Here is a 55,943-nt window from a genome sequence, read left to right as displayed (position 1 = left end):
GCTCGACGATCTCGGACTGGGGAAGTCGCCCACCGTGTTCGTCCAGCAGGCGGCGGACCCGCCAGGCGTCGGGGTGTGCCGGCGCCTCCTCGTCGTCGGTCTCGGTCGGGTCCGTAGCCGACCGCGTCCGGATCGTGGCGAGCGCCAGCGCGCCGGCCAACAGGCCGACCACGAGCAGGCCACCGACGAGCAGTGCCGGACGAGCGGACGCGACCGTGGCCACCGGGACCAGGCCGCCGACGGCGAACGGCCGCCGAACGCGACCCGGGACTGTGCCTGTACCGAGACTCGCGTCTGTGTCCGTTCGAGGGGGAAACCGGAACATCGGGGCCGACTGGTATCACACCGGCCGCGAACATAGGCGTCCTTGCGGGAAGCGCGCCGGACGGGTACGGGTTTCGGCGAGAACGGTGCGGGACGGTTTCCGGAGCAACCGGCGGCCACGTGCCGGACGGGGAGGCCGTCCCGGCTACTCGACGGAGCGGTCGACCTCCTCGGCCTGTCGGAGGGTTTTCAGGTCGGTGACCGTCGAGCGGATCGTCATCCGGGACACGTCCGCGAGGTCGGCTGCCCGGGTCTGAGTCACCTCGACACCGTGGTCGTAGGCCGCCTTGTAGAGACAGGCGGCCGCGACGCCGCTCGGGTTCTTCCCGCCCATGCGGCCGGTCTCGACGAGCAAGACGGCGTACTCCCGCGCCCGACTCTCGACGTCGGCTTCCACTCCGAGTTCGGAGGCGTACCGGGGGAGGTAGTCGGTCGGATCGATCGGGCCCACCGGGAGGCCGAGTTCGCGGTTCAGGGCGTCGTAGGCGGCCTTGAGTTCGTTCCGATCGGCGCGGGCGTCGTCGACGATCTCGTCCATCGTCCGGGCGATCGAGTTGGTTCGGCAGGTCGCGTACACGCCCGCCGCCGCGAACCCTTCCAGCGACCGGCCACAGAGCAGATCCTCGGACTGGGCCGACTCGAACAGCGAACAGGCCTGCTCGCGGATCGTCGTCGGCAACCCCAGTACCGACACGATCCGCCGGATTTCGGTGAAGGCGTACAGCCGGTTGCGTTCCCGTTTCGAGGAGAGCCGCGCCCGGTTGTGCTGGCGGCGCATCCGGACGAGCTGGCGCTGTCGCCGGCCCGAGACCTCCGATCCAGTCCCGTAACCGATCTCGGTCGACAGCCCCTTGTCGTGACGGGCCCGCGTCAGCGGCGCACCCGTTCGCCGTTCGTCACCCTCCCCGTCGAGCGAGCGCCACTCCGGCCCCCGATCGATCGCGTCCTCGTCGACCACCAGTCCGCAGTCGCCACAGACCGTTTCCGTCCCTGTCCGTCGTACCGTTCCTCCACACTCGGTGCAGGCAACACCGTCGTTTACACCACCCATTTGTGATCCACCGAATCGCGACATTCTCGTTTCCGTACATTTGAAGTATAAACGTTACTACTTGTTCTGATAGAATAATATTAACCTCGTTTTAATATATAGCGTATGTCCGGGACCGCAGGCGTAGTTAAGGCGGCTGTTGTGGCCTGTCTCTGCCTAATATAGCCGTCTCCATCCGGCCGGGGTGTATCCGTGATCGGGGTCGCCAGCCCAGCGACTCCATCTCCACACCGTGTCAGATATCGGGAACGCCTGGCCTGCCATCCTGATTGACGACCGGTGGACGTTATCCCGGTGATTTATTTCAACTCGCTATCCAGAATGAAGTATCATGACCGATCGACGACAGTGGAGCCGCCGCCGATGGCTCGCCGCCGCCGGCAGTACCGCCGCAGTCGGCCTCGCCGGCTGTTCCAGCGACGACGGCACTGGAGGCACCGACGACGGAAGCACACCCGGCGGGAACAGTGGCAACGGCGACACGTCCAATCCCGACGGCGGAACGAGCGACCAGTCCTTCGAGGGACCGGTGACTGCCGAGGGTGCGTGGCCAGTCACGCATTACGACGCCGCCAACACACGCTCGACGACTGCCAGCGGTCCACCCGTCGCCGTGCAGGAGCGGTGGTCACAGGAGATTTCCGGCGAGTGGGCCGACGCGCCCCTCGTGGTCGGTGAATCAGTGTACGTTGCGACCGACGAGGGGCGCTGCTACGCCCACGACTTGCTCTCGGGCGAACAACGGTGGGTACACGATCTGAGTCCCGAAACCATCTTCAGTCTCGCAGCGAGCGAAGAGAGGATCTACATCGGCTGGGGTGGCGGGATAACCGCGATCAAACCCGACAACACCGTCAGCTGGGACCAGTCGCTTGGGGAATACGTCCTCGATCTGCTCGTCTCTGACGGAACCGTCTACGCACGGGGCCAGGAGCGACTGTTCGCCCGCGATGTCGAGACCGGCGATGAAGTCTGGACGACGACCGTTCCGGACGGACTCAGTAATCTGGCGGTCGCTGACGGGTCGGTGTTCATGAAGGACCGTGAGCAGTTCAAGGCCTACGATGCCGAAACCGGTGATCGGCAATGGGCCGTCGAACACGCCGGAGCGCTCGGTGACGCTGGCGTCTCCATCGCAGACGGTACCGCCTACTTCATGGCCGACGGCAACATCGAGGCCCGCTCGACCGAGGACGGCTCGCTCGAATGGCGATGGAGCGACGGCACCGCCGAGGAGACCGTCCCGACGGTCGCCGACGGCGTCGTCTACGCCCAGTCACTGGGCCAGAGTGGTCCATATCGGATCGACGCCGAGACAGGCGACAACCTCGGGACGATCGAGGTCGATGGCTACACCGGCCATCCGGTCGTCGCCAGCGGCACCGTCTACTTCTCGATGTTCCCGGACCTCGACGCCGATACACGGTTGTACGCGGTCGACGCCGACTCACTCGACGTTCGCTGGCAAACGACGATGACAGGCGGAACTGGAAGCACACCCATCGTGCTCGACGATCTGCTCGTCTACCCCCGCGGTGCCGGGCTGGCCGTGCTCGACCCAGCCTGAGTGACTGCCCGTCGGCCACACGGCGTCCTGGATGACAGGGGTAGCCGGCGGCGGCCACTCACCACCGGGGCCTCACTCGTCGACGTATTTCTCCCCGACGCCTGCGCCGTAGGTCTGTTCGACGATCTTGCCCGTCTCGGTGTCCAGCCGAAACTCCATCTTCATCCCCATCCGCGGTTCGATCCACAGGCCGAACTTCTCCTCGCCCGCTTCCAGATGCCAGTCCGCCTCCGTTTCCCGCTCCCAGAGTTTCGTCCCGTCCGGCTCGAACCCGTACATCATCGAGTCCGACGTCCGGAAGATGATCTTCCCGTCGTACCACTCGGGTGGCCCCACCTCCGCCGGGGCGAACGAGACGGTCCGATCCGCGAACTGGAACTCCGTTTCGGGCCAGTCCGCGAGTCGCTCGCCAGTCTCGGGATCGATCTCGTAGAAGTGGCCGGTCTTCGATCGCAGGATCACACGTGAACCGAGCAGATACGACCGTCGGTAGTACTGTTCGGTATCCGGATCACGCAGTGACTCGACCGTCCAGGCGTGCGTGCAGTCCGGGGTGATCGCCACGACGTTTCGGTCCTCTGGGACCTCGATGTCCGGATCGGTAATCTCGTTCGACTCCGGATAGACGAGGACGAGGAGCCTATCATCGAACGTCTCCAGCAGTTTACACCGTCGTGGGAGCCGTATAGAGTGTTCGTCCCCGCTGATCTCACCCTCGTTTTCGACCGCCAGCTCCCGCCCTCCTACTGTCACGGTCCACATACTCGAAAGTAACAGCACGCCGCCTTTGGCCTTCCGTTGTATCGGACCCCGAGGTCGGACCGAGAGACCTCAGCCACAGGGGCTTTCCGAAGCGAGGTTGTCACCCTGATCTGCGGCCTCGAACGTGTCTTCCAGTGCCTCGGGGTCGTCGGCGAACGCTTCGATCTTCCCGAGTGGAACCCACTGGTCCGAGTCGATTTCGGCCAGATTCTCCCGAATCTCGAACTGTTTGATCCCACCGTCGAGCCGCGGTTCCCCATCAGGGTTGATCTCACGGACTCGCTCGTTGATCAGAGGCTCGTACAGACGGGCGTCGAAGCCACCGAGCGTACTGACGCGGAGTTCGTACTCTTCAGTCGACGGCACGACGAACTTCGCCAGGCAGTCGTACCGTCCCCAGCCGTATCTGTCTGGGTCGTAGGTATCGATATCGACCGTCCTGTTGTCCCAGAGCCCGAAGCTGTTGATGATTCCGTGTTCGTCTTTCCCGGCGACGGCGTGGTATCTCGCGACCCAGCTACCACTGGCACCGTAGTCTGAGTCATTGTCGTAGACTCGGTAGAACGCATCCGCATTTTCGGTCTCGAAGTCGAACGCGATCCCGGGCTCTTCGTGGGCAGGAACCGCGTAGAAGCCGTCGTCGTCACTACTCGCGCTCCACGGGGCAGTGTGATCGTCGTTGGCCTCGTAGGCCGTCATGAACTCTTGGATGTCGTGCTTTTCGTCGAGTGGTCCACCCTGATCGTCGACGACGTAGCTGAGCGTCTCGATGACGTGGTCGAGCCGGATCGTCTCGGTTTCGATCACGTCTTCCCAACTCTCGTGGACCTGATCGTCGCCACTCCCGAGGAATTCCGCGTACTGTGTTTTGTACGGGTCCAGTCGGAGTCGGCAGTACGTTCGCCAGACCTTCTCGTCGATATCTCCTGCATCGTCGTACCGGTTCTCGGGCTGGTCGTTCAGTTCCTCGTACAGATCCTCGGCGTCACAGCCTGCCTCTTCACCCTCGTAGTCGATGTCACCGTCGGAGTTGAACTCGACCGCTCCGGCCGTCATACTGACGCCGTCGCTGTCGTACTCGAACTCCGCGTCGCTATCGCCCGGCAGCCACCCGCTATCGAGGGTTATCGACCCGCCTCTGGTGCAATCATCGCCCTGATGCGCCTTGCTCGGCCGGAAGCCTGGGCCAGTGTAGTCCCACGACTTCGAGCATTTCTCCTTGACGACGCCGCTCGCTCTGATCCGGTCGCCGACGCCCATATTCCCTTTGCCGGGCATGACCGTCCCACCGGGCACGGGAATGATCACCATCGTGTTACTCTCGAAGGTGATCGGATCGACCGTCCCGGCCCTGCGGTTGCGTCCGGCGATCTCGACCGTGATCGGTTGCGCTTGGCGTACGTACGTCGTCCCGCCAGTGTTGGACGGATCACCCTTGTTCGCACTCACTGCGAACCGTGCGTACTCACCCTGCACGTTGACCTGCCAGGCGTCCACCGACAGGTACCAGAACGTCGGCCACGGGATGATCGGCAGCCCGGGATACGCGATGAGGTCGTGGTTCCGGACCGCCATCGACGAGTGCATCGTGTCCATCGGTTCCGTCACGTTCGCGTACCCGGGCCGCACCGCCGGCACCGTCGCCCGCGTCAGCGGCGACTTCGTGAGGTAGGTCGGCGACCCGTGCACCGAGTACGTGATATCCTCGGTTAGCGGCGTCTCTTCGACAGTTCCACGATTGGCCATCGACAGTGACGTATCACCGCTGAGCGCTTCCTGTGCGAAGCCGAGGCCCTTGTTGAGAACATCGATCCCCCCGGAGAGCCCGTCCATCGCACCGCCGAGTGCGTCGGTGATCTCGTTGTCGGCCTTGTTTCGGGCCTCGTTCCGGGTGCTGTTGATCTCGTCGATCCAGTGGCGCATCCGGTTGACGTAGATCCGTCGTGCCTCGATTTTCGCCTTCCGCCGTGCGCTTGTGTAATCGTTCGTCGGCGTCCGGTCGTGATGGACCAGCGCCCGCTGGTCGATGTTACCCTTGAGTTGCTCGAAGGGGCCTTTCCCCGTCGCCATGCCGAGCCGTGAGAAACTCGCGTTACTGACCTCCGATTTGACGACGCTCCGGAAGTTCTCGATGTCGCTCTCGATCGACCCTTCGAGACCGCTGGGCGCACCGAGGTCGTGTGTCTTCTGTGAGCCATCGAGGCTGACCGCGCCGACCACTTCGTCCTCGACCTCCGATGCCGAGGTACTGGAACCGAGATCGGTCCCGGCGGCACCGCCCACGTCACCTTCGAGCGAACTCTCTCCGTCGTCCGCGATGTGGGCCGAGACAGCCTTGTCCAGCGCCGCTTTGAAGTTACTCTCTGAACCGTAATCGTCGTTGACGCCATTGCGGAGCACACCTGTCCCCGTGCTGTGTTTCCCGTCGATCTCGACGTCGAAGCTGACCGATCCCGAGGACGTGTCGGACCCGGACCCGGAGAACGGTGCATTGCTGTCGTTTTTCTCGTCGTGAGAGCTACAGGAGAAGTCGACCGACGTCTCGACCGTCACGTCGGCGTCGACATCGAACCGAACGATCGGCTTCGTACTGCCGTCGGCGTCGGTGTCCCAGACGTCGTTCCGCGTGGCACTGACGCTGTCGACGCCGTCGATCGAGTAGTCGGTACTGTCGGCGCTACAACCGCTGAGGTCGTCGTCGGTCGGACTGCTCACGCTCGGGATGGAGATACTCGAACTCTCGTCGGTCGTCTCCGCCCACGATTTGACCTCGTAGGTGCGGTCGATCGCGGTCTCGATACGCCCGTCCCCCATGTCCTCGGGCAACTCTTCCTCGATGTCGGGCATCTTGTCTTTGCCCTGCACCTCGTCGATGATGTCGGGTTTTGCCAGCCATCTGTCACCGCTCATCCCACCGCCGGTCATGTCCTCGTAGGCCGCTTCTGCGAAACGGTCGATCGCGATTTCGTGTTCGGTAGAAACGCCTGTTGATGGCCCGAATAGGGCGTTAATCCGGCGGTCGACGAACTCCCCTGGCGTCGGAATTTCGGGGAGGTTCCCGTTGGCGTCACCGAACATCGCCTTGGCACCCTGACAGAACGTGCTGGCCGAGAGTGGTCCGGAAATACCGGACACACTGCCCGAGATTTTGTCGGATGCTCGACCCCCACCCAGATCCTCGACGACCTTCGCACCCATACAGGCCCATTGGCCTTTCATCGTCCGGGCAGCGTAGGGATCGGTCGCATCGAAGGTCCGCTTTTGAATGCCGAAGATGGCGTCGTTGGCCAGCACTTCCGAGTGTTTGTTCTTGTTGATCCGCTCGAACACGTCAGCCCCCGTGGATCCACTGGGAGAGGGGGGCAATGGCGAACCAAACACCCGCTCGTAGTACGCCTTCGCGTAGGCCATCGGATACAGGCGTGCAGCGAATTTCCTCCCAAACCCGTCCATCAGGCTATTAGCCTCGAAGAAACCGCGATTCAGCCGATTCTCGTACTCGGTGACCTTCTCGTCCAGCGCGAACGTCGTCGAACTCACCGTCACGGAGATCGTCCGGGTGTCGGTGGCGACCGCCGAGCCGTTCTCGCGGACGGCCACGTCGATCCCGCTGATCTCGGCGGTGACCTTCCCGGCGTCTAGCGACCCGGACTCGTGGCCCACAGTCAGGTCGACCCGGTCGATGGCGTCCTCGATGCTCGACTCGGTGTACTCCACCGGCGGCAGGGAGAGGTCGGTCCGCATCCCCGTATCCACCCGCTGGCCGGAGGTCCGGAGCGCCTCTGCCGTTTCGAGGTACACCCGCAACTTCACGTACTCCTCGAACGTGTCACCGCCGCTGTCGTCGATGGCGTTCCCGACCGGCGTGTCCGCGGTCGTCGTCAGCGGTTCGGCCGCCGCGTCCTTCATGGCCGTCCTGACGGCGTCTTTGATCGCCGTCTGGGAGGTCGAGACCGCCCGATCCATCGCCAGCGACGGGTCGGTGTCGGGCTGGGGCTCCGGGCGGGTCTGGAGCGTCCCGACGACGGCGACGCTGCTGATCAGCACGACGACGCCGATCAGCGCGAACGGAATCCGTGCTCTGTCGTCCTCTGCGATCGAAACGGTGTGATCTCTGCGTGTCATCTTACCACGTCTTGACGATGATCTCTACCTCGCCGGTCGCCACGTCCGCGCCGAGTTCGTCGGCGGTCGCGTCGTCGTCGTATTTCTCGTCCATGTCCGCGGCGATAATCTGCGTGAGCTGGTCGGTGAGCTGTGCGTTGGCCGCGCGGGCGTCCGCCCCGTTCCGGCTGATGACCGTCGCCTCGCCGAAGTAGACGCCCTGCGCGTTCTCGAAGGAGAAGTCGTCGGTCGCGGCGTCCGAGGCCTCGATGGCCGTCGCCATCCGCTGGTACCGGTACTTCCCCAGCGCCCGGTGGAACCCCTGCCGTTCGAGCAGGAGTTGCATCTCCGTCGGCGGGTACAGCCCCCGGACGACCGCGGCGGCGATCGGTCCCGCCGCCCCCTCGAAGCCGTTCAGTCGATAGCCGCGTTCCACGGCCCCGGAGCCGACCGACGGCACGTCGCTCGTGACCCGGAGGACGGCCGTGTTGACCGACGTGTCACGTGGCGGTCGGTCGCCGGCCGAGGCGATTCCCTCGATGGCGGACTCGGGATACGGCCGCCAGACGGCCTCGACGTAGACGCTCTGGTTCGCCCCGAGGAACGTGTTCAGGACCTTCGCCTCCACGGCGGGCTCGAAGTTCTGGCCTTCCTTCGTCAACCGAGTGCCGTCGACCTCGACGTTGGCCACCGCCGCTTCCGCGAGCAAGCCCGACGCCGAGCCCTGGCTGACCCGTCTGAACGACTCGTCGGCGAAGTCCGTCGCGACGTTTTCGTCGTCCCACTCGTCCTGGGACGTGACCGGTTCGATGGAGTACTCGACCGACATCGTGGTCGCCGCCAGCGTCTCGGCGGTCTGGTCGGCCGCCACCGCGTCCGGCGTCGTCGCCCCGCTCTCCTCGTTCAGCGACGTGGCGATCAACACGACGCTGGCGCTGATCAAGAGCAAGGCCAGCGACACGTCCATCACCGTGCTGATCGCGCGCTCGCGACTGTCGGATCGAGGCTCCGACACGGCGATCACCACCCCACCGGGCCACCGGCAGCGACGCAGTTCGATTCCGGAGAGAGAACGCACTCGAGAGACGTCGATCCGAACATGCCCGCTTTGCTCCGGTTATGTTATTTAAACTTTGACTGCCGTGCGGGCGGTTCAGCTCCAGACTGACACCGTGAGCTGTCCCCCAACGACCTCGCCGGGCGACTCGCGGACGGGTACGGGCCGACTCGCGTTGTCCGCGACGTCGGGCACGCCGTCCGGTGGAGTGTCGCCGGCCGGCGAACTGTCGGACTCGAAGTAGTGGTGGTCCACCACCTCGGTCCGGCCGTCGTCGCCGACCCGCGTCACCGCGACGTAGACGTTGTACCCCTCCGGAAGGTCGGTCGCGTCGCCACTCGTTCCGACCAGCCTGTTCTCGATCCGTGTCGACCCGTCGAACACGCCGTTGGTCTGGATCTCGTTCCAGACACGGTCCTGGGTCGCGCTCTCGACGTGTCGGTCGCTGTTGCCGGGCAACACGTCCGAGAGGTAGCCGCCGTACAGCGCCAGTCCCAGCGCCATGACAGAGACGGCCACCAGCGCCGCGAGCGGCTCGGTCTGGCCCCGGTCACCCGTCGACGAGCGTAACACTGACACCCCTCCAGTTGACCTTCCGCACGCGAAGTTGTCCGTTGGCGGTCCACCAGTCCGGCTCGTCGTTTCTGGCTTCGTCGTTCATCTCGGATTTCGCATGCTCGATGTCGTCCTGAAACGCGTCTCTGGGACCCGGCGAGGCTCCCGAGTACACCTTGGTCGGCGGGGCCCCGTGGAGCACCTCGGTCAGTTTCCCGTCGTCGTCGTGGCGGACGAAGACCATCTGACCGAACGAGATGCTCTCCTCGGCACTGCCGCCGTCCTCGCTTTCCATCCGGATCCGCTTCGTGCCGACCCAGAGCCGATCCGCGTCGTGGTCGTAGCTCGCGCTCGCGTTCTGGGTGCTCGCCGCCACCCGGTCGACGGTGTTGGCCGCCGCGTTCGCGTCCGGCGGCACCGCCGACGGGAGCCCCAGCGCCACGCCGGCCATGGCCACGCTGACCAGCGACACGCCGAGAAACACGTACCAGGCGTCCGCCGGTGCCTCGAAGTCCATACCCCCCTTGGCCCCGTGATCGTACTTAAACCGAAGCGATGGTCAGATGGTTGTCATACTGCCCCTACATGATCGAGCCGACGATCGAGAGCGTGAAGAGATAGATCGGGATGGCGGCCACCAGCGACTGGCCGATCCGGTAGCCGACGAGCGAGCGGTCCAGTCCGTGCCGGAGGCCGATCGAGAGCGCCGTCAGGATGAAACACAGCGTGACGACGTAGATCCCGACGACGATCCCGAGCGGTTCGACCGGCATCGGCTCCACGTCGGCGGCCGCTGCGCCCTCGCCGACCATCCCGGCTGCCAGCCCGACCGTCGCGCCGCCGACCATGGGCGCGAAGAAGGAGGCCGTGTGTTCGAGCGTCCCCGTCACCGTCGCCAGCGAGCGCTTGGTCTCCGCCTCGACCTCCTGGAGTTCTTCGAGGTGGTCGGCCATCGAGACGATCGCACGGCCGGCGGGCTGGCCCTCGTCGGCAGCGATCGAGAGGAGGGAGGCGGTTCCCTCGGCGCGCGGACTCGGGATGTCTTCGAGCGCGCCGTAGTCGCCGAGGAAGGCCTCGTGGACGCTCGTTCGCAGGCGGCGCTGGATGCCAGCGGCGTCTTCGAACACCTCGCCGGTCTCCTCGGGGACGCGGTCGCCGGCGTGGGCGACGGCCGACTCGACGGCCTCGTCCTCGTCGACCTGCCGGCCCACGAGGTAGAGCGCGTCGACGAGGTGCTCCTCCACGTCCCGGACGTAGTCCCGCACGTCCTTGATCGGCCGGTAGGCCGCGAGCAGGAAGGCTCCGAGTCCGAGACCGAACCCGACGATCGGTGCGAGGTAGCTCACCGGTTCGAGGACGGACGCGACGGGCGCGAGCGGCGGGAGTCGGCCCACTAACGCGCCGAATTCGAGCAGGCCGAACGCGAACCCACCGACGAGGAGGCCGATCAGGAGCGGCTTGGTCACCCGGTCGGGGACGTCCGGGTGGGCGCGGGTGACCGCCGGCGGCGGGAAGGCGACGGGCCGCCGGGTGAGCAGCCAGGCGCTGGCCGCCAGCAGGAGCAGCGGCAGGGTGAGGTTGTAGAGGATCACGAACACCCAGATCGAGACGGGATAGCCCGCGAGCGTCGCCGCCGGGATGAGCGCGACGAGCGCCATCGGGAGCATCACGCCGAAGGCGTACAGCGCGGTCGTCGGCCCCTGGATCGCCGATGTGAACTCCGCCATCTGGTTGCGCGTGCCGTCCAGAATCGCGCTGAGCGCCCGATCCAGCGTCCGGCCGCGTTCGCCCTCCGGCGCGTCCTGGGCGGTCACGAGCAGGGCCGCCGACCGCCGGATCGCCGGGAACTCCTCGGCCCACTCGTCGGCGAAGGAGGTCAGCCCCGTTCGCGGCGTCCCGATGGAGCGGTCGATGTGGGCCGAGAGGCTCTCGGCCAGCGGTCCCCGTCCCGTCTCGGCGGCGAACCGGACGGCGTTCTCGGTAGCCGGCTGAATCTGCATCCGCAACACTACCCGGCCGATCAGGTTCGGCGTGTCACCGAGCGCCCGTGTTCGCCGGAAATCCGCGAGCACGTGCGGCGCGGAGTGGACCCCGTGGATGATCCCGAGGGGGAACAGCACCATCAGAACGCCCACCGCCAGCAGCGGGAGCGGCGACAGGAGCAGCGGCACGAGCAGGAACACGGACAGGATTCCCGCGCCGAAGCCCGCGCGGACCACCGTCTCCGGCTGATACTCGGACTGGAGAAAGGAGAGCGAATCCGCGAGTTCGTCGCTCGTCTCCACCTCGTAGGGGTAGAGGCTCGCCAGTCCGTGGACGATGGTCGAGAGTTCGACGATGGGGTCCCGTGACCGCTGGGCGCGCCGTCGCCGTCGGCGTTCGCGCCGGGAGGCGGCACCGGCGGCGTCGGCGGCCGCGGCGTCCTCGTCCGTGATCAGGCGCCGTACCCGTCGGCCGATGCCGTCCGCCCCGCCCTCCTCGGCGTCGCTCGCCGTCGGTGAGCTCATGCGTCCTCACGGCCCGCGTAGGCCGCCGCCACCTCCCGGGGGCTGGTCCGCCCGTCCTCGGCCAGGTCCGCCAGCAACTGACGCCGCCGGTCGATGGCCGCCCTGATGTCGGCGTAGTCCTCGCCCGGCCCGGTGAGGCGGTCGACGAAGCGGCTCTCGCCGCGGTCGATCCGGCCCGTCGACTGGGCCTGCTCCCCCTCGATCTCGTACAGCGGCTCGAACCAGATCTCCTCCCCGCTGACCATCACCTCCTCGATGCGGGCCAGTCGGCGTTTCCGGCCCTCGGGTGTCCTGTAGGCCTGGACCGTCACCACCAGGTCGGTCGCGCCGAACGAGGAGGATGGCACCCCCAGGTCCGAGACGACCCGCTCGTACACCTCGTCGGCCCCGTCACCGTGGATCGTCCCCAGCACCGCGTTGGCGTTGGCACCGACCCGCATCGCCTCGTAGAGGACCTGCGCCTCTTCGCCGCGGATCTCCCCGACGACCAGCGCCCCGTCGCCGAGCCGCAACGCCGTCCGCAGGGCCTCCGTGGCGGTGATCTCCGGCCCATCGCCGGTTCCGGTCCGCAGCGCCTGCACGTCACGGTCGACCGACTGGAGCGGATCGACCGGCAACTCCGGCGTGTCCTCGATGACCACGGTTCTGGTATCCGGCGTCAACTCGTACAGCAGGGTCCCGAGCAGCGTTGTCTTCCCGGCCCCGCGGGTCCCGGCGATCAGCGCCGCGGCGTTGCGCTCGATGGCGACCGAGAGGAAGGCCGCCACCTCGGCGGACATGGTGTCGTTGGCCACGAGCGACGGGAGTGTGAACTGATCGTCGGCCTGCTCGCGGAAGGCGAAGGCGACGCCCTCGGCGACCGGGTCGGTGATCCCGGCGATCCGCAGATCGATCCCGTTGTCCAGCCCCGCGGTCGCGTCGACGGTCGGACTCGCCCGGGAGAACGCCCGGCCGCTGGTCCGCCGGATGCGGGAGGCCAGCGCCTCCGCCCCGCTCTCGGTCATGTGGACGTTGGTCGTCATCGACTGGCCGTCGACGACGACCCGGAGCGGATTGGCCGACACCGGCGAGGTGACGTACACGTCGGTCACGCGGTCGTCGGCGAACAGGTCTTCGAGGATGCCGTAGCCGCTCGTGTGTTTCGCCAGGATCGCGGTCAGGAGGGGATCGACCTGCCCGTCGGTGACGTGCTCGATCGCCCGCGAAGCCGCCCGGTCGCCGTCGACGCGGCCCTCGGCGATGGCCTCGTAGGCGTCCAGCAGGATCTCCCGTTCCGCCGGCGAGAGGGTGAGATCGACCGGATCGAGCGCGTACAGCGGCACGCTGTCGGCCCGCCGGTAGATCCGCGCCTCGCTCCCCGTCGACAGCGACGTGACCCCTTCGAGGCGGGCGTCCTCGCCGACCGACCGGTCGACGTAGTAGTCGGCGATCCGAAGCCCCACGTCCGGAGCCAGCGCGTCGTAGTCCGGAATCGCCGCCGCGGCGTCGAGCAACCCCGACTCGACGCCCACGTCCGCGACGGGGCCGACCCGTGTCTCCAGTTCCGCGGCCACGTCGAGCGGGTCGCTCGCGGCGGCGTCGGCCAGTCGCTCGTCGCGGTCGCCCAGCAGGTCGACGAACCGCCCGGCCGCCGACAGCAGGTCGACGGTGGCGTCGTCGTAGCGGTACTCCCGGCCGTTCGATTCGACGACGATCCCCCCGGCGTCCCGGTCGACGAGTTCCTCGACGACCGCCCGCCGGCAGACGGTCGACGCCGAGAGGTCGCCGTCACAGCCCGTCGCGTCGACCGCCAGCAGTCGGTCGTCGAACGCCATCCGGCAGGAACACGTCTGGTCCGGCTCGTCGGACCCCAGCCCGAACAGCCCACCGAGCCCCGCGTCGGCCAGGAGCGACTCGATGGAGAAACCGGATGCGTTCTGTGACATACCGGGAGTGGCTGCGTGATCCGGTTTAAAATTAGGCACCGGCACCCCCAGCAGTCCGTTCCTCACCGGCGCTTCAGAAAGACCGTCGGCGCACCCGTCTCGTTGCGTTCGTAGGTCAGGACGAACTCCTTCTCGCCCGTCCCGCCGAGTCGGACGTCGTTGCCCGCGGCGTTGACCACCGGCGCGTCGACGACGACCTGCTCGCCGGGTCGCCCCTCGACCCTGTAGTGGACGACACTCATGTTCGTCCGGACACGCTCGATCTCGACGTCCGTGACGGCCTGCGAGAGCAGCCCGTCGTCGGGGAACCGGAGCGTGATCGACCGCCGAGCGCCCGGCTCCCCCTCCGGCGGGAGCTCCTCGTTCTCGACGAGCGAGACCGCCGCCCGCTCGATCTCGGCGACCTGATTGGCCATCTGCTGATCGCTCCGCTTGCCGGCCGTGTCCTCGACGGCCGGCATCGCGAGTCCCAGGATGGCGACCGTCAACAGGACGGTCAGCACGTATCGGATCACGAGAACGTCGAGCGCAGCGAGGCGAGCAACCCGCCCGAGTCGTCGTCAGCGTCAGCAACCGCGTCGGACTGCTGGTCACCCGTGTCGGAAGACTCGTCCGGCCCCCCAGCAGCGTCCGACAGACTGCGCTCGACGCTCTCCTGGTCGGCCGACGCGACCGACTCCGAATCGGCCGCCCTGCCCTTCGATTGGGAGTTCCCTGACTCTATCCTGTCTGTGGTGCCGTTCGAGCCACCGGGCCGTCTGTCGGCGTCGTCGCTCCCGATCACGTCGTCGACCGTCCGCTCGACCTCGTGGGGATCCTCGAACAGGCCCCCGTTACTTCCCGCCGGGTCGTCGGCCGCGGGATGTGGGTCGCCACTCCGGGGTGCATCGACCGCCGCCCCCACGGCCGCGTCGTCGCCAACACCGTGTTCCGCCGGCCCCGTCGCACCGTCGCTGCCAGCGGCCGCCCGCGTCTCCGCGTCGAGTTCGTCGACGCGGCGCTCCAGCCTGTCGACGGCCGCGATGGCGGCGTCGGCCCGCCGCTCGACGTCGTCGTTGACGGCCTCGATGTTCGAGACGTACCCCTCGACCGCCTGGGCCGACCCCTCCAGATCCGCGACCCGGCGTTCGAGCTCTTCGAGCCGCGACTCGATCCGCTCGACGTCCTCGGCCAGCGCGGCCACGTCGGCGAGTTCGTCCAGCTCGAAATCGCCGTCGACGACCGTCCGCTCGACGGCGGCGAGCCGCTGTTCGATCCGCTCGATGTCGGTCATGCCCCGTTTGGTCGCCCCTTCGTACTTAAACCTAGAACGGCCGACCGTGGTGGCCGGCCGCGCTCCTCCGACCGTCAGTCGTCGCCCGCCGCGTCCTCACTCGACCCGCCGACCTCCACGTCGCTGGCGCTGGGACTGTCCCCGCCGTGGGGGGTGTCCCGCCGCCGGATCCGGGCAGCGTGGATCGTCTCCGTCGCGTCGTCGACGATGACGACCTCGCCGGTTTCGGTGGGCATCCGGTCCTCGTCGGCGAGCGAGGTGTTCATGTACGTCGGCTGGGCCGCCTGCAGGGCCTCCAGGTCCGCCTCGGAGGTCAGCCGGTGGGAGACCAGCACGTCCGACTGGGAGATGCCGACCTCCGGCACCGCACTCGGCCGCTGGGTCGCCATGACGAGACTGACACCGGGCGCACGCCCACGCGTGAGGATCGTCTCCAGTGACGACTGGGCGACCCCCTGGAAGAAGGTGTGTGCCTCGTCGATCAGCAGCCACGGCAGGCGGTCGATTGCCTCGGTCTCGCGGGCCCGATACAGCGCCTCGCCGATGCCCCGGGCCACGGCGTTCATCGGGTCGGTGTCCATCCCCGCGACGTCGATCACCGTGATCTCGGGCCCCGCCAGATCGGCGGCCGTCAGCCCGTCGGCGTCGAACACGCCCCATTCGTCGGCCATGTCGACGTGGTTGCTCGCCGCCCGCTTGTCCACGTCCGGCGCGTCCGTGGCCTCGATGTGGGCGTACATTCCGTCGAGCGTGTCGGCCTCGCCTGCGGCCTGCCAGACGAGCCCACCCGCCCCGCTCTCGGGCGGCAGTCCCAGCAACGCACACCACGACCGCGGATCCAGCGCGGAGGGCGCGACTGCGGGCTCGTCGATCACTTCGGCGGGCACCGGCTCCGCGTCGCCCCGCGTCGGCTCGGCGAGCGTGGTGAACACGTCCATCGGGTCGACGATCACCGGCGCGACGCCGTGGGCCCGCGCCAGCGACTCCGCGACGACGCCCAGCGTGTAGGACTTCCCGTACCCGCGCTTGCCGACGACCAGCATGGCGTGGGGGTTGTCCAGATCGAGATACAGCGGTGCCCCCTCGCTCCCGTCGAGTGCCCGATAGGCACCCAGCCGGCCCGACGGCCCAGCGTCGAGGTCCTGCCCGCGCCCGATGACGAACTCCTGGCCTGTCACACTCCGATCTGGCCCGGCCTTCGTATTTCAACCTTGGCTCCAAGGTTTAAGGCAGAAGACGCGTCCAAGCGGGGTGTGACTCGAAAGCAATCGTTCCGCGGGGACGAGCGGGCGATCGAGGGGCTCCCGATCCGCCTCGTGATCGCGCTCGTCGTGGGTGTGGCCAGTCTCGCGATCATGATGAACCTGCTCGGCGGGATCGGAACCGTCGGCGAGACGGAAGTGGACATCGAGACGACCGGTGACGGGATCGAATCGATGACCGACAGCAGTGGCAACGACAAAGACGCCACCTTCACGATTCAGGTTGTCGACAACGAGGGGAAAGCCATCGACGGCGAGTCGACAGTCATCATCAGCGGCAAGAACGTCGAACTGGTGAGTGGCACGATCACGGAAACGGTCGAGGGTGAGACCGACATCACCATCGAACACGATCAGATCGACTTCCGATCCGACCAGGTCAAAGGCACGCTCGAAGTGACCGTCGAACCGCCGGGAGACGGCAACTACAAGGACGACCAGCCGGCCGAACTGACGGTCACCAAGTAACGACCGAGGACGACAATGGCAGCACCGTCACTGCCGGTCGAAGTGCTGCTGGGGATCTCCTTCGGCGTCCTGATCGGGATCGTCGTCTCGTTCGCCGTCGGGGCCTTCAGCTTCACGATCAGCTACTACTGGGAGCAGGAACTCTCCCAGATCGCCGTCGTCCTGCTCATCCTGCCGCTCGTGGCGGTCGACGCGCTGTACGTCGGGATCATCGGTGCCGGCGTCCAGCAGATCCCGCGGTTGTTGATCGGCCTGCTGGTGATCGTCATGCTCGCGCTGTACGCTAACAGTCAGGGCCAGAAGATCGCGGGCGAACTGCCCCGCGAGACGAGTCAGCCGACCGAGCGGAAACGGACGCTGTCGGCCGAGGCCGTCGACTCGGTGGACGGTCTCGGGCAGGTGACGATCCGGACTGCGGGCGAGATCCGGGGGATCGACGGCTATCCGTCGCTGTCGCCCGACGTTCACAGTGCGCTGGCCGAGGGGGCCTGGCGACTCCCGGCCGACCTCCCGCTCCCGGAACTGGAGCGGCGACTCGAAGACCAGTTGCGGACGGATCACGGTCTCGGCGAGGTGTCGGTCTCCATCGACGGGCGCGGGCGGGCGACGATTACCGCCGCGCCGCCGACCGCGGGCGTCGCCAGCCGGGTTCCCGAGGGCTGGCGGGCCGTCACCGTCGCGGCGCTGCTGCCGACCGGACTCTCGCCGGACGACGAGGTGAGCGTCCGGACCGACGAGGGATCGGTCGAGGGCACCGTTCTCGGTATCGACCGGACGGTCGGCGGTGATTCGAAGGGGTTGGTTCCCGATGGCGGGGCGACGGCCGGCGGCGACGGGCGCGTCACGGTGGCCGTCCCGGCGTCGGGGGCCGGGACGCTGCTCGACGCCGACGGGGGCCGTGTGGTCGTCCACCCGCGCGGACGCCGCCACGACTTCGAGGCGTTCTCGCTGCTCGACGACGCCGACCGGACGATCCGGAAGCTGACGCTGACGCCGGCGGTCAGGAAGGCGCTTGCCGACGGAGCGATCGACCCGCTCGCGGTCCGCGACGCTGCCGCCGAGACAGACGGAACGGATGGCGACGGAGACGACTCCAAGGAGACGCCGGACGCCGATCCCGCCGCGGCCGGCGCGCGGCAGGGCTGGACGTTCGGGCCGGAGCAGTCTGCGCTGGAGCGGGCCGACGAGGCGTTCGTCGTGGGCGAGACGGCCGTTCTGCACCGGCTGGACGAGCGAGCGGAGGGCGAGCGATGATCGACGTGGTACTATTGCAGTCGCTGGCCGGGGACTGGACCAAGCGGTCGCTGGTGCACATCCTCGGATTCGGCCTGTACGCCGGCGTCGTCGCGACGGGTGTGGCCTTCGTCTATCGGAAGTACACGACCTATCCGCTGCCCATCGGCGCGAGCGTCGTCGTCGGCACCGTGTTCCCGGCGATCTGGCTGAACCTCGTGGGCCTCCTTCGCGACGTGATCGTCGAGCCCACGCCACTGTTGCACTACGGCACCGGCGCGTACCTGCTCGGAGCCTTCTTCGTCAGCGCCGTCGCGTCGGCCGGGGGCCGCTGGATCGGCGACCACCTCGCCTGCGAGGTGTTCGGAATCACCAGACTGGACGCCCACGGCGAACTCGCTCGACTGGTCCGGTCGGCCGGTCTCGTCATCGCCGTCGAGTTGCCCGAGACCGTCGCCGACGCCGAGGGGTACCCGCCGGTCGACGAGGAGAGCAAGCGGGAACTGGCGGGCCGGCGGATGCTGTTCCCGCGTCGGCTGTCGGTCGCGGAACTGGAGTCGCGGCTGGTCACCCGGATCGAGCGGGACTTCCCGGTCGACCACGTCTCTGTCTCGGTCACCGACGAGGGCGAGGTGACCTACCTCGCGGTCGGGCGTCGGCCGGCGGGCATCGGCCCGTCGCTCCCGCCCGAGACCGTCGCGGTCGCGGTGCGGGGGGACCCGCCGGCCGACGCCAACACGGGCGATCCCGTCGAGGTGTGGACGGCGGTGGACGGCGCTGGCGAGGAAGCCCAGCTGGTCGCCACGGGGACCTTCCGGGCGAGTGTCGGCGACGTGACCACCCTGCAGGTGGCCGCCGCCGACGCCGACGAACTGGACGCGGGCGCACGGTACCGACTGGTGACACAGCCCGCTGACCCGAACGACGTGAACGAACTCGTCTCGGTCGTCCGGGCGGCCGACGAGACGGTGACCTCGGTGACCGTCGCAGACGGCGGTCCGCTCGACGGCGAGTTCGCCGGCTGGCTCCCCGCCGACGTGCTGGTCGTCGACCGCGACGGCGAGACGACGCCGTTCCCAGACGACCGCGACCCGCTCCGGGCCGGCGACACCGTCTACGTCCTCGGGACCCCCGGCCAGCTCCGGGACCTCGCCGAATACGAGCGCGATCGTGATCGAGAGCGGTCGGCCGCGGCCCAGACATCGGTGGCTGCCGATGACGAGGTGGCCGAGGCATCGGCCAGTGACGACTGACTCGAGTCCCAATTCTTTTCGGACGGTGTTGAACTTTATACGCGAACGCGCGGCCAACAGTGGTATGCACGAGGAGTGGATCGACGACACGGACGTGCGACGGCGGGACGGGGTGACGTTCGTGAGCGCGACCGTGACGAACGACCGGTCGACGCCCCAGGTCGTCCGACTCCGGAGTCGCATCGACGGGCCGACCTGGTCACCCGGGCTGGGCGACCGGCCGGCCCCGGAGTGGTCGGGCGACGTGTGGGAAGCGACGGTCGGGCCGGGACGGCGACGCGGGATCGGGTTCGCCAGCCCCGGCGAACCGGTCGACGAGCCACTCGAAGTCGTCTCGGTCACCCGCGCCGAGGACGACCGGGCCGAGACCGAGGAGGTCCTCGCCGACCTGGACGCGTGGTCGCCGCCGAGCGACCTGCTGGCAGAGGACCCATGATCGTCGCCGTCACCGGCGGGAAAGGCGGCGTCGGCAAGTCGACGGTCTCGCTGAACCTCGGGCGGGAACTCGACGCCGTCGTCGTCGACGGGGACCTCGCGACCGCCGACCTCCCACGCGGGACGGGCCCCGACCTCCACGACGTGCTCGCGGGCCGGACCGACCCCGTCGACGCCGTCGCGGAGTTCGGGTCTGTGAAGGTCCTCCCCTGTGGCCGGACGCTGGAGGGCGCCCGCGCCGCTCGTCTCGACGGCATCGTCGAAACCGTCGGGGCCGTCGAACGCCAGTACGGGACGGTCGTGATCGACTGTCCGGCCGGACTGGCCCGCGACGTGGGGATGCAACTCCACAGCGCCGACGTGTCCGTGGTCGTGACGACGCCGAAGAAGCCGGCCCTGCTGAACGCCTACCGGACGCGGGAGCTGTCGCTCAACGTCGAGACGCCACTGGCCAGCGTCGCGCTCAATATGATCCGGGACTCCCCAAGCACGAATGGCGACGACGGGTTCTCCATCGGCGACTATACGCTCGGCGCGGGCGACGGGCGGAGCGACGACGGACGCGATGGGGACGGGACGGAAGCCGTCGCCGACCGGATCGAGGCGGCGTTCGGCGCGCCGACGACGGTCGTCCCCGAACAGCGTGCAGTCGCCGAGGCACAGGCCGATTGGGTGCCGGTTCGGGATCACGCCCCCGACGCCGCCGCGGTCGACAGCTTCGAGCGACTGGCTCGACGGATCGAGATCTGTGGGAGCCGGGCCGGAACGCGGGTCGACGCCTGACTACTCGCTGCGACCCAGCGTCGCCTCGGTCGTAAGGTCGATCCCGATGGGGTCGGTCGGGAGTCCGTCCCGGCGCGATTTGCTGACGCGGAGTTCGTGTCTCAGTCCGCCATCCCCCACCTCGGACTCCAGGTCGACGACCACGTCGGCGAACTGCGCCGTGGCCGAGCGGTTCGCCGGCGCGGAGTCGAGACAGTGCAGGACGGCGATACTGTCCGTGACACGGGTGTGTTCGACCAGTGTGTTCAGGAAGCTCACGTAGTCGCTCCGATCGCCCCGTTCCAGGGCGTCGACGGGGTCGACGATCAGGTTCGCCCCCTCGGGGAGGTTGCCGATCAGCTCTTCGGCTTTGACCAGGGGGTTCCCGGCGTCGAGGTGCCGGACTGTCGGACTGCCGGCGCTGGCCATCGACTCCTCGATGGCGTACCGGACGGTGTCCTCGCTCCGCTCGGTCGAGAGGTAGAGCGTGCCGCGCTCGGTCGTCAACTCGTGGAGCAACAGCTCCGACTGGCTCTCGGGTGCGGCGGTCAGGGCGACGACGGTCCCGGGCTGGAACCCGCCGCCGAAGGCCCGATCGAGGGCGTCGATGCCGGTCGGGAGGCGGTTCTCGGCGTCGGGCGCGGTCGCGACCGGTTCCGGGTCGGTCGCCGCGTCGAGGAGGTGGGCGGCCGCGCGGTCGAAGGCCGTCCGGGCGTCCTCGGCCGCGAGCGGAGGCTCACGCTCGGGGACGGCCCCCAGCACCGGCACGTCGAAGTCGGATTTCACGTCGGCGGGAACCGAGTCACACTGGTTCAACAGCAGGCCTTCGACGGGCACCTCCAGCCGGCGGGCGATGTCGACGGTGGTCTCGGCGGCGGTGAGGCTCCGCTCGGTGGGCGTGGAGACGACGACGACGCCGTCGGCCGCCGACAGCGGTTCGACGATGTCCGGGCCGGCCCCGGAGGGACAGTCGACGAACACCGCTGTCGAGTCCTGTTCGATGGTTCCGAGGGCGGTCCCCAGGTCAACCGTGTCGGAGGGCTTCGGTGCCGGGAGGACGCCGACGCTCGGCGAGCCCGCGGTCTGCTGTGCCAGGGCGGTCACGTCGGTCCCCTCGTCCAGAGCTGCGGCGGTCGGTTCCCGGTCCACGTCGGCGGTGACGTGGAGATTGGGGAGCTGTCGGTCGGCGTCGACGGCGAGCGCCGGCGTGCCGGCCCGGGCGAAGGCCTGGGCCAGCCCCAGCGTCGCCGTCGTCTTGCCGCATCCACCCTTCGCGCCAGCGATGGCGATCATACCCCCTGTGGTCGCGTCTTCCCTCTTGAATGTACACACGCCGGTGGCTCGACTGGAGTGACCGAAGCGCTTCATCCGACGGCGACGACGTGGTGTGACCCGTGGCGACGGGACCCTCGAACTGTAGGGACTCGAACTATGCCCAGCTGTCGCATACCTCCGATAGCGGAGCTGGTCCCGAGACATGTTTGGATCTCCTCACACCCACCCTGACGAACCGACGAGTCACGAGCGCCGGACCCTCACGACGCAGTTCGATCCCGCGAGTGGACGGGCGCTCTCTACCGACGTGGTCGAATCGGTCGCCGCAGTGCTGGACGCCGAGACGACCGCCATTACCCCCCTCTACGAGGTGGTCGACCCGACCGCACTCGACAGCCTGTTCGACTCGACGCCGGCCGAGGCGGACCGGGGACCGATCACCGTCTCCTTTCGATACGAAGCGTGTCGGGTGACGGTCCGATCGGACGGCCGGATCGTCGTCTCGGCACCGGATCGCGATCGGCGGTGATACCCGCGGCTGTCGCTCACTGCCGGCCCGAAGCGCAGTCGAACAGCAACATCAGCAACTTGCGTTCGGCGGCGTGGATGTGCTCCGAGAACGTCGCGGAGGCGATTCCCAGTTCGTCGGCCACGTCGGCCCCTGTACACTCCCGGGGCCACTCGTAGTAGCCGGCCTCGTAGGCCGCCCGGAGGACCTCCCGCTGGCGCTCCGTGAGTCGTTCGTCGAGGACCTGCTGGAACACCGATTCCGAGAAGAGCGGCGAGAACGATTCCTTGCGCCGCTTGGAGACGAGGCTGATCTCGGCCGTCGCGTCCAGAAACGTCTCGACGATGTCGGCCGGGTCGAACCGCGGCGGAACCTCGGCGACGATGCGCCCCTCCCCGTCCGCGGCCGTGACTTCCCGCGGCAGTGCGCCCAGTTCCGCGAGCCTGACCGCCGGACAGAACTCGCTGGTGTTGAACTCGAACAACCCGCCCGTCTCGTAGGTTTCGAGGAGCGATACGTCCGGCGTCTCCGCTCCGGTCGCGAGCGAGAGGATCCGGTCCGGGTCGATTCCTCGCACGTTGAAGAACTCGGCGTAGTCCCCGTCGCCGCGGGGTACCATCTCGGCGAGTTCGAAGACGCAGGGCTCCCGATCCGTCACCGAGACGAACGGATAGTCGTCGTTACGGACCGCAAACTCGACCTCGACGACGGAGTCGGCCTGCTCTATGGAGGGGGTCCCGGACATGGGTAACTGTCGACACTGACTCACGCACTCCTTTTGTGTGTTGTGGCCACACCCATTAATTATACTTTCATGACGTGAAAGGCGGCCGCTACCTTCCGATATCGCTCCAGTCAGTCGCTCTCCCCCATTCGGTCGATGACACAAATTCAGGTTGAAGTTTCCACGAGGCTTATAGTACCGGTCCCACAAGGGGAGCGTGATTGCAGTACCCTCCAACACATGGCGCTCGGTGACGTCTTCGCCGCCCCGCTCGGGCTGGCCGCGCTCGCCGCCCTCGTCCCGCTGCTCGTGCTGTACCTGATCCAGCCGGATCCGCGGGAACTCCCCCTGCCGACCGTCGCGTTCCTCCAGTCCGACCCGGACGAGGGCGGCACGAACCCGATTCTGGAGCGACTGCGCCGGAACCTCCTCCTGCTGTTGCAGGTGCTCGCCATCGTCCTGCTCGCGGTCGGACTCGCCGCGCCGTACGTGACGACGACGCGTGAGGTCAGCGCCCAGCCCACGGTGCTCGTGGTCGACGCTTCCGCGAGCATGGCGACCGAGACGGGCGACGGGACCCGCTTCGCCGAAGCCGTCGCGACCGCGAAGGAGTCCGTCGGCACGCCGACGACGGTCGTCGTCGCCGGGGAATCCGTCCGGACGCCGGTCGCCGAGGCCGACCCCGAGGATGCGCGCTCGGCCCTCGACGGGGTACGTGTCACGCACGCGCCCGGGGACCTCCGCGGAGCCATCGAGCGCGCCCGTGAACTCGCCGGTTCCGAGAGTCGCGTCCTCGTGTTCAGCGACTTCGCCGGCGGCACCGGACAGGGTGCGGCCGGCTGGAAACAGGCCGCCGCGTCGGTCCGTGCCAGCGGCGCGACGCTTTCCCTCCGGCAGTTCGACGCGGGGCCGACCGAGAACGTCGGTATCGTCGGCCGGTCGTTCGAGGACCGGCAGGTCATCTTCCGTGTCGCGAACACCGGGGCGACCGAGGCCGAGCGGACCCTGACGTTCGCCGGCCGCTCCGAGACGGTGTCGCTCCAGCCCGGCGACCGGCGCTCGGTCGCCTTCCCGCTGCCCACCGCGTCGGCGACCGCACGGCTGGACGGGAGCGACGCGTTCCCGGTCGACGACCGCGTGCCCGTCGCCGTGCCCGACGAGCGGGCCGAGGACACCCTGCTCGTGACCAACGGGGACAACCGGAATCTCCGGACGGCACTGGCGGTGATCCCGACGGTGAACGTGACCGTCCGGGAGCCCCCCGTGTCGACGACCGGCGACTACGACGCCGTGGTGTTCGCCGACGTGGTCCCCGATCGAGTGCTCGGGGCGACCGTCGAGACCGCCCGGGAAACCGCCGCGGACGGCGGGGGCGTCCTGATCCAGAGCCAGCGCAACGTCGACGCGGTCGGCTACGGGGACCTGTTGCCGGTCACGCCCGGCGAGGTACGGGAATCCGGCGGCATCGGCAACGTCACCAGCCACCCCGTGACCACCGGCTTCGACTTCCCGGCACCGGACCACCACCTCGGCGCGACGGCGACCGGGACCTCGCTGGTGACCCTGTCCGATGGCTCGCCGCTGCTGGCCGCCGGCGGGTACGAGGGCGGCCGGACGCTGTACTACGGCTACCTGCCCAACCAGACGGCCTTCCGCTACGACTACCGCTATCCCGTGTTCTGGAAGCGGGCGATCCACTGGCTGGCCGGCCGGCCCTCGCTGTCCGATCTGAACCGCGAAACCGGGACGACGCTCCAGCTGGACGAGGAGACGACCGTCGAGACGCCGACCGGCCAGCGGACGACCGCGACGGTGCAGATCGATCGCGTCGGCACCTACCGGACCGCGGATCAGCGGGTCAGCGCGGCCCTGCTCTCCCCCGGCGAGTCGAACGTGAGTGCCGCCGCCGTGGATGCAGGCAGCGACGAGGGAAGCGACGGCGGTCCCACGACCGGCGAACAGGTACGCCAGGACCTCACGCCGCTGGTCCTGCTCGGCCTGCTCGGACTGCTCGGGGCCGAACTGGGCTATCTCCGTCGGCGGGGTGACATCTGATGGCGGTCGAGACGACGCTCGCGGGGCTCCGGATGGGTCTCCAGCGGCCGCTCGTGCTGGTCGCCCTCCCGGTCGCGGCGGCCCTGCTGGTCGTCGTCTTCCGCCGGCGCGAGCGGGCGGTGTTCACGGGGCGGTCGCGGGCGCTGTTTCTCGCCTCGCGGCTCCTGCTGGTGACCCTGCTGGTCGTCGCGGCCGCCGGTCCCTACACGCTGGCGACGACGGACTCGGCGGGGGAGCCGACGGTGACGATGCTCGTGGACCGCTCGGACAGCATGGCGACGACCGACGCCGCGGCGGGCGACCTCGCGGCCGCGATCGAGGACGAGGGCGTCGCGGTCCAGACCCGGACGGTAGGCGGCGAATCGGGCTCGCCGGTCGGCGACGCAGTGACGAGCGCGCTCTCCCCCAACGGGAGCGTCCTCCTGGTCTCGGACGGGCGGGTGACCGACGGCCGCTCGCTCGACGCGGCCGCCGGCGTCGCCGAGCAGGTGAACGCCTCGATCCACGCCGTCGAACTCGACGCGAACCGGACCGAGCGCGTGGTTAGCATCAGCGGGCCGGCCAAGACCAGTACGGGCGTGGCCAACCAGTTCCGCGTGACCGTCGACGGCACCGGTCTCGACGACACCGAGACCACGCTGACCGTCAGCGTCGACGGCCAGCAGGTGCGCGAGGCGACCGTCGAGGGAACGGGGGGCGTCACGTTCACCTACAACTTCAGTTCGACCGGGAGTCACCGTGTGACCGCCCGGATCGAGGGAGGTGACGTGTACGACCGCAACGACGTGTTCCGCAAAACGGTGCGAGTGGTCGAACCCCCGAAGATCCTCTACGTCGCCCGCGGGGAGTACCCCTTCGGCGAGTTCCTGGGGAACGTCTACGACGTGGACCGGCGGGAGTCGATCCCGTCGAACCTCTCTCAGTACTACGCCGTCGTGGTCCAGAACGTGGCCGCCGGCGACCTCGGCAACGTGAGCGCGCTCCAGCGAGCAGTCATCGACGGCACGGGCCTGGTCACTGTCGGCGGACCGAACGCCTTCGAGCGGGGTGGCTACCGCGAGTCACTCGTGACCGACATGCTCCCGGTCACCATCGGGGAGGGCGGCGAGACCTCGCGGGTGGTCGTCGCGGTCGACATCTCCGGCAGCACGAGCGGGTCGATGTCGGCCCAGCAGGCGCTCGCGCTGGACGTGCTCGATCAACTGGGCGACGACAACCGCGTCGGGATCGTGGCGTTCAACAGCCAGACCTACCGCATCGCCGGGCTCACCGGGCTGGGGGGTTCCCGGTCCTTCCTCGAGGATCGGATCCGCCGGCTGGAGAGCTCGGGGAGTACGGACGTGAGCGCCGGGATCGAGGGGGCGACACAGATGCTGGGGTCGAGCGGGACGATCATCCTGCTGACCGACGGGCGCGCACAGGCCGGGAACGCACCGGGCGCGGCGGCCCGAGCTAGCGAGCGCGGCATCGAGGTGATCCCCGTCGGCGTCGGCGAGGGAATCGCCGTCGACTACCTCCGCAAGGTAGCCGAGGCCGGCGGCGGCCCCTTCCTGCGGGCCGACGAGTCCAGCAAACTCCGGATCGAGTTCGGCGGCGAGACGCGCCAGTTCCAGGGCAGCGGTCTCACGGTGCTCGACCGGTCGCACTTCATCACGAGCGGCGTCGAGTTCGCCGCCCAGCCGGGCCGGACCCACTCGGTCTCGGCGGCACAGGGGGCGGACCTGCTGGTCGCCGGATCGGACGGCGCGCCCGCGATCACGGCCTGGCGATACGGGCTGGGGCGTACCGTCGCGATCACAGCCTACGGCGAGAGCGGGGGGCTGGACGGCCTGCTCTCGGCCCCGGACTCGCTGGGGATCACCAAGTCCGTCAACTGGGCCATCGGCGACCCCGAACGGCTGGCGACCGGCATCACGTCCGTCTCGGACGCCCGCGTCGGCAGTCCCGTTACAGTTGCCTACGAGGGCAATAACCGTCCATCGGCCGACGGCTACCGGTTCAGGCAGGTAGATACCGACCAGTACGAGGCCACGTTCGTGCCGGCGGAATCCGGATACCGGTCGCTCCTGTCGGCCGAGTACGCCGTGAACTACCCGCGGGAGTACGCGGCCTTCGGTCAGTCGCGGGCCGTCCGGACCGCCGTCGAGCGCACCGGCGGCGAGGTGTTCGAGTCGGATCGGGCCGCGGCCATCGCCGACCGGGTCCGTCAGCAGGCTACCACTGTGGAAACAGTCACCAGGGAGTGGACGTGGCTCGTCCTCGTCGTCGCCCTCGTGCTGTACCTCCTCGAGGTCGGCACGCGGCGACTCGTTCGCATCAGACAACCATGATCGGAACCAGACTCAACGTCGTCTTGCTCGCCGTGGTCGGACTGACAGTCCTCGGCGTCGCCGGCGTCACCGTCTACTACGAGTACAGCGTCGGCGACGTGACCGACCGCGCGGAACGGCTCGCATCGGAGAACGCGGCCGCCGAGGAGGAACTCGCGACCGTCCGGGCCGACCTGAACGAGACCCGGGACCGGCTCGACTCGATCAACGAGAGCCTCGAAACCCGACAGACGGACCTGCAGGACCTGACGGGCCAGCTGAACGCGGCCGAGCGCAACCTCTCGGACGCCCGCGACCGGATCGACCGGCTCGAATCCGAACGGGAGGACCTCCAGCGCGAGGTCGACGACCTCCTGAACGAGCGGGCGGACCTCCGGGACCGGGTGGACGACCTCGAAGCGCGACGCGACGAACTGATCGCGGAGAACACCGACCTCGAACGACGCAACTCGAACCTCGAGGACCTGACAGACGAGTTGAACAGCACCATCGACGACCGCGAGGACCGGATCGACGATCTGGAGGGGGACAAGGAGGATCTGCAGAACGATCTGGACGACCTCTGTGGCAAGATCGACAACAGTTCGCAGTACCAGGAGTGTAACTGACAATGAACGAGAACCACGAGCCGAGTGATGACGCCGACGAGGTGGCGGCAAGCGGCGAACCCGACGGGACCGAACCGAGCGCGGAGCGCGAAACGATCGAACGGGCGGTCCAGGCGATCAGACGCGAGGGGCAGAAGGCGGCCGCGTTGCACGCGGTGGTCGACGCCACGGCCGTCTTCCTCGTCGCGAACCTGCTGACGCGGGTGTTCGCGGTCCCGCTACCGGCGGTCGGACCGGTCCGTGGGGGCACCGTCGCGGCCGTCGGGGTCGCCCTGCTGGCCGGTGCGGTCGAGTTCGCCCTTCGGGTGCGCTACTACACGGTCGAGCGGTTCGAGGCGGCCAATCCGGTCGTCGCGGACGCGCTCCGGACCGCCCGTGACGCCGCCCGGTCGGGAGCCGAGACGCCGATGGCCCGCCGGCTCTATCGCACGGTGACCGACAGGCTGGAGGCGACGAGCGCCGGTGGCTTCCTCCACACCCGCTGGCTGTCGGTCAGCGCCGTCGTGGTCGTCCTTGCGAGCGCGCTGACCGTTCAGGCGGCCGTCGCCGGCGTCACGTTCGCGCCGACGACGAACACTACCGACACCGAGGGGTCGGAGTCGTTCGGCGGGGAGGACAACGGCGTCTCCGAACTCCAGAACCCCGACGACGTCCTCGGCGAGCCCAAAGAGCCCGCCGACGGCCGGGAGGAACTCGACGTGAACTTCTCGCGGAGCAGTGGCGGCGGGTCCGGGGATCAAGTCGACAGCTACGAGGACAGCGGGCTGTCCTCGGGCGGCGACGCCGTCGCGGCCCGTCAGGCCGGCTTCGCCGCCGAACGGAACCTCGAAGACGCGGATCTGGTCCGGGAGTACAACCTGCGCGTTCAGCGTGATACCGATGACTGACGACACACTCGACGACGACGAGGTGGATAGAATTCAAGATCGACTCGCCGCGGTCCGCTCGGAGGTGCGAAAGCGCCTCGTCGGCCAGGAGGCAGTGCTTGATCAGGTGCTCGCCTGCCTGCTCGCCGACGGGAACGCACTCCTGGAGAGCACGCCCGGGCTGGGCAAGACGATGCTCGTTCGGACCATCGCCGAGGTCACCGACTGCTCGTTCTCGCGGGTCCAGAACACGCCGGACCTGATGCCGAGCGACATCACGGGCACCGAGATCATCCGGGAGACCCGCGACGGCCGGGAGTTCGTCTTCGAACCCGGGCCGATCTTCGCCAACGTCGTGCTGGCCGACGAGATCAACCGTGCGACGCCCAAGACCCAGGCCGCGCTGCTTGAGGCGATGCAGGAGCGACAGGTCACCGCCGGCGGCGAGACCCGGAAGCTCCCGGACCCGTTCTTCGTGCTGGCGACACAGAACCCCGTCGAGCAAGACGGGACCTACCCGCTCCCGGAGGCCCAGAAGGACCGCTTCCTGGCGAAGGTGCTCGTCGATTACCCGGACGACGACGCCGAGCGGGAGATCGTCGACCGGTACACCGGCCGCGTCGACGCCGACATCCCGGTCGAACAGCAGCTGACGACCGGGGACCTCCTTCGTAGCCAGGAACTCGTCCGGCAGGTTCCCATCGCCGAGGACCTGCGTGATCGGGCCGTCGAACTGGTGCGAGCGACCCGCTCGGCCGACCGGCTGGAGTACGGGGCGAGCCCGCGGGCGAGCATGGGACTGGTCGTGCTGGCGAAGGCCCGCGCGTTCATGGCTGGACGCGCACACGTGACCGGCGAGGACGTGGAGGCGATGGCGCGCCCGGTACTGCGACACCGGGTCATCGTGGACTTCCGGGCCGAACGGGACGGCGTGACGGCCGACGACGTGATCGGGGACCTGCTGTGATCGAACCGACCTTCCTCGACGAACTGGCGCGGTTCGACCCCTCCGTCCAGCGCCGGGTCGACGCCGTCCAGCAGGGCGAGCAGCGCTCGACGGAGGTCGGGGAGGGGCTGACCTTCAGCGACCACCGGAAGTACACGCCCGGCGACGACACCAGGCTGGTCGACTGGCGGGTGTACGCCCGCACAGAGGAGCTGTACGTCAAACAGTACGAGGCCGAGCGCAACCTCACCGTCCACGTCCTCGTGGACGCCAGCGAGTCGATGGACTTCGGGGGCCACAGGGACGAGTCGGCGACCCCCCACAAGTTCGAGTACGCGGCCAAACTGGGCCTGGGCTTCGCCGCGCTCGCCGCCGCCGAGGGGAACGACTTTCGATTCTCACTGCTCGGCGAGACCTTCGAGCGGATCGACCGCAACCGTTCGACGCAGGGCGAGGTCCTGCGGTTGATCGAACAGTTGAACGGGACCGAGCCGTCGGGGGAGACGGACTTCCGGACGGCCTGTGCGGACTACGCCGCGACCATCGACTCGAAGTCGCTCGTCCTCGTGGCGAGTGACTTCCTCGGCGACCCCGCCGAGATCGAGGCGGGCCTGGCCGCCCTCCAGCGCAACGACTGCACGCTCGCGCACGTCCTCGCGCCCGAGGAGCGAGACCCACCGGCCCGTGGTGACACGATCTTCCGCGATCCGGAGGCCGACACGAGACTGCGGACCTACTTCGGCGCGACCGTCGAACGCCGGTACCACGACCGCCTCCAGTCCCACCTCGACGATATCGAGGCGGTCGGGGACTGGATGGGGGCGCGCCACGTCGCAGTCGACACCGGCGCGGACTTTTTCGACACCTTCGGTGACGTCTGGGTGGAGTGAACAGGCGGCCGAGCGAGCAAACCGGTTCGTCGACGCCTTCCGGCCGCATACCCGACCCGAACCCACGAGTACGCCGGATCAGTTCGTGATATCCACCGAGGTATTTTATTACACCAACATATCGGGACAGGATACAATGGCGTTTCAGGCGACACCGTACACGATCCCGCTGGCGCTCGCGGCCGTGATCGTCGGCGCGTTGCTCGTGCTCACCCTCATGAAACGACAGCAGAAAGGGGCCTATCTCATGCTCGCGTTGTTCACACCGATCGTGGTGTGGTCGGTCAGTTACGCGCTCCAGCTGGCGAGTACGACCCTCGATCAGGCGTTGCTGTGGAACAGCGTCCGGTTCATCGGACCCGCATTCGCGTCGCTCGCGTTCCTGCTCTTTGCATTCCAGTACACTGACCGCGAGGAGTTGCTGACGCGGCGCAACGTCGCCCTGCTGGCGGCGATTCCCACGCTCACGATCGTCCTCGTGTGGACGGACTTCTTCGGCCTGCACGACCTCGTCCGGGTCGAGGCCGAGATGGTCACGCAGGGCGGTATCGACCGGCTCTCGATCACCTACGGACCGTGGTACTACGTCCACGCGCTGTACTCGCTGGGCGTGTCCTTCGCCGCCGTGGGACTGTTCGCCGCCTACTGGCCGTCGGTCTCGGGCCGGAAACTCCGCCAGACCCAGCTGTTCCTGTTCGGCGGCCTGTTCCCGACCGTCGGCAGCCTGGTGTACGCCGCGGATCTGACCGCCATCGACTGGGGTCCGGTCACCTACATCGTGACCGCGATCACGCTCACTGCGGCGATCTTTTACTACTGACTCGGAACCGATCGTTTTCGTCCGTTCCCATGCCGAGTGTCAACACTTACCGCGACACGAGTGCCTTTGTCGGTGGGGACTGACACGTTCGTATGACCGAGACCGCAGTCGAGGAGATCATGACGACACCAGTGCTCACCGTCGCGCCCGACGAGACGCTGTCGGACGCCGCGTGGGCGATGCGCGACACGGCGATCAAGTCCGTCGCGGTCATCGACGCGGACTGCGAACCAGTGGGTATCCTCACGTCGACGGACTTCGTCCAGCTGGCGGCCGACGACGTGGATCCGTCCGAGACCACCGTCGAGGAGCGGATGACGACGACCGTCGAGACGATCGGGCCGGACGCGACGGTGTCCGAGGCCGCGACCTACCTGCTGGACAGCGGCTTCAACCACATTCCGGTCGTCGACGGCGACGTGGTCGGCATCCTCACGACGACCGACATCCTGCGTCACACCGCCAGTACCGCGCCCGCCTGAACCGGGAGCGAGATTTAAGCAAGTCCAGGTCGTGTGCGTTCGTATGTGTCACGGAATAGCACCCGGATTCGTCCTGCGCGACGAGATCGCCGAGGAACTGCTGAAAGAGGTCAGAGCGGACGACGAGAGCGACGCGACGGCCGACGGGACACCGTCGTTCGCGAGCGAGGGTGAACCGGCCGGCGAGGCCATCACGGGCGGTGCCACGGACCGGTCCGATCGACCCACGGGCGGTCCGAAGTGATCCGTAGGGTCACTCCGGCGAGGGGTCGTAATCGGGGCCGACCCGGAGATTCAGTGTCTGGGGGCGGATCGCCATCGTCACTCGCTCGTGCTCGCTCACCTCGCCGTCCCGGCTGAAGGTGATCGGGCCGTCGTGGCCCGTGACGGTGATCCGCCCGGCCTGGATGTGGGTGACGCCCTCGGTGCCCTGGCCGAGCACGCGGTGGCGAATCGCCTCGGTGACCAGGTCGCCCGCCGGCATGTTCTCGACCACCGCCACGTCGAACAGCCCGTCGGCCATGTCGGCCTGTCCGCCCTCCTCGACGAAGCGGCGCGCGTTCCCCACCAGCAGACAGATCGCCTCGCCGTCCCAGGTCTCGGCCTCGGTTTCGAGACGCACGTCCAGTCCGTCGAACTCCCGAGCCTGCTGGACGCCGGTGAGCAGGAACGCGAGCGTCCCGAACCGTCCCTTCAGTTCGCTGGAGGTGGCGACGCTGGCCTCGGCGGGAAAGCCGGCGATACAGGAGACGACGAAGGGTTCGTCGCCGGCCATCCCCACGTCGACGGTCGCGACCTCGCCCGTGTCCGCGATCTCGACGGCGTCTTCGATCCCCTCGATTCCGACGGTCCGCCCGAGAATGTTGGCCGTCCCGGTCGGGATCACCGAGAGCGTCACGTCGGTGAGGTGGTCGGCGGCGTCCAGCCCCCGGAGGACCTCGTTTATCGTCCCGTCGCCGCCACAGACGGCGAGTTCCGAGACCGCCGCTTCGCCGGCCTCGCGGGCCAGTCGACGGGCGTCGCCCGCGCCCTCGGTGTGATCGACCGCGAACCCCCGACCGCGGAGAAGTCGCGTGACGTACTCGGCGTGATCCCCCGTTCCGCTGACGGGGTTGAGGATGCACCGGCGTGACCCGACCTGCATACGTGCCCGTTCGTCCGTCGTGTATTTAATCCGGGTGAACCGCGCTGGCCTCGACGGATCGACGGTCGAACTGGCCCGAATGTTCAAGCCGTCGGGGAAGCGATCCATCTCCGTTCGATGCGAACCGACTACGACGCGATCATGGACGACTTCGCCACCAGGGCCGGGATGGACAACATGGCCAACGCCGAGCGGGCGGCCATCGAGACGCTGCTCACGCTCGGGGAGTCGCTCCCGACGGCCGAGGCGGACGCGCTCGGGGTCGTCCTCCCGGGGGCGCTGGGCGACGCGATCACCGAACGCCGCGACACCCACGAGGAACGGACCGCCGACGAGTTCGTCGTACAGGTCGCCGATCGCGAGGGCATCGGGTTCAGCCCCGAGGACGCCGTCATCCACGCCCGGTCGCTCGTGGCCACCGTCGCCGCCCACGGCGGGGCCGAGGAACTCCGACGCGCCCGCGAGTCCCTCCCCGAGAGCTTCGACCCGCTGTTCGAGACGGCCGAACTCGCGGGCTGAGACGACCTATCGTGTGAATCCTACACACGATTCACCGACAGGCTCTTAGTATTCTGTCCCATTCTAGCCGACACGATGATGCTCCCGACCCACGCCCTCGCGGGGATGGTGCTGGCCCTCCCGGTCGCGGTCGCGGCTCCCGAGTTCGCGCCCGTCGCCCTCGCTGCGGGCTTGGCGGGTGGCGTCCTCCCGGATCTCGACATGTACGTCGGCCACCGGAAGACGCTGCACTACCCGGTCTACTTCTCCGGGCTCGCGGCCGGGGCGCTCGTGGTCGCGCTGGTCGTCCCCACAGCCCTCACCGTCGGCCTCGCCGTCTTCCTGCTCGGCGCGGCCCTCCACAGCGTCACCGACGTGTTCGGCGGCGGCCTGGAGTTACGCCCCTGGGAGGGAACGTCGGACCGGGCCGTCTACAGCCACTACCACGGGGAGTGGATCGCCCCCCGTCGATACGTCGGCTACGACGGGTCACCCGCCGATTTCCTCCTCTCCGGCGTGCTCGCCGCCCCGCTGCTGGTGACCGTCGATGGCCCCTTCCGCCTGGCCGTCCTCGCTGGGCTGGCCGTCGCCGTCGTCTACACCGCCGTCCGGCGCGTCCTCCCGACGCTGGCCGAGCGACTCGTCGAGGCGTACGGACCGGTTCTGCCCGGCGTCGTCCTGTCTAACCTCCCGGCGCGATACTGTCAGGGAACCGGCGCCGACGAGGGGTAGTTTCTCGTGGCAGGCGATACTTGACCCAGTCAGATGATACGAACGAGCGCCGACGGACCCCGTCGGACGGTGTGCCGACGCTCCGGAGGTGACGAGCGTGGCTGACGTCGTCGCCGGGCTGGCGCTGGCCCTGCAACTCGCCATCCTCGGGACCCTCGGCGAGGCCGCGCGCCGCCGGAACGTCGCCGCGATCGTGAACGCACTGTTCGCGCTGGCCGTGACCCTGCTTCCGGCACTGGCGGCCGTCATCGCGCCGTCGATCACCGTCGATCCGACCGTCCCGCTGTGGATCGCGCTGGCCGGCTTCCTCCACTCGCTGGGGATGCTCGGCCTCTACGAGACGCTCTGGTGGTGGGACCACCTCACCCACACCGTCTCCGCGGCGCTGGTCGCCGCCCTGCTGTACGCCGCGCTGCTGGTCGCGTACCCGCTCTCCGCGGGCGTCCTCGCGGTCGCCACGGTCGGCTTCACCTTCGCCGTCGGCGTCTTCTGGGAACTGATCGAACTCGTCGCCCGCGAGGTCGGCGACCGGTTCGACGTCGAACCGGTGCTGGTCCACTACGGCTGGCGCGACACCGCTTTCGACCTGGTCTTCGACGTGGTCGGCGCCCTGCTGATCGTGGGCTTCGAGGTCGGTGTGTTCGTCCCAATCGTCGATCGGTTCCCACAGGTCGCCGAGACACTCGTGATCGGTGGCGGTGGCGTCGTACTGGTGGGGTCGCTCGTGATGACCGTCGTCGTGTGGCCGGTGGCGGAGTGATCGAGAACAGGCGGGAAACGGGGAAATACGTCCGAGTCGGTCACACCCGACGCTGGGAGCGCCCGCTCTAGAGATCCGTCAGCCGGATCTCGTCGTCGGTGACCGTCTCGACGGCCTCTTCCTGCAGCGGGTAGCCGTCTTCCTCGTCGACCTCTTCCCAGCCGAGTGCCGTCTTGAGCCGCGTGGTGATGTCGGGATCGGGATCGACGTAGGCCGTCCCGTATCTGACTGCGCTCACGATGCCGACTTCGTCGCCGTTCTGGTCCACGACTGTCGTACCGACGTCGTCCTCGGTGATCTGAACTGTTTCCATCGCGACTGTATCTTCCGACGTCGTGATGGTCGGCGTTGTGCTTGCCTTCGCACCCCACTTTTCAGGGCGCGGCGTCCCGGTTCGAAGTGTACGCTGTCGGTAAAAGGTGCTAATATAGGGGTCCGTTCTATGTGCACTCGATGAGTACGATCGTCGAAGCGGCCATCCCAGCCGAGGAGTTCGCCCTGCACCAGACGCTGGAGGAGGGGGAGGGTGTCGAGTTCGAGGTGGTCCGGGTCGTCGAGGACGGGACCGACCGCGCCATGCCGTTCCTGTGGGCGACCGCGGACGACCTCGCCGAGCTGTCCGACCTGCTGCAGGCCGACCCGAGTACGCAAAACGTCGAGACGCTCACCGAACTCGACGACGAACTCCTCGTCCGGATGGAGTGGATCGCGCACATCCGCGTCATCCTCTACATCATCCTCGAAGAGAACGCGTCGATTCTCAGCGCCTACGGGAAAGGCCGCGAGTGGCAGTTCCGCATCCTCTTTCCCGAACACGACTCCGTCTCGACGACGCACGACTTCTGTGAGGAGTACGACATCGACCTCACGTTCGACAGCATCTACGAACTCTCCGAATCCATCCGTCGGGGGAGATACGGCCTCACCGAGGACCAGTACGAGACCCTGCTCGAGGCCTACGAGGCGGGATACTACGACATCCCCCGGAAGACGGACCTCACCGACCTCGCCGAGGACCGGGAGATCTCCCACCAGGCGCTGTCCGAGCGGATTCGGCGCGGCCACAGCGAGTTGATCGAGACGACGCTCCGCCCGGATCCCACGGACCACGACTGACCCCCCGGGTTTCGCTCGCAGGCACAGCCCCCATGAGAAGTGGGCCGTAACCGGCACCGATGACCGGATCCATCTCCCAGACGCAGCTCGATGCGGCCGTCATCGACGCCAACGGGCAGCGGATCGCGACCGTCGTCCGCGTCGAGGACGGCGTGCCCTACGTTCAGCCCGCAGAGACTGTCGACCCAACCGCACGGCGCGCACTCCACTGGGACGGCGACGACCCGCCACACCGACTCATGCTCGCTCACGTCGAGTCGGTCACGAGCGACGAGATCCGTCTCGAGAGCAATCTCTGAGCCGCCATCGCCGTCGTCGGCCCCCACAGACCCCCGACGCGGCTTTCGCGTGCAGGCCGGACACTGAACGACGGGACGGTCGAAGCCGGGGTCACCATGGACTTCCAGACACTCGTGACGCGACACGTGGTCGAAGCCACGCCGGACACCCGACTCGGGACCGTGCGGTCGCGGCTGGAAGACGAGTCGACCGACGCCGTCCTCGTCGTCGACGGTGAGGTGCGCGGCGCGATCCTGCCGCGGGACCTGCTCCGCTCGCGGCTGAGCGACGACGCCGAGGCACAGGCCGTCATGCGTTCGGTCCCGACGGTCGAGTGGGGAACGGACGCTCGTGAGATCGCGCGGCTGCTCGTCGAGAACGAGACGACGATCGTCCCCGTCGTCGACGACGGCGAGACCCCCGGTGCCGTCACCAGGGACAGCTTACTCCGGGAGATCCTCGACGACCTCGACGCCCTCGACGTGGCCGACGTCCACACTCGCGATCCAGTCACGGTCGAGCCTGAGACGACGATGGGCGAAGTGATCAACACGCTCCGGGAGAACAACGTCTCCCGGCTTCCCGTCGTCGACGACGGCGACCTCGTGAGCGTGGCCACCACCGACGACCTCGTCGAGTTCGTCACGCGCGCCACGGACGCGGCCGCACGGGGGGATCGGGGCGGCGACAAACCGTCACTGATCGAGTTGCCGGTCGAGAACGTCACGAGTCGGCCCGCCGAGACGATCACGCCGTCGGCGACCCTGCGGGACGCCGTCGAGAAGATGTTCGACGCCGGGGTGGACGGCCTCGTGGTCGTCGGCGACGAACGCGACGACCCGGGGACCGAGACCGAGGTCCGTGCCGTCCTCACGAAGACGGACGTGCTCGGGGCGCTCACCTACACCGACGAGTCGCACCTCCAGGTGCAGGTGACCAATCCGGGGTATCTCCGCGAGATCGACCGCGCGGAGGTCGCCGCGCACATCGAGTCGATCACCGAGAAGTTCGAGGAACTGGACGTCCTCCACGCTCGGGTGGACTTCCAGCGACACGACGAACAGCATCGCGGAGATCCGTTGGTTCGGTGTCAGGCGCGCCTGTTCACCGACGAGACGCAACTCGCCGGCACCGGCGAGGGATACGGCGGGGAGAACGCCCTCTCGATCGCGCTCGACAAACTGGAGCGCAACCTGCTCGACCTGAAGGAACAGCGAACCGCCGACGAGGGCCAGCGCAGTCAGGTCCGCCGGAAACTGCAGAACCTCTAGCCCTCGACGTGGCGTTCCAGCGCCCGCACGTTCCACTCGTTTGCCTTCCAGACCGCGTCGAACAGCGGTCCGAGTACCGGGACCGACCCGATCAGGGCGTCGACTCCGACGAGCAGGAGCATCCACAGGAGCGTCCGTCGCGGTGCGTCGAGTCGGTAGGCTTCTAGGACGGGATACAGCGAGAGGACCGCGGCGACGCTGTCGCCCGCGACGGGGAGGACGCCGATGATCGGGTCCAGTCCGATCCGGAAGTCCGTCCCGGGGACGCGGAACGCTTCGTCGAGCAGGTCGGCCATCCCCCGGGCGCGCCTGAGCGCCGCCTCCGCGTCCGCCCCGCTTCCGTCGGCGACCGCCGACCCGTCCATCGAATGTGTCTCGTGGCCTGGCATCGTGTTGGATGCAGGTGGGCGAGGCCCTTCCGCCCACCCCTTGCAGGCACAAGTCCGGGGATCGGAACGGCCCGGAGCGGCGTCCGATTGTGATGGGCTTATCCGGCTGACCGCCCAGTAAGTTCGTATCCGAACATGGATCTCTCGATAGTCGACATCGCACCGGTTCGTGCGGGAGAGACGGCGACGGACGCCTACGAGGACACGGTCGCCCTCGCGCAGGCGGCCGAGCGGCTGGGCTACTCGCGGTTCTGGGTGGCCGAACACCACGGCCTCGCCGACGCCATCGCGAGCACGACCCCCGAAGTGTTGATCTCTCACCTCGCCGCCGAGACCGACGAGATCCGCGTGGGTTCGGGGACGGTCCTGCTCAACCACTACAGCCCGTTCAAGGTCGCCGAGACGTTCAGCGCGCTCGACGCGCTCGCGCCCGGCCGGATCGACCTCGGAGTCGGCCGCGCGACGGGGATGCCGGCCGTCGACCGCGCGTTGCAGTCGGGCCCGCCACGCGCCGGCGACGATCACGCCGAGAAGATCGAAGCCGTCGCCAGCCACGTCTACGACGCTTACCCCGACGACCACCCCTACAGCGACATCGTGATGCCCCGCTCGGAAGAGGGGGTCCCCGAGGTGTGGGTCCTCGGGTCCAGCCCGTCGAGCGCCGAGATCGCCGGCGAACTCGGCCTCCCCTACGCCTTCGCCGCGTTCATCAGGCCGACCGTCGCCGAACGGGCACTGGATACCTACCGCGAGTCGTTCCAGTCCTCGCCGTTCGACGGCGGCCTCGACGACCCTCACAGCATGCTCGCCGTCAACGTCGCCTGTGCCGAGACCGACCACGAGGCCGCGCGCCTCCGTGCGTCCTCCGAGGCCGCCTACCAGCGGATGGCCCGCGGCGCGTTCGGCCCGCCGCCGACCGTCGAGGAGGCCGTCGACGAGATCGGTGGCGTTCCGGACCCGACGCCCGAGTCGCTCGACCCGAGCGAGTGGCCCCGGGCCGTCTCCGGTAGTCCCGAGACCATCGGGACGCTGCTGGAGAACATGACCGACCAGGTCGGGGCCGACGAGGTGATCGTCCAGAACCTCATCGAGGACCCCGAGGACCGGATCCGCTCGCACGAACTGACCGCCGAGGGCGTCGGTCTCGCCGAGTGAGGGCCGCGCCGCGTAACCCCAGAGCGGGTACCGGTTTCGCCGCACAGTCCACCATCTGAGACGGCGTATCGAGGGTTTTGACGGCCACCTTCGAGCAGTCTCGGGGAGAAAGTTTATGGCTGACTAATCGGCTAGTTAGGGGTATGAGCGACTCCCTCTCGCGAAAGCGGCCCTGGCTCGCGGCGCTGCTGGCGGTGCTGGCTACCGGGCTCGGCCACCTCTATCTGCGGCGGTGGCGACGTGCGCTCGGGTGGATCGTTGCGCTGGTCGGCGCGAGCGTGCTGTTCGTGGATCCGGGGACGGTGGACGCGCTGCTCGCCGGGAACCCGGTCGATCCGCTGGCGATCGCACCGATCGCCGTCGTCGGCGGGTTCAGCGTCGTCGACGCCTACCTGCTCGCCAGCGCGCAGAACGCTCTCGCACAGCGACGGGTCGCCGTCGAGGACGGACAGCTCACCCACTGTCCCAGCTGCGGCAAGGAACTCGACGACGACCTGGAGTTCTGTCACTGGTGTTCGACCGACCTCGGGGCGTTCGGCGATTCAGCCGACGAGATCGACGGCGACGACGCCTGATCGGACGGTACAGAAGTCACCGGAGCATCGCGTCGACGTACTCAGAGGCGGCTTCTCGGGCGGTTTCGAGTTCGCCCTCGCCCAGTACCACGGAGCGGGTCCGTGCGCCGTCGACGATGGTCATCAGCGCGTGCGTGACGTGTTCGGCGTCCACGTCCTCGAATTCTCCCTCGTCGATCCCGTGGTTGATCACCGCCTTGATCATGTACCGGATGTACTCGTCGTTTTGCTGGAAGCGGTCGCTGAACGCCTCCTTGTAGGGGGCCTGGCTCCGCATCTCCAGGAGGGCGACCGACAGATCCCGGTTCTCCTTCGGTGCGACGAGCAACTCGTCCAGGAGGAGGTTCAGCCGCTCGTCCGGATCGGTCGTCTCGACCTCGTGGATCGAGTCGACGAACCGCTCGAGCAGGTAGTCGAGAAAGGCGACGAGGAGGGCCTCTTTGGTGTCGTAGTGGTAGTGGATCGCCGCGGTGGATTTCCCGTACTCCTCGGCGATCCGTTTGATCGTGAGATCGGCGTACCCGTGCTCCCGGAGCGCCCGATACGTGGCCTGCATGATCTCCTCGTCGGGCCCGGAGAACGAACGGTCCGATCGGTCGGTCATTGTACACAGCCTTCGCCCACGGTCAATTAACGGTTTTGACCACCACCGTGACAGTCGCCGGCGTACCGCCCGGTCACCTCTCGCGTCCACGTTCCGGTATCGACGCTCTGTGAGAACTGGAACCGCACCTCTCCCAAGCTTTTTGACTAACCAGTTAGTAAGTTAGCGTACGAACGATATGGACGACGATTCAGCGACCGAGATTCTGGAGGCGACCTACCGGGCACTCTGTCGCCACGGCTATGCGGACCTGACGACCGGTGATATCGCCGCCGAGACGGATCGGAGCAAAGGCCTGATCCACTACTACTACGACAGCAAGGAGAACCTGTTCGCCGAATTTCTGGAGTTCCTCTACGAGAAATACACCGAGCGGCTCGCGTCGGCGACGGGAAACACCCCACGTGCGGAACTGTTCGCCCTCTTCGAGTCGCTCCTCGTCGGTGAGGAGACACAGGCGGGCCAGGAGTTCCGGACGGCGATGCTGGAAGTGACGGCTCAGGCACCCTACAACGCGGAGATCCAGACGGAACTCGCACGATTCGACGCGGCGCTCTTCGACCGGGTGTCCGACCTCGTCGCGGCCGGTGTCGACGTCGGCGAGTTCGACGACCGGATCGATCCCGAGACCGCCGCCGAGTTCCTCGTGACGACCGTGACGGGCGTCCACACGCGAAGCGTCGCGGCCGGACACTCGACGGAGCATCTCTACGGCATCATCACGGAGTACGTCGAGACGCACCTGCTCGTCGACGACCAAGCGGAGGCGATCCGATAATGGGGATCCGAAGCCGCGTGAGCGCCCTGTTCAAGAGCCCCGAGGAGTTCGATCTCACCTCGGGCGGCATCGGGAAGCCGCTCTTTTTCCTCTCGATGCCGATCGTCGTCACGAACCTCTTCCAGACCGCCTACAACCTCGCGGACACGTTCTGGCTCGGCCAGTACAGCACGGACGCGCTGGCGGCCATCTCCTTTGCCTTCCCGATGGTCTTCCTGCTCATCTCGCTCGGGATGGGCATCTCCGTCGCCGGGAGCGTGCTAGTCGCCCAGTACACCGGTGCCAGCGAGACGCGGGAGGCCGAGTACGCCGCCTCCCAGACCGTGACCTTCGCCGCCGTCGTCTCGCTCGTGCTGGGCGTGATCGGCTACTTCCTCGTCGGCGATTTCCTCGGCCTCCTGGGCGCCTCGGCGGACGTGTTGCCGATGGCGACTAGCTACATGGAGGTCGTCTCGCTCGGCCTCCTCTTCATGTTCGGGTTCATGGTCTTCGTCTCGCTGATGCGGGGCTACGGCGACACGATCACGCCGATGCTCGTCATGTTCGGCTCGGTCGTCCTCAACATCGTCATCGACCCGTTCCTCATCTTCGGATGGTGGCTGTTCCCCGAACTCGGGATCGAGGGCGCGGCCATCGCGACCGTGTTCTCCCGGTCGCTGGCGCTGTTCGTCGGCCTGGCGATCATGCTCCGGGGCGAACGCGGCGTCCAGATCAACCCCCGGGACATGGTCCCCGACCTCTCCTATCTCCGCCGACTCGTCCGCATCGGGCTGCCCGCTTCGATCGAGAACATGGGGCGGGCGCTGTCGATGAACCTGCTGCTGTTCATCGTCGCGCTCTTTCCGGACACCGTCGTCGCCGCCTACGGCATCGGGACGCGCGTGTTCTCGGTCGTCTTCCTGCCGGCCATCGCCGTCGCCCGCGGCGTCGAGACCATGACCGGCCAGAACATGGGCGCGGACGAACCCGAGCGCGCCGAGCGAGCGGCCGGACTCGCGGCGAAGGTCCTCTTCGTCGTGCTCTCGGCCGCCGGCGTGCTGGTCTGGCTCGCCGCGGCCCCCATCGCCGACCTGTTCACGACCGATCCCGCCGTGGTGGAGATCAGCACTCAGTTCCTCCGCTACGTCGCGCTGACCTTCGGGTTCATCGGCATCATGCGAGCCTACACGGGGAGTTTCCGCGGGGCCGGGAAGACGCTCACCGCTGCGGCCATCTCCGTGCTGATGCTCGGCGTCGTCCGCTTCCCGATCGCGTGGTTCGCCGCCCGACCGCTCGGCGAGACCGGCATCTGGCTTGCCTTCGCGGTCTCCAACGTGGTCGGCGCGGTCGTCGCCTACGCCTGGTACCGCCGCGGCACCTGGCGCGAGAGCGACCTCACCGAATCGAGGGTCGACGTAGAGGAGACCGCCGTCGAATCCGCCCCCGGAGGTGACTGAGATGGATCGAGACGACGCGCTCGCGACCCGACGCGCGAAGATCGACGCCCGGATCGAGACGGCCCTCGACGCCACCGACGAGGACGGACTGGCGGTCGCCCGCGAGACCGTCGACGCGGCCGAGGACCGGTGGTACGGCCAACTCGTCCTGGCAACGTACGACGCGACTGTCGAGCGGCGAGACACGTCCGTGATCCTCCCCGCCGCGGCGGCCCTCGAACTCCTTCAGGGGTACTGCCGGCTCCGCGGCGAGTTGCTCGTGCAGCTCACCGAACGGGGCGCACACTCGCTGACGCACGACCCGACCGAGGCGCTCCTGGCCGCGGACTACCTCTACACCGCGGCCTACTCGACGCTCGGATCGGCCGAGCACCCGCGCATCCACGAGGGGTTCGAGACGCTGACGGAGATACTGGAGTCGATCACCGGCGCGTTCGCGACCACCTACGCCGGGTCGTCGCGACCGGTCGAGCCACGGTTCTTCGAGGAGACCGCTGGGAGTCTGGGCGAGGGTGCAGCCGTCGTTGGCGCGACACTCGCCGGCGTGGACGACGCCCGTCGAGAACGTTTCAGGGCGTTCGGCCGTGGAGCCAGCACGGCCCGTCGGATCGACCGCGCGCTCGATCCGGAGCGCAACTGGTCGATCCTCCCAGCCTCGCTCGCCGAGGACACGCTCGAAGACCACGCCACGACGTGTCGTGCAGTCACAGAGCGGTCGCTCGACGAACTCACGTCGACCACTGACCCGACGGCCCTCCAGGCGCTCCTCGATCGGGAGCGAGCGGGCGGCCAGTCCCCGTCCGTCCGGGACTGCTTCGCCGAGTGACCGTCCGCCCGGTTACTCGTCGCCCGCCAGCAGTTTGCCCCCGAGCCACAGCACGACGAGGAACGGGAGGATGGGCAACAGCAGGACGATCAACGGGGCTGCGACCAAGTACCCGATCAGGTTCATCTCTGTGTTCGAGAAGTCGCTTCTCTGGTCCCGAACTGTTCGTACCATATCTGAAGATACTCCGCCCTCGACCAAAAATCTGACTAGTTGGTAAGTCGGTCCGGGCGCGGGTGTGGACGTTCGAGTGGCCGGACGGATCACGTCCCTAAATTTAAGTCGGAAAACGCGACCAAGCCCGGCGTATGAGTCAACGGGTTGGGGAACAGGTGCCAGCGCCGGTCCCGCCGGACAATCCCGACGCCTGGTACGCCCCAGAGGTGTGCGACCAGCGGGAGATTCATCCGGGTGTGGTCGCGACGATCCGCGAACGCCCCGACGGGTTCGCCTACGAGGTCCGCGAGCCGTCGATGACGCCCGGCGAGCGGCGCGACTTCGGTCGCGTGCGCGAGCACTTCGGGGACGCCGGTTTCATCGATGAGCCGGCCCGGTGATTTGCTTTCCCAGCAACCGCGGAAAATGAATGATACCAATACATTAGACATTTGAAGCTCTTATTCTCCAGGTTTTCATACCTTGCAAGCAAATATACAATATCGGTGATAGCAATAGGAGTAGGAATATCCAGACTCCGAATTGGAACGGAGGAGCATGGTTTATAACAGCAATAAATAAAGTTAGCAAATGGAACCCGCCCACCAATGAAGTCACATATACGATTGAAATATGATCTTTGTCTTCGGACTTGATATTAGCTAGTTTGTTGCCGAGTTGGTATACTGGTATAGAACACAAGATACCAACACTCATTACGAAAAGTGTGGAGTAAATATCGCTGGCAGCGTTTAGGATTGGTAACTCTGAGAATGATTTATATAATCTATACCCAATTAACAAATATATTCCAGTAATCAGAGTAGAGGCAACCCAGTGATAGAAGCCTCGATTCGCGATCCCCAGTGAAAATGCCAGTCCAATTCCCCCAGAGATAAGTATCCAAGTTGAACTGCCAATATCCATGGGGTTGACTGCAGTACCAAAATATGGTGTAGCGCTTATCAGTGCTGTAATCAGTGCGATACAGAAAGACATTAACAGAGAAAGTCCGAAAGATGGGCGGTATATACTATGCATAATCATGGCTATGATTGCTACCAGGGATAGAACTACACCTAATTGAATGAGGACACCACCAACAAGGTCCTGATTCGCAACCCCACCATATAGACCGATACCTATCGTTAAAATTACACCGCCCATTAAAAGAATTTTATCCGGCGTTTTTAGGTATTTCATGATATGGATTTATTTCCGCCCGTTCATAAACCTTTTGCCGCCCAATAAATAATACTAAAATGATCAAATGATATATGTTTTACCTACATTTGATTATCAATGTAGTCTCTGATCTTGTTTGTGGCACAACCGCTGAACCTACCTTTTCGAGTTAATTGGAGGTCGTTGTTGTTACAGGTTTGAACATTTGTTTGCGCCATGATCGTAAACTCCCACCATCCCCAATTTTCAGCATCGCCGTGACGAGCATTATGCAGATGGCCGACTTCATGAGCGGTGTGAATTTTCTCGCCATCAGCAGTCATGTATGCAATTGCATCTTCGCCATTCCATGGTCCAGCACATCCGATCTCAGTAACTTCACCACCTACAGCAAATTGATAGTCGCGATCATCAATAACGACTACTGCGTCCCATACCGGGGTTTCATTAATTATATTCTGAACAGTTGAATCGTTTTTCAATTGTTCTAATGCATCATCTGTTCCATCTGGATTATTCAATTCAGCAGTTCTATCATCCCAAGAATTCACTCCAAGGGAATAATTGCGACTTCCATCCTGAATGTCTGTAGCCCACTTATCCAGGACATAGTCAGCATGCGCGCTGGGGTCCCTGTTCGATGAGGCGTGCTCCGTAGTTATGAATCCCACCGTAGTTTGAGCCATTATCGTTCACCCCCTCCGACACTGCCAGTGGCAGATGCTGTTTTGACATTTTTCTCAGTAGAGACCACGTTTGTCATCTCATACTGTTTTTTAGTCTCCTCGATAGCAATGGCCCTAATTTCAGGGATTCTAATCACTGACCGTTCAATTGTGTCCGTTGACAATACCTCACCAACTGAAACCCCTTTTTCATTTGCCCTTTGTTGTACTCTTTTAAACATTTCATCATATTCTCTAATTAATGGGAATAATCTTCGTTGAGAATCACCCCATATTTTCTTTTCACCGAGATTTTTAATGTTCAGTGTGTGGTCAAGGGAAGAGAAAGGAACCTCTTTTTTGGAACCCTTTGGTATCATAGTACGGCCATTGGGAGTCAACAATTCTAGATCTTCGCCTCTTTTCTCGACCGCGACTTCTGGAATACTGTGAGTTGGGGCATTACCTGGTGATTTTGGTATTCTGATTTGGCTGTGTTTCTCGATCGCTGGCACTATTCCCTGATTACCCAGTTGAGATACAGCACCCCCTTCAGAGAACAACATTATGTTCTGATCATCTATATTTACATCCAGATCCCCATAATCAGGAAGATAAACACCCTGTTCAGTAATGATCGGGGGGTGATTAAACAGGTCTGCCTCAGCACTTTCGTCAGTTCTAGAGTGATCTAGGCTAAGTTCGGCGATGATGTTCTTCCCGACATCCACACTTTCTGGAGTGCTAGCTGTAGCTATGCCAGACAGTGCGACCGGGAGCAAAGCTGTTCCACCGGTTGCCTGAATGAAATTCCTTCTTTTCATCTCACTCAAACTCCATTTCTAAATTTACATTACAATTTAATAACTCTTTTGGTCCAATTGTTCTTCTAGCACAACCATTATTAGCACACAGGTTCGTGAGTGTTAGTTATCGTCGAACCCCAAATTGAGGGTTAATTTTACCCAGACAACCAGCGATTGAATCCCCGCCGGTCCTGACAGGGGATAAAACAGCAGAGAAACACTATCCCAAGCTGGTCAGCCTCTTTTTACGCGGTAGTTGATGCGTCTTCGGTACCCTATTCACAAATAAAGAGAACGGTTCACTGAACTACTCGATAGTCGGACCTGTGTGCCCGATGGATTCCTGGTATCTCGCACTATTTTTCTAGCAGCTGTCGGCCAAACTAAGACTCGACATGAGAGTTCATCATCCGGATTGATTGGACAGTGAGAGAAAGAATTATAAAACCGTTATATTCCTTGTTCAGAAACCTGAACTGTCCAAGACATCCGATTCAAAGTCACTCGCCCGCACCCGCAGCGGGAACCACCCTTCCTCGTCGATCCCCAGCAAGGCCTCCGAGAAGCCATCGTCATCGTTCCCGGCCTTCGCTGTCCGAACCCAGTTCACTTCGCGCTCGCTCAGTCCAAACCACTCCGCCAGTTTCTCGGCTTCCTCGTTCACCCGGTGAATCAGCGTCATCGAACAGAGATTCGCGATCGTCTGTGCCTCCGGCGTCAGTGTGAACTCACCGCCGGTCTGGGTGATGAAATGGAGCGAGAGGTCGTAGTGCCGGCTGTGTCTGACCGCCATCTCCAGAAATTCCAGTGACGTCGTGTCGTTCATCAGGTAGTGGGCCTCGTCGACGACGAACAGGACGCGCTTGTCCGTCTGTTTGGCTCGCTCGTAGACGGCATTGAACAACACCGACATCATCAGACTCGTCTCCGTCCGGCCGCGGACGCCCTCCTCCTGATGGAGGTCCAGATAGACGACCTTCGAATCGAGATCGAACTCCGTCTGCTCCGCGAGGTTGGCGAGGTCGCCATCGGGACGGAACGATGGCCGCAGATCCGTCAGTAGCGATTGGACGTCGGCCTGCACGCGCTCCTGTTCGCCCGGTGTTGGATACCCGAACTCCGCGGGCTGATCGAGCATGTCCTCGAGGACTGCGATGACATCCCGAACCGTCGGCGATTCGTTGCCGTGGGTTGCCGGATCGCGCGTGATCCCCTGTCGTTCGTAGGCTTCCTGCACCGCCCGTCGGAGTGTCTGCTTCCGGTTGTCGAGCGGGTTGTTGGCGACGTTCGCAAAGAACGTCTCGAAGAACGTGAGCACCCAGCTGATCTGCTCGGCCCAGGGATCCAGATCCGCGACCTGTTGCCGGACCTCGGATGGGGTCTCCTGGATGTCCAGGGGGTTCAGTCCCCGCGTTCCGCCGACGGTGATCCGCTCGCCGCCGAGCGCCTCGTTGACGCCGGCGAACCCTTCCATCGGGTCGAGCATGATCAACATCGTGTCGGGGTCGAACATCGCCCGTCGGAGCAACTGGAGTTTCGTTGAGAAGGACTTCCCGGCTCCGAGCTGGCCGATAACCATCATACAGTAGCCCGTCTGTCGGTTGAATCGATCCAGGATGAGCGGGCTCTCGTTGATCGCGTAGGTCCCATACTCGATGCCGTGCTCGGCGAACGCACCGGAAACGAAGGGGAACATCGCCCCGAGCGCCCCGGCGAGCATCGGCGTCCGGGTGTCCATCGATTCGTTCAGTTTGTCGACGCCGATCGGGCTGGTCGAGACGAGGGCATCGTCCTGTGACCAGCGGGGTGTCACTGGCGTCAGGTTCGCCGGTGCCTGCCGGGCAGTCTGTCTGACCACCTTGCTGTCGAGGCTCTCCTGTTGATCGCCCCGAGCGGTGAGATACATCGAGACGTCGAAGGCCCGCATTGGCGTGTTCCGAAGGACGTCGTAGAGTTCCCGGTGGTCTTCGAGGTCCTTCTGGACGCCGCGGGCGCTCGCACGCTGTTTCTCCGCGAGGTATTCGTATTCGGCTTCGAGATCTTCGAGTTGGTTCTCCAGCGAGTCGAGCGTCTTCGTCGTGTCCCGGGGATCGAGGTGGAGCGAAATGTCGGTGGTCCGGGTTTCCGACGTCGAGTAGAGTTTCTCGAAGAGTCCGTTCATCGGCGCATCCGGGAACTCACCGACCCAGAAGGTCTGGGTCCAGTCCTGCCCCGTCCTGACGAATCCAGGCTCTTTCTCGAGGGCCGACGGGCCGACGATCGTCCCGTGTTTCGACGCGGGCGTCGACAGAGTGGTGTCGTCCGAGTCGTAGGAGACGGTCGTTCCCGACTCGTCTGTGTTCTCGACCGTATCGTCGGCAGTCGACTCCTGTCCATTCTCGATGGGTGCTTCGGAGTCAGCTCCCACGTCAGTCTCCCCGGTCGCCTCGGAAGTTGCGCTCTCAGCGCTGTCGGCTGGTTCTGAAACGGGTTCCTCTGTCGTCTGTTCGGTATCAGGTTCCTCGTGAGTCGAGTTAGACATCCGTACCACCTCCGAGAAGCGGCTGGTGTGCAACGACGTCGTCCGTCGTTCCGTATGCCACTGCTTCACCGGCCCAGAAGGAGGCCAGCAACTCCACGGCGTCTGTGACCGGGACTTGCCGGGCAGAGCACCCCTCGATCTCCCGAAGGCCGCCCTCGATCTGACGGCGGCGTGTCTCCAGTGCCTCGAACATCGCTTCCCGTTCCTGGTCGCGGCCCGGTGCCAGCCAGACACGAACGAACGTCCCGATGACTGGAATACCCGTCAACTGCTGGGCGATACTCTCCTGCTCGAACTGGACCTCCGAGGGCCTGACAGCGACGACGACGTAGTGGTCACGGATCGTCATCTGTCGTTGTTCGAGATCGCGCTCGTACCACGCGACGTAGTTCTCGATCAGCGCCTGCAGCTGTGGGTTCTCTTTGACGTCCTGATCGCACAGGCGTGACTCGTAGTGAGAGAGGTACTCCTCGGCCGGGAACTCCCGTGTCGTCGAATGGATCTGGATCGGGAATTCGACGACGGTGTTCAGGAAGTCCTGGAAGCTATCGGCGCGCTTTGCCCACTCAGCGTCTGTCGCCAGCGCCATGTTCGGTGGGTCGACCTGCACGAGTCCCACGAGTGCTCCGTCAGTTCGTTCGATGGCACCCCGATCCGGGTGGATGCATTCGACCTGTGTGTAAGAGGCTGCATCCTCGTGCTCCAGATTGCGGGCACTCCGGTAGAACTGGACGAGATTCTCGATCCAGCCGAGACTATCGGTGTATTTCGGTGTCAGCGTCACGAAGATGCCACCGATCAGGATGGCAATACCCGCGATCGGGAGCGTCAGTGTCTGGACCCCGTACCCCCAGACCGAGAGTGACGGCGGCAGGATCACTTGCGTCGTAAGGATGACGAGGACGCCCGGGAAGAGGGCGACCGCGACGTCCTGGAGCGTGTAGCGCCCATAGAGTTTGGTGTCGTTGTTCAGTGATTTCGGAATGCGTTTCGATGGATCGTGATCGGCTGATCGGTCGTGTGTCATGGTCAGTCGATGTAGTAGGGGCGATCGTCGTCCTGGTCTCGCCCTCCGGATCGGTTGCTACCCCGATCCCGGAGCGCGTCGAAGGTCTCGTTTCGATCGGTCTCACTGCTCGATCCACTCCCGGTACGCGATCGATCTGTTCGAGTCTCGGTCGTCGAACTCGCTGTGCTGTCACCGCTGGATCCACTACCGCCTCCCCCACCACCGCCTGTACGGTCGACGGCGGATCGCATCCGCTCGGCCGGCCGACGGACCGCCTTTCCAGCCGCGTGGGCTCGCGAATCGTTCGAGGGTAACAGGGACTGTCCTCCCTGCGTGACCGCTGGCTCACCGCGAACACCGCGAGCGAAATTCCGTCGGCCGTGCTGGACGGTCTGTCCCGCGTCGCGGGTTTTCGTAACCCGTGCCCGTGCTCGGTTTCGAGAGACATGTTGGGACGCACGGTCGGCGACGAAGAACAGCGCCCCAGCCTGCCAGAACAGAACGAGTGGTGCGATCAGAGCGATAATCGGGATGACCAGTGCGATCAGCCACGAGCCGAATCCACCCATAGACGCATCGAAGCTCGACCCGAGGAGGCCTCCGAGCCGGAACAGAATCGCGACCGGAATCGTCATGAACAGGAACGGGAAGTAAAATCCCGCCAGCCGACGGCTGAACTTCGATACCAGCGACAGGGGGCCGACGCCGGGAACCCACAGGACGATCAGGATCGGCATGAGGAGAACGAACAGGTAGAGCACGACTTCCCGCATCAGGTACAGCAACGCGATCAGCACGAAGAGTGTGAAATCAGTCATGAGCGCCATCACCGTGCCGAGGACACCCATCCCCGAGAACGACAGCGTCTCGAAGAGTGTGACCTCCGACAGCTGCGGCACGATGAACTCGGCCAGCGCACTCATGAACCGCAGTGAGAGCGCGGCTATCCACCACCACGAGAGAATGCCCAGCAGTCCAGAGAAGGCCCGCTTTTTCAGTTTGGTCCGGTGATAGCTGCTGAAGAGGTGGCTCGTCGACTCGAAGAAGATAATCAGCCCGATAGCGGCTGCCCAGAGAAACAGCGAGAGCGGAACGACCGAATCCCAGTAGTACTCGTATATCGCTGGCCACGGCCCGTTAGTCGGGGCACTGAATACCTGGTTGGGATGGGGTGTTCCGATGACTACTTTGATTAACTCCGACCCATAGTTCTCGATTATATCTGTAATTGGGTTAAATAAGGTACGTAGAAGTTCTTGCAGTGCTCCTACAATAACGTCTCCTAAGGAAGGCATCTAATCACCCCCTGATGGACCTGCTTGTTGTATTTCAGCCGCTGTACAGGTGAATTCATCAGAGAGGCTCCGTCTAATCTGTTCCCCGCTAGGAGTTGCGATCAGTTGTTGCGAAATCACATCCTGAGTTGCGATGCCGATTTTGACAGTGAATTCAACGGATGTACCTTCACAACCAGAACGAGCAGTTTCTTGAAAGACCAGTGGGGCAGTTGGACTGGTATATGTCTGGGTACTCTTTGGGGGGACGATTAGTTCCTCAATTGAATCTGATCCAAAGGGGATTATCCCGGGATTCTCTTTGATATCACCATCCGCAGCAAAGTTTGGTGAATCGGAGAAAGAGATATCATGAACCCAAGTTGGGGCAGTGCCCGTATTCTCCACAGTGACTTCAATCTGACCTAAATTGCTTCTATCCTTAGATTGGGCCTGTTCTATGCTACTTATCTGAATGTCTGGTGAGAGTTTGATTGGGACGTTCTCAGAGCTATTTCCGTGGTCTAGGTGTAATTCGTATTCACCCGGTGTGTAGTGCTGATACCGCCCAAGTCCAGGATCAACTTCGATGATTTTGATATGGAGTGTAGATACGTCAGAAGACACGGATTCCTCGGCATACAGAGTCCCATCCGGGGCGATAAGATTCACCGTCGAGACATCGTGACCGGCCGTCAGCTCGACGACCAGATCTTGCGCATCGAAGCGGATGTCGTCGATGAGATCGCTCCCCTGGTCGGGACTCTGTGTCGTGTCCGGTGTCTCCTGGGCGTCCGATTGGCTACACCCGGCCAACATCGTTGCGACGGCGATGCCACTAGCTCGTAGTGCTGTGCGTCGTGAGACGTACTTCGCTGCTGTGTATCGTCGATCGTCTGATTGATCCATGTTACATCCCTCTCCAGGGTGGCCACATGCGCCAGCCCGTGATTCGGTCGATCAGGTACACTCCCAGCAGGAACAGGCCCACTGGAACGGCTATCCGATACAACGTCAGTAGAATCTGCAGTATCGTTCCCCGTGCGTACGCCACGTCGGAAGCTGGAACGTAGCTTGGATCCTGCTTCCACCAGTGACCGGGAACGAACCGCGCCGAAACGCTTCCGTCTTCCCGGGGAACTGTCTCGATGACAGTCCCGTTCGTGGAGGTGTTGACTCGTCGCCCATTCAGAACGACGTACCCATCCCGGCCGGTCGTATTGATCGGCTCCCCGGTCCGTGAATCACGCAGGACCGCCTTGACCCGAAGCAACTGCTCACTCCGGTTCAGTACCTCGATCGTCAGATTGCTCTCGCGGATTGAAACCGGGCTGAAGAACTCGGGATCGAGTGTGGCCTTCTCGCCCCGTACCAGACCGTGTACAGTTATGTTCGAGACGTTGTGATCGGACGTCTCTATCCGAGAGGCAATTCCATAGCTCGCGGTGTACGGCTCGGTCAGTACGTCGAGGTTGACCGGATCAGGAAGCGTTGGTGGGTTCGTTTCGGTCCCGTACACCGAGAGGATCGTAGCAGTCTCACGGGTTGCTGTTGGACCGGTCTCGATCGGGTACGCATGGACCTGCAGCGGATGGACCGGTGACTCGATGCTATCGGTGTTGGTCTTCGTTCGTCGAACGAGCGTATCCCAGCCCGTGTCACGGGCCGAATAGAACCGCCAGACGCCATGTACGTCACCGTCCGGGAGGGTGTACCCGAGCCACGGCTGGTTCTTGTAGACGACCAGCCCGAGATCACCATTTGGGTACGCTCCCTGGAACCCGGACACGCCGAGATCGTATCCGACCGCGTTGACGGTGTCATTTACCTTGAGAGTCTCGTTGTGTGTGACCGAGACAGTGATTCGTTTCGTACAGGTTCCGTTCTTGTTGCGAGCGACACACCGCCTGATTCGCTGTTCGACGGACGCAGACACTTTGGCAGTGAGCCTGAACGTTACCGAGTCGCCGAAGGCGATCGACGACTCCTGGTACTCGAGCGTCGGTGTCTGCGTCCGGGCGGTACTCGATTGCTCGCGGCCGTTAACCCGTAATTTGACGGTCTCGATGGTGGAACTCTGCACCGACCAGCTGACGTACGGTAGGGACTCGCTCTCGTTTGGAACGTCGACCCGGTAATCGACGACGCCCTGAACGGTGCCTGCTTTGGGGACGTAGAGTGGCTGTCTGTCCGGTGAGATCAGCGCACGTGTCGATGGCTGAACGCTGAAGGCACTCACCGTTGCATTCTTGATATACTCGCCACTCCGAAGCGTCGCGTTCGGTGGATAGACGACCGTCGAATCGTTCGTCGTCGGAAACTCCTCGGAGTTCCCCGTGTTCCACTGTTCGACGGCTTGGGGTGGAGTGTCGAACGGGATATCCGTCCCACTCGCCAGTTCGATCATCCCAGCCGTCGACGTCGATCCATTCGAGCCATTCACCGGCGTGAAGTCGTCGCGATCGCCGGACCACAGCGCAGCGAACGTATCGGCATCGATACCGTAGGCTTTCTCGTTCGGGATCGATCCGTTTTCGGCTGTGCGATCGATGGGACTCTGCGGACCAGGCGCCCCGTCGACGGGTGTCGATGTCGCGACCCCGGCCCCAGCGGCTGCCAGTAGTATCATTGCGAGACCAGTCTGGAGCGTTCGTTTGTGCAGGTGTGTCAGAACCCGCAACTTGATCCACCCGCTACGACGTTGTTCAGGATGAACTGGAGGATCGCAGTTGCAAGCGGTGCGACGATAACGCCCCAGACCAGGCCCTGCGTCCGGAGTTCCTTGAGTTCCTTCTTCAGATCGGCGCGTCGCACCGCCGGCGTCGCAACGGTCGCGCCGAGAAAGAGCGTGCCACCGACGAGCGGGCCGCCGAACTGGATAACCGTGAAAATGTTGCGGACCGTCTCGGCCATGTTGGTCTCACAGAAATCGGACCCGACGCTTTGAGCGAGCGCCGGGTCGACTGCGATTAGGCTAACGAGGACGACCGAAAGGCCGATCGACCGTGGTGTCAGTCCAAGACGTTCGACGAACGGTGCTTCTGTGTCCGTGTCGGTCGGAACCGAGGGGAGGGTGTCGGTTAGCATAGGTACCTCCGTCTAGCCACCGGAATGCGTTCGAGGGAACCGGGAGTCGGCGGCTGTATTCAATGCGTTATAGTTACTAAAAATAAATCTAACTCTTTCTGTAAACTAATACCCAAATACTGGTTTTAGTTGTCATGACAAGGGATAGCACGCCTCAAGCAGCATCGACAACAGTCTATCATAGAACAGTTCCCGAGGAAATTGATTTTCGAGGTTTCTGGGAGGGAATAACCTGCTCAGTGTAACTGCGTATGTATTACGGTAACTTGTCGAGTGTTATAGCCGAAAACCCATACTTTTCAACACGTTCCCGTCGTTATCTGGGATATGGTCCATGTGACCCGCCGGAAGGCCCTCCAACTAAGCGGGTGCGCGGTCGTCGCTGGCCTCGCAGGGTGTGGTGCTCTTGATAGAGATTCCGCACCCAGCCCCACGCTCGGTGAAATTGGAGTAACGAATCTTGACTTTCGGCCACACACAGTTTCGGTACTCATAACCGACGAAGGGGAACCAGTGTACTCGGCGGAGATGGACGTCGAGGCGGCCAAACCAGAAGTCGACGATTCTACGGACGTCGCAACGGCTGGCAGTGGTTCCTTCGAGGGGTTCCCGACCGAGGTTGAGGGGTCCGTCCTGTATGCGTGGCGGGATCGCCAACCTGTCTCGAAGTGGGAAAAATTCGACTTCCAGGACAAAACCACCTCGTGTCTCGGTCTAAACGTCCACATCGGTGATGTCAGTCAGTCCCGTCCCGGTGATGTGTCAGTACTGTACACGACAAACCCCGATACCTGTAAGGACGCCGCAACCGCGATTTCTGCTGATGCCGATGGCTGAAATAGTTCTCCGAGGATTCGGTGTCCCAACTGACACCCTGCACTAAATCCGACCCGCGGCCAGTTCTTCGTAACCGACACGACCGACAAATACATGCTCTGTACTGGTCGGATTGAGGGACGACGAATCGGTATGAGAACCGTGGTATGACGCCCTATCCGCAATGCTACGTTAGTCTGGAAGCGAGCGACGGCCGGTACGGACACACTCCCAGCAGGGAAAATCGTCGCGGAGATCCGAACAGTCACAGGCATCGTCGGTCGTGTCGGTACCAGTTACACCAGTCTCATCGTCCGATGGAGAGGTGGCTGTCCCACCGTCAGCTGCCATCTGCTGCGCCTGGGCTGCATCGAGGAGTGGCTCACGGATCGCGATCGCAAGTCGATGTTTGCAGGCACCGTCGAACCGAGCATCAGCGGGGCACGTACAGGCTGTCGGAAGGCCCTCGGAAATCGTGACCAGGTATTCGTGGTCCGCGGGGTTCGCGTGGCTACAGTTTCGAACACTGACGCCCGCCGGTGTCAGTTCGAACTCGAAGGCTTCGTATTGGGCACGCTTTGCGACACGGCTCGTGAACTCCAGTTGTTCGAGTGGATTCATCCAATCCGGGCGCTCGCGTGTGTGCGCCCACCCCTCGGGCGCATCACAAACTGTTGGAGGACCGCGATGGCCGTACGGGGATGGTACAGCTCCCTCACCGAACAGGGCAGCCGATCACGGGAGTTCGTAGCGAGCGATGGCCTGCCGGTCGCAGGTCGGACAGACCACCGTCTCCGGATCGACGACCGTGCCACAGTG

At 65.3% G+C, this 55,943-nt stretch carries 59 protein-coding genes (2 of these 59 cut by a window edge); 29 read left to right on the top strand and 30 right to left on the bottom strand.

What is annotated here, in order from left to right:
- Both BV210_RS05355 and BV210_RS05350 read right to left on the bottom strand, forming a co-directional pair.
- A protein-coding gene (locus BV210_RS05355) for a helix-turn-helix domain-containing protein (RefSeq protein WP_077205638.1) crosses the window boundary here: on the bottom strand, nt 1–325 show its 5' portion. 164 nt of this gene lie to the left of the window's left edge; only the first 325 of its 489 coding nucleotides appear in the window; its start codon is at nt 323–325; the stop codon falls past the left edge of the window.
- Between the two features lie 144 nt (nt 326–469).
- Complete coding sequence (locus BV210_RS05350) at nt 470–1,375, bottom strand: transcription initiation factor IIB family protein (RefSeq protein ID WP_077205637.1); 906 nt, start codon at nt 1,373–1,375, stop codon at nt 470–472.
- A 331-nt stretch (nt 1,376–1,706) separates the two neighbouring features.
- Between BV210_RS05350 and BV210_RS05345 the strand changes: the two genes are divergently transcribed.
- Nucleotides 1,707–2,942, top strand: coding sequence for a PQQ-binding-like beta-propeller repeat protein (locus tag BV210_RS05345; protein WP_077205636.1), 1,236 nt, complete (start codon nt 1,707–1,709; stop codon nt 2,940–2,942).
- Between the two features lie 72 nt (nt 2,943–3,014).
- Here BV210_RS05345 and BV210_RS05340 read toward each other — a convergent pair whose 3' ends face one another.
- The 10 genes from BV210_RS05340 to BV210_RS05295 form a co-directional block, all read right to left on the bottom strand.
- On the bottom strand, nt 3,015–3,695 hold the full coding sequence (locus BV210_RS05340; RefSeq protein ID WP_157525856.1) for a hypothetical protein: 681 nt from the start codon (nt 3,693–3,695) through the stop codon (nt 3,015–3,017).
- 78 nt (nt 3,696–3,773) lie between these two features.
- Nucleotides 3,774–7,829 carry a hypothetical protein gene (locus BV210_RS05335; protein ID WP_077205634.1) on the bottom strand — a complete coding sequence of 1,352 codons (4,056 nt, stop codon included), beginning with the start codon at nt 7,827–7,829 and terminating at the stop codon, nt 3,774–3,776.
- A 1-nt stretch (nt 7,830) separates the two neighbouring features.
- Nucleotides 7,831–8,832, bottom strand: coding sequence for a hypothetical protein (locus tag BV210_RS05330; protein WP_157525854.1), 1,002 nt, complete (start codon nt 8,830–8,832; stop codon nt 7,831–7,833).
- 129 nt (nt 8,833–8,961) lie between these two features.
- Entirely contained in the window at nt 8,962–9,438 is a 477-nt protein-coding gene (locus BV210_RS05325; RefSeq protein WP_077205632.1) for a hypothetical protein, read from the bottom strand.
- On the bottom strand, nt 9,416–9,937 hold the full coding sequence (locus BV210_RS05320; RefSeq protein WP_077205631.1) for a hypothetical protein: 522 nt from the start codon (nt 9,935–9,937) through the stop codon (nt 9,416–9,418). Before BV210_RS05320 ends, BV210_RS05325 begins: the two co-directional genes overlap by 23 nt.
- 64 nt (nt 9,938–10,001) lie before the next feature.
- A complete protein-coding gene (locus BV210_RS05315; protein WP_253741606.1) occupies nt 10,002–11,927 on the bottom strand; it encodes a secretion system protein in 1,926 nt (641 codons plus the stop codon).
- Complete coding sequence (locus BV210_RS05310; RefSeq protein WP_077205630.1) at nt 11,924–13,852, bottom strand: type II/IV secretion system ATPase subunit; 1,929 nt, start codon at nt 13,850–13,852, stop codon at nt 11,924–11,926. The genes BV210_RS05315 and BV210_RS05310 overlap by 4 nt, the downstream gene beginning before the upstream one ends.
- 62 nt (nt 13,853–13,914) lie before the next feature.
- Nucleotides 13,915–14,367 (bottom strand): hypothetical protein, encoded by a 453-nt coding sequence (locus tag BV210_RS05305; protein WP_077205629.1) that lies wholly within the window; start codon nt 14,365–14,367, stop codon nt 13,915–13,917.
- Entirely contained in the window at nt 14,364–15,125 is a 762-nt protein-coding gene (locus tag BV210_RS05300; protein ID WP_077205628.1) for a hypothetical protein, read from the bottom strand. The genes BV210_RS05305 and BV210_RS05300 overlap by 4 nt, the downstream gene beginning before the upstream one ends.
- Before the next feature lie 74 nt (nt 15,126–15,199).
- Nucleotides 15,200–16,303 (bottom strand): ATP-binding protein, encoded by a 1,104-nt coding sequence (locus BV210_RS05295; protein WP_077205627.1) that lies wholly within the window; start codon nt 16,301–16,303, stop codon nt 15,200–15,202.
- Between the two features lie 75 nt (nt 16,304–16,378).
- Here BV210_RS05295 and BV210_RS05290 point away from each other — a divergent pair, with 75 nt between their 5' ends.
- From BV210_RS05290 to BV210_RS05270, 5 genes are all read left to right on the top strand, one after another.
- The gene (locus tag BV210_RS05290) at nt 16,379–16,855 is read left to right on the top strand and encodes a hypothetical protein (RefSeq protein ID WP_084802570.1); all 477 of its coding nucleotides are present in this window, start codon (nt 16,379–16,381) and stop codon (nt 16,853–16,855) included.
- Nucleotides 16,856–16,870: 15 nt separating this feature from the next.
- A complete protein-coding gene (locus BV210_RS05285) occupies nt 16,871–18,109 on the top strand; it encodes a hypothetical protein (RefSeq protein ID WP_077205625.1) in 1,239 nt (412 codons plus the stop codon).
- Nucleotides 18,106–19,341 carry a TrkA C-terminal domain-containing protein gene (locus BV210_RS05280; protein ID WP_077205624.1) on the top strand — a complete coding sequence of 412 codons (1,236 nt, stop codon included), beginning with the start codon at nt 18,106–18,108 and terminating at the stop codon, nt 19,339–19,341. Before BV210_RS05285 ends, BV210_RS05280 begins: the two co-directional genes overlap by 4 nt.
- Before the next feature lie 64 nt (nt 19,342–19,405).
- A complete protein-coding gene (locus tag BV210_RS05275) occupies nt 19,406–19,777 on the top strand; it encodes a hypothetical protein (protein ID WP_077205623.1) in 372 nt (123 codons plus the stop codon).
- Entirely contained in the window at nt 19,774–20,559 is a 786-nt protein-coding gene (locus BV210_RS05270; RefSeq protein ID WP_077205622.1) for a P-loop NTPase, read from the top strand. Before BV210_RS05275 ends, BV210_RS05270 begins: the two co-directional genes overlap by 4 nt.
- Here the strand turns inward: BV210_RS05270 and BV210_RS05265 are convergent, their stop codons facing one another.
- Nucleotides 20,560–21,831, bottom strand: a complete 1,272-nt coding sequence (locus BV210_RS05265; protein WP_077205621.1) for an AAA family ATPase — start codon at nt 21,829–21,831, stop codon at nt 20,560–20,562.
- 184 nt (nt 21,832–22,015) lie between these two features.
- Between BV210_RS05265 and BV210_RS05260 the strand changes: the two genes are divergently transcribed.
- Entirely contained in the window at nt 22,016–22,342 is a 327-nt protein-coding gene (locus BV210_RS05260) for a HalOD1 output domain-containing protein (protein ID WP_172824877.1), read from the top strand.
- Between the two features lie 16 nt (nt 22,343–22,358).
- On the opposite strand, the gene BV210_RS05255 is transcribed toward BV210_RS05260, so the two are convergent.
- On the bottom strand, nt 22,359–23,066 hold the full coding sequence (locus BV210_RS05255) for a helix-turn-helix domain-containing protein (RefSeq protein ID WP_077205620.1): 708 nt from the start codon (nt 23,064–23,066) through the stop codon (nt 22,359–22,361).
- 219 nt (nt 23,067–23,285) lie between these two features.
- Between BV210_RS05255 and BV210_RS05250 the strand changes: the two genes are divergently transcribed.
- The 9 genes from BV210_RS05250 (at nt 23,286) to BV210_RS05210 (ending at nt 32,286) form a co-directional block, all read left to right on the top strand.
- Nucleotides 23,286–25,100 carry a BatA domain-containing protein gene (locus tag BV210_RS05250; protein ID WP_077205619.1) on the top strand — a complete coding sequence of 605 codons (1,815 nt, stop codon included), beginning with the start codon at nt 23,286–23,288 and terminating at the stop codon, nt 25,098–25,100.
- Nucleotides 25,100–27,430 carry a VWA domain-containing protein gene (locus BV210_RS05245; protein WP_077205618.1) on the top strand — a complete coding sequence of 777 codons (2,331 nt, stop codon included), beginning with the start codon at nt 25,100–25,102 and terminating at the stop codon, nt 27,428–27,430. The genes BV210_RS05250 and BV210_RS05245 overlap by 1 nt, the downstream gene beginning before the upstream one ends.
- A complete protein-coding gene (locus BV210_RS05240; protein WP_077205617.1) occupies nt 27,427–28,038 on the top strand; it encodes a hypothetical protein in 612 nt (203 codons plus the stop codon). Before BV210_RS05245 ends, BV210_RS05240 begins: the two co-directional genes overlap by 4 nt.
- Before the next feature lie 2 nt (nt 28,039–28,040).
- Nucleotides 28,041–28,925, top strand: a complete 885-nt coding sequence (locus BV210_RS05235) for a hypothetical protein (protein ID WP_077205616.1) — start codon at nt 28,041–28,043, stop codon at nt 28,923–28,925.
- Nucleotides 28,918–29,871 (top strand): MoxR family ATPase, encoded by a 954-nt coding sequence (locus tag BV210_RS05230; RefSeq protein ID WP_077205615.1) that lies wholly within the window; start codon nt 28,918–28,920, stop codon nt 29,869–29,871. Before BV210_RS05235 ends, BV210_RS05230 begins: the two co-directional genes overlap by 8 nt.
- Nucleotides 29,868–30,740, top strand: a complete 873-nt coding sequence (locus tag BV210_RS05225; protein WP_077205614.1) for a DUF58 domain-containing protein — start codon at nt 29,868–29,870, stop codon at nt 30,738–30,740. The genes BV210_RS05230 and BV210_RS05225 overlap by 4 nt, the downstream gene beginning before the upstream one ends.
- 136 nt (nt 30,741–30,876) lie before the next feature.
- On the top strand, nt 30,877–31,560 hold the full coding sequence (locus BV210_RS05220) for a histidine kinase N-terminal 7TM domain-containing protein (RefSeq protein ID WP_077205613.1): 684 nt from the start codon (nt 30,877–30,879) through the stop codon (nt 31,558–31,560).
- A gap of 92 nt (nt 31,561–31,652) precedes the next feature.
- Nucleotides 31,653–32,042 carry a cyclic nucleotide-binding/CBS domain-containing protein gene (locus tag BV210_RS05215; protein WP_077205612.1) on the top strand — a complete coding sequence of 130 codons (390 nt, stop codon included), beginning with the start codon at nt 31,653–31,655 and terminating at the stop codon, nt 32,040–32,042.
- A 43-nt stretch (nt 32,043–32,085) separates the two neighbouring features.
- Nucleotides 32,086–32,286 (top strand): hypothetical protein, encoded by a 201-nt coding sequence (locus BV210_RS05210; RefSeq protein WP_077205611.1) that lies wholly within the window; start codon nt 32,086–32,088, stop codon nt 32,284–32,286.
- Between the two features lie 9 nt (nt 32,287–32,295).
- Here the strand turns inward: BV210_RS05210 and BV210_RS05205 are convergent, their stop codons facing one another.
- Nucleotides 32,296–33,186, bottom strand: coding sequence for a diacylglycerol kinase family protein (locus tag BV210_RS05205; protein WP_077207979.1), 891 nt, complete (start codon nt 33,184–33,186; stop codon nt 32,296–32,298).
- 117 nt (nt 33,187–33,303) lie between these two features.
- Here BV210_RS05205 and BV210_RS05200 point away from each other — a divergent pair, with 117 nt between their 5' ends.
- The 3 genes from BV210_RS05200 (at nt 33,304) to BV210_RS05190 (ending at nt 35,176) form a co-directional block, all read left to right on the top strand.
- Entirely contained in the window at nt 33,304–33,705 is a 402-nt protein-coding gene (locus BV210_RS05200) for a DUF2267 domain-containing protein (protein ID WP_077205610.1), read from the top strand.
- A 75-nt stretch (nt 33,706–33,780) separates the two neighbouring features.
- Complete coding sequence (locus BV210_RS05195) at nt 33,781–34,416, top strand: metal-dependent hydrolase (protein ID WP_077205609.1); 636 nt, start codon at nt 33,781–33,783, stop codon at nt 34,414–34,416.
- Nucleotides 34,417–34,513: 97 nt separating this feature from the next.
- Complete coding sequence (locus BV210_RS05190) at nt 34,514–35,176, top strand: hypothetical protein (protein WP_077207978.1); 663 nt, start codon at nt 34,514–34,516, stop codon at nt 35,174–35,176.
- Between the two features lie 67 nt (nt 35,177–35,243).
- On the opposite strand, the gene BV210_RS05185 is transcribed toward BV210_RS05190, so the two are convergent.
- A complete protein-coding gene (locus tag BV210_RS05185; RefSeq protein ID WP_077205608.1) occupies nt 35,244–35,489 on the bottom strand; it encodes a hypothetical protein in 246 nt (81 codons plus the stop codon).
- Nucleotides 35,490–35,629: 140 nt separating this feature from the next.
- On the opposite strand from BV210_RS05185, the gene BV210_RS05180 reads away from it, so the two are divergent.
- From BV210_RS05180 to BV210_RS05170, 3 genes are all read left to right on the top strand, one after another.
- Complete coding sequence (locus BV210_RS05180) at nt 35,630–36,292, top strand: helix-turn-helix domain-containing protein (protein WP_077205607.1); 663 nt, start codon at nt 35,630–35,632, stop codon at nt 36,290–36,292.
- A gap of 59 nt (nt 36,293–36,351) precedes the next feature.
- On the top strand, nt 36,352–36,591 hold the full coding sequence (locus tag BV210_RS05175; protein ID WP_077205606.1) for a hypothetical protein: 240 nt from the start codon (nt 36,352–36,354) through the stop codon (nt 36,589–36,591).
- 96 nt (nt 36,592–36,687) lie between these two features.
- The gene (locus tag BV210_RS05170) at nt 36,688–37,842 is read left to right on the top strand and encodes a CBS domain-containing protein (protein WP_077205605.1); all 1,155 of its coding nucleotides are present in this window, start codon (nt 36,688–36,690) and stop codon (nt 37,840–37,842) included.
- Here the strand turns inward: BV210_RS05170 and BV210_RS05165 are convergent.
- Complete coding sequence (locus BV210_RS05165) at nt 37,839–38,207, bottom strand: DUF4112 domain-containing protein (protein ID WP_077205604.1); 369 nt, start codon at nt 38,205–38,207, stop codon at nt 37,839–37,841. The genes BV210_RS05170 and BV210_RS05165 overlap by 4 nt on opposite strands.
- Nucleotides 38,208–38,366: 159 nt before the next feature.
- On the opposite strand from BV210_RS05165, the gene BV210_RS05160 reads away from it, so the two are divergent.
- The gene (locus BV210_RS05160) at nt 38,367–39,386 is read left to right on the top strand and encodes an LLM class flavin-dependent oxidoreductase (protein ID WP_077205603.1); all 1,020 of its coding nucleotides are present in this window, start codon (nt 38,367–38,369) and stop codon (nt 39,384–39,386) included.
- Nucleotides 39,387–39,529: 143 nt separating this feature from the next.
- Nucleotides 39,530–39,961: a zinc ribbon domain-containing protein gene (locus BV210_RS05155; RefSeq protein WP_077205602.1), complete on the top strand. Its 432-nt coding sequence runs from the start codon at nt 39,530–39,532 to the stop codon at nt 39,959–39,961.
- Nucleotides 39,962–39,977: 16 nt separating this feature from the next.
- Here BV210_RS05155 and BV210_RS05150 read toward each other — a convergent pair whose 3' ends face one another.
- On the bottom strand, nt 39,978–40,565 hold the full coding sequence (locus BV210_RS05150) for a TetR/AcrR family transcriptional regulator (RefSeq protein ID WP_077205601.1): 588 nt from the start codon (nt 40,563–40,565) through the stop codon (nt 39,978–39,980).
- 178 nt (nt 40,566–40,743) lie between these two features.
- On the opposite strand from BV210_RS05150, the gene BV210_RS05145 reads away from it, so the two are divergent.
- The 3 genes from BV210_RS05145 to BV210_RS05135 are packed head-to-tail and all read left to right on the top strand — an operon-like array spanning nt 40,744 to nt 43,605.
- Nucleotides 40,744–41,343 (top strand): TetR/AcrR family transcriptional regulator, encoded by a 600-nt coding sequence (locus tag BV210_RS05145; protein WP_077205600.1) that lies wholly within the window; start codon nt 40,744–40,746, stop codon nt 41,341–41,343.
- On the top strand, nt 41,343–42,779 hold the full coding sequence (locus tag BV210_RS05140) for an MATE family efflux transporter (RefSeq protein WP_077205599.1): 1,437 nt from the start codon (nt 41,343–41,345) through the stop codon (nt 42,777–42,779). The genes BV210_RS05145 and BV210_RS05140 overlap by 1 nt, the downstream gene beginning before the upstream one ends.
- Before the next feature lies 1 nt (nt 42,780).
- A complete protein-coding gene (locus BV210_RS05135; protein ID WP_077205598.1) occupies nt 42,781–43,605 on the top strand; it encodes a hypothetical protein in 825 nt (274 codons plus the stop codon).
- Between the two features lie 12 nt (nt 43,606–43,617).
- Here the strand turns inward: BV210_RS05135 and BV210_RS19765 are convergent, their stop codons facing one another.
- Nucleotides 43,618–43,779, bottom strand: a complete 162-nt coding sequence (locus BV210_RS19765) for a hypothetical protein (RefSeq protein ID WP_157525850.1) — start codon at nt 43,777–43,779, stop codon at nt 43,618–43,620.
- Nucleotides 43,780–43,913: 134 nt separating this feature from the next.
- Between BV210_RS19765 and BV210_RS05130 the strand changes: the two genes are divergently transcribed.
- A complete protein-coding gene (locus tag BV210_RS05130) occupies nt 43,914–44,162 on the top strand; it encodes a hypothetical protein (RefSeq protein ID WP_077205597.1) in 249 nt (82 codons plus the stop codon).
- Between the two features lie 43 nt (nt 44,163–44,205).
- On the opposite strand, the gene BV210_RS19760 is transcribed toward BV210_RS05130, so the two are convergent.
- The 9 genes from BV210_RS19760 to BV210_RS05090 form a co-directional block, all read right to left on the bottom strand.
- The gene (locus BV210_RS19760; RefSeq protein ID WP_157525848.1) at nt 44,206–44,964 is read right to left on the bottom strand and encodes a hypothetical protein; all 759 of its coding nucleotides are present in this window, start codon (nt 44,962–44,964) and stop codon (nt 44,206–44,208) included.
- A gap of 83 nt (nt 44,965–45,047) precedes the next feature.
- Nucleotides 45,048–45,632 carry a hypothetical protein gene (locus tag BV210_RS19755; RefSeq protein ID WP_157525846.1) on the bottom strand — a complete coding sequence of 195 codons (585 nt, stop codon included), beginning with the start codon at nt 45,630–45,632 and terminating at the stop codon, nt 45,048–45,050.
- The gene (locus BV210_RS19750) at nt 45,632–46,444 is read right to left on the bottom strand and encodes a hypothetical protein (RefSeq protein WP_157525844.1); all 813 of its coding nucleotides are present in this window, start codon (nt 46,442–46,444) and stop codon (nt 45,632–45,634) included. Before BV210_RS19750 ends, BV210_RS19755 begins: the two co-directional genes overlap by 1 nt.
- Nucleotides 46,445–46,880: 436 nt before the next feature.
- Nucleotides 46,881–48,938, bottom strand: a complete 2,058-nt coding sequence (locus BV210_RS05115; RefSeq protein ID WP_253741604.1) for a VirB4 family type IV secretion system protein — start codon at nt 48,936–48,938, stop codon at nt 46,881–46,883.
- Complete coding sequence (locus tag BV210_RS05110) at nt 48,931–49,965, bottom strand: hypothetical protein (protein ID WP_077205594.1); 1,035 nt, start codon at nt 49,963–49,965, stop codon at nt 48,931–48,933. Before BV210_RS05110 ends, BV210_RS05115 begins: the two co-directional genes overlap by 8 nt.
- A 2-nt stretch (nt 49,966–49,967) precedes the next feature.
- A complete protein-coding gene (locus BV210_RS05105) occupies nt 49,968–51,242 on the bottom strand; it encodes a hypothetical protein (RefSeq protein WP_157525842.1) in 1,275 nt (424 codons plus the stop codon).
- Nucleotides 51,243–52,130 (bottom strand): hypothetical protein, encoded by an 888-nt coding sequence (locus tag BV210_RS19745; RefSeq protein WP_157525840.1) that lies wholly within the window; start codon nt 52,128–52,130, stop codon nt 51,243–51,245.
- A 1-nt stretch (nt 52,131) separates the two neighbouring features.
- The gene (locus BV210_RS05095; RefSeq protein ID WP_157525838.1) at nt 52,132–53,901 is read right to left on the bottom strand and encodes a hypothetical protein; all 1,770 of its coding nucleotides are present in this window, start codon (nt 53,899–53,901) and stop codon (nt 52,132–52,134) included.
- Nucleotides 53,889–54,308, bottom strand: a complete 420-nt coding sequence (locus tag BV210_RS05090) for a hypothetical protein (protein ID WP_077205592.1) — start codon at nt 54,306–54,308, stop codon at nt 53,889–53,891. The genes BV210_RS05095 and BV210_RS05090 overlap by 13 nt, the downstream gene beginning before the upstream one ends.
- Before the next feature lie 327 nt (nt 54,309–54,635).
- Between BV210_RS05090 and BV210_RS19740 the strand changes: the two genes are divergently transcribed.
- Complete coding sequence (locus BV210_RS19740; RefSeq protein WP_157525836.1) at nt 54,636–55,145, top strand: hypothetical protein; 510 nt, start codon at nt 54,636–54,638, stop codon at nt 55,143–55,145.
- Between the two features lie 171 nt (nt 55,146–55,316).
- Here BV210_RS19740 and BV210_RS05080 read toward each other — a convergent pair whose 3' ends face one another.
- On the bottom strand, nt 55,317–55,745 hold the full coding sequence (locus BV210_RS05080; protein ID WP_077205590.1) for an SWIM zinc finger family protein: 429 nt from the start codon (nt 55,743–55,745) through the stop codon (nt 55,317–55,319).
- A gap of 114 nt (nt 55,746–55,859) precedes the next feature.
- Nucleotides 55,860–55,943, bottom strand: the 3' portion of a protein-coding gene (locus BV210_RS20195) for a hypothetical protein (protein WP_172824876.1). It continues 72 nt past the right edge of the window; 84 of the gene's 156 nt are visible here — the last part of the coding sequence; the start codon falls outside the window, past its right edge; the stop codon is at nt 55,860–55,862.

The sequence above is a fragment of the Halorientalis sp. IM1011 genome (genome assembly GCF_001989615.1).
GTDB lineage: Archaea > Halobacteriota > Halobacteria > Halobacteriales > Haloarculaceae > Halorientalis.
This window is presented reverse-complemented; position numbering and strand designations above follow the sequence as displayed.

Excerpts from the sequence above, each read along its gene's own strand:
- BV210_RS05350 (WP_077205637.1), bottom strand. The coding sequence starts at position 1,375 with ATGGGTGGTGTAAACGACGGTGTTGCCTGCACCGAGTGTGGAGGAACG.
- BV210_RS05345 (WP_077205636.1), top strand. The coding sequence starts at position 1,707 with ATGACCGATCGACGACAGTGGAGCCGCCGCCGATGGCTCGCCGCCGCC.
- BV210_RS05335 (WP_077205634.1), bottom strand. The coding sequence starts at position 7,829 with ATGACACGCAGAGATCACACCGTTTCGATCGCAGAGGACGACAGAGCA.
- BV210_RS05320 (WP_077205631.1), bottom strand. The coding sequence starts at position 9,937 with ATGGACTTCGAGGCACCGGCGGACGCCTGGTACGTGTTTCTCGGCGTG.
- BV210_RS05315 (WP_253741606.1), bottom strand. The coding sequence starts at position 11,927 with ATGAGCTCACCGACGGCGAGCGACGCCGAGGAGGGCGGGGCGGACGGC.
- BV210_RS05310 (WP_077205630.1), bottom strand. The coding sequence starts at position 13,852 with ATGTCACAGAACGCATCCGGTTTCTCCATCGAGTCGCTCCTGGCCGAC.
- BV210_RS05300 (WP_077205628.1), bottom strand. The coding sequence starts at position 15,125 with ATGACCGACATCGAGCGGATCGAACAGCGGCTCGCCGCCGTCGAGCGG.
- BV210_RS05285 (WP_077205625.1), top strand. The coding sequence starts at position 16,871 with ATGGCAGCACCGTCACTGCCGGTCGAAGTGCTGCTGGGGATCTCCTTC.
- BV210_RS05280 (WP_077205624.1), top strand. The coding sequence starts at position 18,106 with ATGATCGACGTGGTACTATTGCAGTCGCTGGCCGGGGACTGGACCAAG.
- BV210_RS05275 (WP_077205623.1), top strand. The coding sequence starts at position 19,406 with ATGCACGAGGAGTGGATCGACGACACGGACGTGCGACGGCGGGACGGG.
- BV210_RS05270 (WP_077205622.1), top strand. The coding sequence starts at position 19,774 with ATGATCGTCGCCGTCACCGGCGGGAAAGGCGGCGTCGGCAAGTCGACG.
- BV210_RS05265 (WP_077205621.1), bottom strand. The coding sequence starts at position 21,831 with ATGATCGCCATCGCTGGCGCGAAGGGTGGATGCGGCAAGACGACGGCG.
- BV210_RS05260 (WP_172824877.1), top strand. The coding sequence starts at position 22,016 with ATGTTTGGATCTCCTCACACCCACCCTGACGAACCGACGAGTCACGAG.
- BV210_RS05255 (WP_077205620.1), bottom strand. The coding sequence starts at position 23,066 with ATGTCCGGGACCCCCTCCATAGAGCAGGCCGACTCCGTCGTCGAGGTC.
- BV210_RS05250 (WP_077205619.1), top strand. The coding sequence starts at position 23,286 with ATGGCGCTCGGTGACGTCTTCGCCGCCCCGCTCGGGCTGGCCGCGCTC.
- BV210_RS05245 (WP_077205618.1), top strand. The coding sequence starts at position 25,100 with ATGGCGGTCGAGACGACGCTCGCGGGGCTCCGGATGGGTCTCCAGCGG.
- BV210_RS05240 (WP_077205617.1), top strand. The coding sequence starts at position 27,427 with ATGATCGGAACCAGACTCAACGTCGTCTTGCTCGCCGTGGTCGGACTG.
- BV210_RS05235 (WP_077205616.1), top strand. The coding sequence starts at position 28,041 with ATGAACGAGAACCACGAGCCGAGTGATGACGCCGACGAGGTGGCGGCA.
- BV210_RS05230 (WP_077205615.1), top strand. The coding sequence starts at position 28,918 with ATGACTGACGACACACTCGACGACGACGAGGTGGATAGAATTCAAGAT.
- BV210_RS05220 (WP_077205613.1), top strand. The coding sequence starts at position 30,877 with ATGGCGTTTCAGGCGACACCGTACACGATCCCGCTGGCGCTCGCGGCC.
- BV210_RS05215 (WP_077205612.1), top strand. The coding sequence starts at position 31,653 with ATGACCGAGACCGCAGTCGAGGAGATCATGACGACACCAGTGCTCACC.
- BV210_RS05210 (WP_077205611.1), top strand. The coding sequence starts at position 32,086 with ATGTGTCACGGAATAGCACCCGGATTCGTCCTGCGCGACGAGATCGCC.
- BV210_RS05205 (WP_077207979.1), bottom strand. The coding sequence starts at position 33,186 with ATGCAGGTCGGGTCACGCCGGTGCATCCTCAACCCCGTCAGCGGAACG.
- BV210_RS05200 (WP_077205610.1), top strand. The coding sequence starts at position 33,304 with ATGCGAACCGACTACGACGCGATCATGGACGACTTCGCCACCAGGGCC.
- BV210_RS05195 (WP_077205609.1), top strand. The coding sequence starts at position 33,781 with ATGATGCTCCCGACCCACGCCCTCGCGGGGATGGTGCTGGCCCTCCCG.
- BV210_RS05185 (WP_077205608.1), bottom strand. The coding sequence starts at position 35,489 with ATGGAAACAGTTCAGATCACCGAGGACGACGTCGGTACGACAGTCGTG.
- BV210_RS05180 (WP_077205607.1), top strand. The coding sequence starts at position 35,630 with ATGAGTACGATCGTCGAAGCGGCCATCCCAGCCGAGGAGTTCGCCCTG.
- BV210_RS05175 (WP_077205606.1), top strand. The coding sequence starts at position 36,352 with ATGACCGGATCCATCTCCCAGACGCAGCTCGATGCGGCCGTCATCGAC.
- BV210_RS05170 (WP_077205605.1), top strand. The coding sequence starts at position 36,688 with ATGGACTTCCAGACACTCGTGACGCGACACGTGGTCGAAGCCACGCCG.
- BV210_RS05165 (WP_077205604.1), bottom strand. The coding sequence starts at position 38,207 with ATGGACGGGTCGGCGGTCGCCGACGGAAGCGGGGCGGACGCGGAGGCG.
- BV210_RS05160 (WP_077205603.1), top strand. The coding sequence starts at position 38,367 with ATGGATCTCTCGATAGTCGACATCGCACCGGTTCGTGCGGGAGAGACG.
- BV210_RS05155 (WP_077205602.1), top strand. The coding sequence starts at position 39,530 with ATGAGCGACTCCCTCTCGCGAAAGCGGCCCTGGCTCGCGGCGCTGCTG.
- BV210_RS05150 (WP_077205601.1), bottom strand. The coding sequence starts at position 40,565 with ATGACCGACCGATCGGACCGTTCGTTCTCCGGGCCCGACGAGGAGATC.
- BV210_RS05145 (WP_077205600.1), top strand. The coding sequence starts at position 40,744 with ATGGACGACGATTCAGCGACCGAGATTCTGGAGGCGACCTACCGGGCA.
- BV210_RS05140 (WP_077205599.1), top strand. The coding sequence starts at position 41,343 with ATGGGGATCCGAAGCCGCGTGAGCGCCCTGTTCAAGAGCCCCGAGGAG.
- BV210_RS05135 (WP_077205598.1), top strand. The coding sequence starts at position 42,781 with ATGGATCGAGACGACGCGCTCGCGACCCGACGCGCGAAGATCGACGCC.
- BV210_RS19765 (WP_157525850.1), bottom strand. The coding sequence starts at position 43,779 with ATGGTACGAACAGTTCGGGACCAGAGAAGCGACTTCTCGAACACAGAG.
- BV210_RS05130 (WP_077205597.1), top strand. The coding sequence starts at position 43,914 with ATGAGTCAACGGGTTGGGGAACAGGTGCCAGCGCCGGTCCCGCCGGAC.
- BV210_RS19760 (WP_157525848.1), bottom strand. The coding sequence starts at position 44,964 with ATGAAATACCTAAAAACGCCGGATAAAATTCTTTTAATGGGCGGTGTA.
- BV210_RS19755 (WP_157525846.1), bottom strand. The coding sequence starts at position 45,632 with ATGGCTCAAACTACGGTGGGATTCATAACTACGGAGCACGCCTCATCG.
- BV210_RS05115 (WP_253741604.1), bottom strand. The coding sequence starts at position 48,938 with ATGTCTAACTCGACTCACGAGGAACCTGATACCGAACAGACGACAGAG.
- BV210_RS05110 (WP_077205594.1), bottom strand. The coding sequence starts at position 49,965 with ATGACACACGACCGATCAGCCGATCACGATCCATCGAAACGCATTCCG.
- BV210_RS05105 (WP_157525842.1), bottom strand. The coding sequence starts at position 51,242 with ATGCCTTCCTTAGGAGACGTTATTGTAGGAGCACTGCAAGAACTTCTA.
- BV210_RS19745 (WP_157525840.1), bottom strand. The coding sequence starts at position 52,130 with ATGGATCAATCAGACGATCGACGATACACAGCAGCGAAGTACGTCTCA.
- BV210_RS05090 (WP_077205592.1), bottom strand. The coding sequence starts at position 54,308 with ATGCTAACCGACACCCTCCCCTCGGTTCCGACCGACACGGACACAGAA.
- BV210_RS19740 (WP_157525836.1), top strand. The coding sequence starts at position 54,636 with ATGGTCCATGTGACCCGCCGGAAGGCCCTCCAACTAAGCGGGTGCGCG.
- BV210_RS05080 (WP_077205590.1), bottom strand. The coding sequence starts at position 55,745 with ATGAATCCACTCGAACAACTGGAGTTCACGAGCCGTGTCGCAAAGCGT.